This window comes from uncultured Cedecea sp., assembly GCF_947498825.1.
Taxonomy (GTDB): Bacteria; Pseudomonadota; Gammaproteobacteria; order Enterobacterales; family Enterobacteriaceae; genus JGM124.
Genome location: NZ_CANMLV010000023.1, coordinates 1 through 57671 on the forward strand (window position 1 = coordinate 1; position 57671 = coordinate 57671).

Here is a 57671-nt window from a genome sequence, read left to right on the forward strand (position 1 = left end):
AGCGGTAGTTCAGTCGGTTAGAATACCTGCCTGTCACGCAGGGGGTCGCGGGTTCGAGTCCCGTCCGTTCCGCCACCTATTTAAGCCCTGAGTCATAGACTCAGGGCTTTTTTATTTCCTCACTGCAAATCATATTATTGCTTTTAGAGCAAAAGTATCCTGCATTGTTCGATCTTTTTGTATAGAACTCTTTTCGTCATAATCCGCCTCGTACAGAAAACTTTCTTTAATGAGGTAAAAATGACTCTTCCTGTATTCGGCCTTGGTACATTTCGCCTGCAAGATGACGTGGTTATCGCATCAGTAAAAACAGCGCTGGAGCTGGGCTATCGTGCTATTGATACCGCGCAAATTTACGATAATGAAGCCGCTATCGGCCAGGCACTGGCAGAAAGTAATATCAAACGTTCCGAGCTATTTATTACCACCAAAATCTGGACTGAAAATCTCAGTAAAGATAAGTTGCTACCTTCCTTGCAAGCAAGTCTTGAAAAGTTAAAAACAGATTATGTCGATTTAACTTTGATTCACTGGCCATCACCACAGAATACTGTGCCGGTGGCGGAGTTTATGCAGGCTCTTCTGGCAGCAAAAGAAGCAGGCTTAACGCGCCAGATTGGTATTTCTAACTTTACGGTAGCACTGATGCAGCAGGCGATTGATGCAGTAGGAGCTGAAAATATTGCAACCAACCAGATAGAGCTTTCCCCATATCTGCAAAACAGCACTGTAGTTGAGTGGGCCAGACAGCATAATATTCATATCACGTCATATATGACACTGGCTTATGGTAAAGCGTTGGGAGATGAAACTATCAACAATATTGCGAGGAAACATAATGCTACTCCTGCACAGGTGGTTCTTGCCTGGGCAATGGCACTTGGCTATTCCGTGATCCCTTCATCAACTCAACGCGCCAATCTGGAAAGTAACCTGCAAGCGCTGGATCTAAAACTGGATACAGAAGATATGCGGGCAATTGCAGCTCTTGAAAAAAATGATCGTTTAGTTTCTCCAAAAGGTCTGGCTCCCAACTGGGACAATTGATCAACTGAGTAGATGATGTAAAAAAAGGAGCCTGAGTTCCTTTTTTTACTGATTACATACCTGGAGATTGTAGCTGTTCACTGACAAAGTCAACAAACGCTCTGATACGTGTGCTGACCGCACGATCGCTATAATAGACAGCACTTAATGGCATCTCTACCGGCAGGCGTTGTTCGGTAAATAACTCAATGAGTTCTCCGCTCTCAATCTCCTTATCGATCATAAAATCTGATAAACAGGCAATGCCGTTCCCCTGCAGGCAAAGTTGCTTTAACGTTTCCCCGCTGTTGGATGAAATGCCCGGCTTGATCTCAACTAGCTGCCCGTCTGGTAATGCAACAGGCCATTGATTCAGTGAGGATGGCTCGGTAAAGCCAAGGCAGGTATGGTTATCCAGATCTGTAATGGCAGTGGGCGTACCATATTCAGCGAGATAGCCTGGAGTGGCTATCAACTTACGATAACTGATGCGTAGCGGGCGGGCACGTAAACTGGAATCTGTTAAATGGCCAGCCCGGATCGCAACATCGACTTTTCTTTCAATTAAATTGATGAAATTCTCCGATGATACCAAAGACAGAATGATATCGGGATAACGCTCTCTGAAAGGTTTCACCAGAGGCATCAGCAGGTGTAGTAGTACCGGGGTTGCGGCATCAACCCGCAGTAAACCACGGGGGGTTTTTTTACTTTCTGTGAGTTCATTTTCTGCCGCCGCCATTGCCTGCAAAATTTGCTGCACATTGCGAAAATAGCGATTTCCTTCCTCAGTCAGACTTAACTGACGTGTTGTACGGTTTAGCAAGCTAACACCCAATTTCATTTCCAGTCGCTTTACAGCCCGGCTAATCGCTGAATTTGCCTGATTTAACTGTTCGGCTGCCCGACTAAAACTGCCGCTTTCCACTACGGCTACAAAAACAATTAACTCTTCTGTTGTTGCCTTCATTATTGCTCCATAAGCAAAATTCTATTGATATTTTGTCTATTTTTGTTATTTAACCATCAAGCCATACTGCCTGTCATCAAATGACGCTTGTTATGGAGTAATCTATGCCTCTGGCTCTACTGGCACTGACGATCAGTGCATTCGCTATTGGAACCACCGAGTTTGTTTTGGTGGGACTGATACCCACTATTGCTGAGCAGTTATCTATTTCGGTACCTTCTGCCGGATTACTGGTTTCTATCTATGCCCTTGGTGTGGCGATTGGCGCACCGGTACTCACGGCTTTAACGGGAAAACTGGCACGTAAACAATTACTTATTGGTCTGATGGTACTGTTTACTTTCGGCAATTTACTGGCTTGGTTATCTCCAAACTACCAGACATTGATTATTGCTCGTTTACTTACCGGACTGGCGCACGGTGTCTTTTTTTCTATCGGTTCGACGATTGCAGCAAGTCTGGTTTCGAAAGAAAAAGCGGCTTCCGCTATTGCGATTATGTTTGGTGGACTGACGGTTGCACTAGTCACAGGTGTTCCTTTAGGCACCTTTATCGGGCAACAGTTTGGCTGGAGAGAAACCTTCCTGGTAGTTTCTGCTATCAGCGTGATCGCTCTGATAAGCAGTATTATCCTGATCCCTAAAAATATACCAGGCCGTGCTATATCAGGCATCAGAGAGCAATTACAGGTTCTTACTCATCCGCGGTTACTGCTAATTTATCTGATTACAGCTTTAGGTTATGGTGGCGTCTTTACCGCCTTTACTTTCCTTGCTCCGATGATGCAGGACTTAGCGGGTTTCTCTGCTTCATCAGTCAGTTGGATCCTGTTAGGGTATGGTGTTGCGGTGGCTATTGGTAATATTTGGGGGGGAAAACTGGCCGATAAGAAGGGGGCCGTTCCAGCTCTCACATTTATTTTCGCTGCATTAGCTTTGCTGTTATTACTTTTGCAGGTCACCGTTCATTCTTCTGTTCCTGCATTACTTACGGTACTGGTGATGGGAATCTTTGCTTTTGGTAATGTCCCGGGACTGCAGGTTTATGTAATGCAAAAAGCAGAAATCTATACGCCTAATGCAGTGGATGTCGCTTCAGGTCTGAATATTGCTGCATTTAATATTGGTATCGCTGTTGGCTCAGTGATTGGAGGGCAGACGGTACAACATCTTGGTCTGACTCAGACGCCATGGATTGGTGCGATGATTGTTGCTCTTGCCGTTATTCTGATTATCTTGAGTGGCAAACTCGATAAGCGCTCGTGTTAGAGACATGATTTATGCCTTACCGGGCAATGCTGTTATCAGTTCATTGAAAATTTAGGCTAGAATCCCTATAACTAAAACAGTTCTGAATTTTTTGAATATCTTTAGTGAAAGGGGTCATCAGCTAAACGTGCATAAAAAAATGTATTCCATGCGCTACACTGCGGGTCAGCCAGCAAAGCGGATTCTTGCATCAGGTTCATTCTCTGCTCTCAGCAATGCATTGCCTGCCGGCTTGCCTTTGCCGGGAGCCGATAAACTACGCATACTCGTGTGGAATATTTTTAAGCAACAGCGCACAGACTGGTTATCAGTACTCAAAACCTTCAGCAAAGATGCGCAATTGGTCTTATTGCAGGAAGCACAAACTACACCTGAACTGGTAGGATTTGCCACACAAAACTATCTTGGTGCCGATCAAGTTCCCGCATTTGTGTTGCCACAGCATCCCTCCGGTGTAATGACGCTTTCTGCCACACACCCGGTATTCTGTTATCCTCTGCGCGAACGTGAGCCTATTTTGCGTCTTGCGAAGTCAGCGCTGGTCACCGTCTATCCATTATTTGACGGACGGCTGTTAATGGTTATCAACATTCATGCAATTAACTTTAGCCTTGGGGTGGATGTCTATAGTAAACAACTGGCTCCTATTGGTGAGCAAATTGCGCACCATACCGGTCCGGTGATTATGGCGGGAGATTTTAATGCCTGGAGCCGTCAGCGCATGAATGCGCTTTATCGATTTGCCCGTGAAATGACCTTGCGGCAAGTCCGTTTTATTGATGACCATCGTAGCCGTGCTTTTGGTAAACCACTCGATTTCGTGTTCTATCGTGGTCTGAAAGTGGCCGAGGCTTCTGTGTTGATCACTAAGGCATCAGATCATAACCCACTCTTGGTTGAGTTTTACCCTGGCACGCCTGAGTAAACGTCTGCCGCGGTCAGCTTCTCTTTTCTTTATTGCAAGGATATGACTATGGCAATTCAGTCTCATCACGACAAAGTTAACCAACAATTTAGCTCCCAGGCTAACGCTTATCTTAGTAGCTCAGTGCATGCTTCAGGCCGCGATCTGGAACGTCTCAGTGCACGCCTCGGTGATTTTCAGAATGCCGCTGTCCTGGATATGGGATGCGGAGCAGGGCATGCCAGTTTTATTGCTGCGGCAAAAGTCAAAAATGTTGTCGCATACGACTTGTCCAGCCAGATGTTGGCTCTTGTTGCAGAGACTGCACAAACGCGGGGTATTACTAACCTGACGACTTCTCTTGGTTATGCAGAAGCCCTTCCTTTTGATGAAGAAACCTTTGATGTGGTTATCAGTCGCTACTCTGCACATCACTGGCATGATGTGGGTCAGGCGTTGCGTGAAGTTAAACGCGTTCTGAAGCCCGGTGGTACTGTTATTTTTATGGATGTGTTATCTCCGGGATATCCCGTGCTGGATATCTGGTTACAAACCATAGAAGCCCTGCGCGATACCTCACACGTACGTAACTATGCCAGTGGTGAATGGTTGCGACTGTTTAATGACGCGGGGCTGATGATTCGCCATGTTAACTGTGACAAGCTGAATCTTGAATTTACGAGCTGGATAGCCAGAATGCGTACGCCGATTGTGTTGGCGGATGCGATTCGCGCCTATCAGAAAAGTGCGTCAGATGAAGTGAAGCGTTACTACGACTTGCAGCGTGATGGCTCATTTACCAGCGATACTATTATGCTGGAGGCAAGTAAAGTCTGAATAAAAAAGGCACCCTAAAAGGTGCCTTTCTTCTGCTTTAACTGGCAGGTTTTCGATTGCTTTTAACAAACAGCGTTAGCTGATCGCCTGGTTTAATCAGATCTTTACCATTGTTCCAGCGCAGCAAATCTTTGGTGTTCAAACCATGGCGTTTGGCAATACTCGACAATGAATCACCCTTACGCACTTTATAAGTGATGCTATTGTTAGCTGCAAGACGCGTACTGCTGTTTGCCGCCACACGACGATTACCGCTTTCAAGCTTCAGCGTCTGACCCACTTTTAGTCGAGAATTAGGCAGGTTGTTCCATGCTTGCAGCGATTTACTGCTTACACCGTGACGTGAGGCAATCGTTGATAAGGTATCGCCAGAACGAACCTTATACAGCTTACTTGCGGCAGGACTTGCATGGTTGCTGCTCTCAGTCTCTTTGGCTACCTGTGCTATAGGAATATCACCAGCGGCAAGAGAGGTGCGTAACTGCTGTGCATGCCGCTTGGGCACCATAACATATTGCTGATTACTCTGACCTACGGTGGCATTTTTAACCCCCGCATTAAAGGTCTTGAGTTTCTTCAACGACATGCCCGTCACTTCTGCAATCTGTGCAAGCTTAACCGGATCGTTCACTTCAACGCGTGCCAGAGCCCGATTTTCATCTGTCGAAGGTAAACGAATACCATATCGTTTACTGTTCTGGAAAATATCGCTCAGTGCCAGCATTTTAGGGATATAAAGCTTGGTTTCTTGTGGCAAAGAAAGCGACCAGAAATCTGTTGGTTTGCCCTGGGCTTTATTCTTTTTGATTGCATTCATTACGCGACCTTCGCCGCTATTAAATGCCGCAACGGTTAACAGCCAGTCACCATCAAACATCTTGTTCAGGCGTTGCATCATATCCAGCGCAGCAGTCGTTGACGCGACTATATCGCGACGTCCGTCGTAAGCCTGCGTTTGTTTCAGTCCGTAGTTGCGACCCGTGCTTGGAATAAACTGCCAAATACCAGCGGCATTTGCACTAGACGTCGCATGGGGATCAAAAGCGCTCTCCACTATGGGTAATAGTACCAGTTCCATTGGCAAGTTGCGTTGCTTAACTTGTCCAGCAATCCAGTACATGTACGGCTCAGCCCGTAATGATACATCGTGGAGATAGCTCTTGTTACTCAGGTACTTCTGTTTCTGTTCGCGTACCCGGATGTTATCCGGTATTTCCATCTCTAGCTGGTTGCTAATCGAGCTCCACAGGTTGTCATCTTGCGCAAGAAAGCTTCCATCATCTAACCAACGCGAGTAGGTCTCTCGACCCGTAGGTTTACCTGCTTCACTCAGACTTCCAGTAGACAGACTCTGAGCATGCTGAGGAGCGCGGGCATCATTTTTATTAGCGCCCTGGCACCCAACCAGCAAGACAGAGGCGAATAATATCGCTCGTGCCTTCATATATGTGTCTAAGGTTGCTTAAAAGACGAGCGATGATACCGTCGTCTGCTCAGCAACACAACCAAAATATTCAGAAGGCATCTTTTTTCGCCCTTAACCAAGCAAAGATCTTGTTAGGTTGTTGAAACAAGATATCTTTTTTTGCTTTTCTTTGTAAATCAGGATCTTCTGTTCGTAAGAAAACATTCACTTGACGCTCTTTTGCCAATGTTGAGGGCAAAGTAGGCTGCTTTTCCGCACGTAACGCCTTAACTTCTCTATAAAATCTATTTATGTATTCATCCTCTGGTAACAAGCTTAACGCAAAGGCAACATTTGATTCCGTATACTCATGTGCACAGCAGATTAACGTTTCTGAAGGAAGCTGATTAATTCGTTGAAAAGACTGATACATTTGATCGGGGGTACCTTCGAAAAGGCGTCCGCAGCCAGCTGAAAAGAGGGTATCGCCACAGAATAACCAGGGGTAAGAGAAATAGCTTATATGACCCAACGTATGGCCTGGGGTAGCTATTACACTGAAGTCATGATTAAGTAACCGTAGACAATCACCTTCTTGAACGACCTTTGTCAGACCGGGAATGCTAATCTCCGCTGGGCCATAAATCGCAATCTCGGGATAGTTTTCTTTCAGCTGTCGGACACCTCCCACATGGTCTGCATGATGATGGGTAAGCAGTATGGCAACAGGTTGCCATTGATGTTGGGCAATAGCTCTCAGAACGGGAGCCGCTTCACCGGGATCAACAATTACACATTTTCCCTCTGTATCAGAGAGTACCCAGATGTAGTTATCCTGGAAGGCGGAAATACTGGTAAGCTTCATGAATCGTTCTCTCTTTAACCACTAGATAGTAAGGTATGGATGAAACCAGCAAGAATCACAGGCCATCTCACCGCCCCCACTCAGTGGGAAACCCTTCCCTGGGGGCGACAGTCAAAACTGGCGCTGGAACAAGAACTACACCCTTGGCTTGGCAAAATCTTTGGTTTTCATCTGTTGAAAATCGGTAACCTGAGCGCAGAAATCAATACAGAAGACTGCGCTATCTCACATCAGGTTAATATGGCGCAACAGGGCGATAATCTGCAAGTACAAGCCAATCCACTCTATTTGCCGTTTGCTGAAAAATCAGTTGATGCTTGTTTGCTGGCCCATACTTTAAATTGGTGTTCAGACCCTCATCGCTTATTGCGTGAAGCAGATCGCGTCTTGATTGATGATGGCTGGTTGATCATAAGCAGCTATAACCCGATAAGCGTGGTTGGTGTCGGTAAACTGATCCCTGTTTTGCGTAAACGTGCTCCTTTTAATAGCCGTATGTTTACCTCAATGAGGCTGCTTGACTGGTTATCATTGATGAATTTTGAGGTGATGTATCGTCGTGGTTTTCAGGTATTGCCCTGGCATAAACAAGGCGGGAAAATGTTAAGTACCCATTTTCCCGCACTGGGAACAATGCAGGTGATTATTGCCCGCAAACGTACGCTTCCTCTGACACTCAACCCACTTAAAAGTCGCCAAAAAAACAAACAGATCCGCTCTGCTGTTGGGGCGACCAAACAATACAGGGAAAATATCAAGGTGCCGAAACGTCAGGCTGATAACCCACATCCTCACGATCAGGTTTAGAGGCTGCATTACGTGCCAGCTCGTCGCAGCGTTCATTTTCAGGATGCCCGGCATGCCCTTTGACCCAGAGCCACTCAATTTCATGGTGGCTCAGAGCGGCATCAAGTCGTTTCCATAAATCAACGTTCTTGACGGGCTTTTTATCGGCCGTTTTCCAGCCCCGTTTTTTCCAGTTATGGATCCATTGAGTAATACCCTGGCGGACATACTGACTATCGGTACTGAGAACGACAACACAAGGTTCAATCAGACCTTCAAGTGCAGTGATGGCGGCCATCATCTCCATGCGATTATTAGTGGTTAAATAAAAGCCCGCACTGTAGATCTTTTCATGCTGTTTATAGCGTAAGATTGCACCATAACCCCCCGGTCCTGGATTACCAAGACAGGATCCATCGGTGAATATTTCTACCTTCTTTCGCATTTCTGGTAGACTTCCTGTGATTAAAAAAACCAAGTCTGACACAAATGAGCGCCATGAGCACAGCTATTACACGACAGATTGTCCTCGATACCGAAACCACGGGTATGAATCAGATTGGTGCCCACTATGAAGGACATCGCATTATTGAAATCGGTGCCGTTGAAGTCATCAATCGCCGCCTGACAGGGAATAACTTCCATGTTTATCTGAAGCCCGATCGCCTGGTTGACCCGGAAGCCTTTGGTGTTCACGGTATTGCTGATGAGTTTTTGCTGGATAAACCGACCTTTGCCGATATTTCGGATGCCTTCCTTGATTACATTCGTGGTGCAGAACTGGTCATCCATAACGCCTCGTTTGATATCGGCTTTATGGACTATGAATTTAAGATGCTGGGTAGGGGCATAGCGAAAACAGAGACCTTCTGTAAAGTTACCGACAGTTTAAGTTTGGCGCGGAAAATGTTTCCGGGCAAACGTAACAGTCTCGATGCACTTTGCTCCCGCTATGAAATAGATAACAGTAAGCGTACGCTGCATGGCGCATTACTCGATGCCCAGATCCTGTCTGATGTCTATTTGATGATGACGGGGGGACAGACATCACTGACCTTTGCTATGGAAGGAGAAAGTCAGCAGCAAACCGGGAATGACGGTATTCAGCGCATTGTTCGTGGTGCGGGTGGATTACGGGTTATTCAAGCCAGTTCAGAAGAATGTCAGGCCCATGAATCACGCCTTGATTTAGTTCAGAAGAAAGGCGGCAGCTGCCTGTGGCGCAGTTAATTATCTGAAAATGCGTTAAAAAACAGCACTTAGATTGTTTTTAGCGCAAACGCGCTTTTTTAGAAGAAAAATGATTGACGCTTTAAGAGGTACATCGTAATATTCGCCTCGTTCCCGCAAGGGGACAATGCGGAGCGGTAGTTCAGTCGGTTAGAATACCTGCCTGTCACGCAGGGGGTCGCGGGTTCGAGTCCCGTCCGTTCCGCCACATTCGAGACCCACGCTTGAGAAAGCGTGGGTTTTTTGCTTTTTGTCTTCGGTATCATACACACCCAGTCTTCTGATTTTCTCTCCTTACCGCGCGGTTTAATTAGCGACTTAACCGATTAGAAAAAATTATCTTCCCTGTGGCATTCAGATTGACGGCTATTGTATTTAGTCGATTTTTATCATGCGTCCTTTTTTAAATAAATCAAAAAATATGATGATTAATATAACGAAACAGGATTATTTCTAATTTTTATAAAATTCATTTTTTATCATGTTAAATGTTTGTGCAATTAATCACAGTTATACTGCGCTTTTTATTTTATCTTGCTGAGTATTATTGGTTGTGGAGTTGACTTCGTTATGCCTGAAAACATAATTATCAAACATATGCTTTTTGTTTTGCTGTCTTTAGACCGCAAAATGAAAACTATGCTTGATAATTTATGCTGGTTTAATGCGGTTAATAGCCTGGCTGAAAGTGATGCTGTTGAAGCTGAATGTATGGATATACAAATGGCTAAAGAGTGGTCGCAGTTATGGGACTGTGCGGGCCAGACATTATGTGCCAGTATTCAGCAACCTTTTCATCATCAGTCGCACGCCGGTTCACAGGTTCAAGAACCTGGACTTAACAGTCGTAAACGTGAGGAACTGGTATTTAGTTTTCGTAATTCTAACCTGTATCAGCTGTTAGTCTGCCGTCATGCGGGCGGTTCGGACAGTGAAGGATGGGCTAAAAAATTAGTTTTGTCTGCACAAAGCACAATGCGCGTTTTCGCCATTGTGCTTTTTTTTTTAGTGCGCCGAGCATGGCGCGTAGCGCCTTGACGGGCGCTGTCAGTTGACTGTGGTGGTTAACTGATGACTTGGAGGTGAAAGTCCTCTACACACCCGGTAAGGGGAAGTGTTAGCTGAACGGCAAGGGTGTTCATCGTGAGGTGAAATCTGAAGGAAGCTGAAAGCAAAATGCGGGTCTGACGAACAGGAAGCGGTTCAGGCGGCACAGCGGGGTAAGGCGGCTAATATCGTCAACGCCCAATACTTACACGGAACGCTGTGACGTAAAACCGACAGACATATGCAGGAAGGTCACGCGAATTACCTCGGGAGATCTGCCATTCTGCCACTGTGCTACCGATATCGAGAGGTATCGGGATGGAATGTCAGAAGTCAGCCGATGCCGTAGTAGTACCGGCTCACCACCAGTATGAAGGGCTGAACATGTTAACCGTAATTAGGACACGGATACTCGATGTCGATTAATGATGCACAAGGGCAAGTGATTGCCACCGCCAGCCAGGGTAGCGAACAGTATTCGCGAGAGCAGCTTAGTGGTGCTGAAATTGGCACGGTGGTCAGTGGGCGAACGAAAGCGGAAGTGCCGTTGACAATCGAAACGGTGACAGAAAGAGCCAATATGATGCTGGCCTATCAGCGGGTGGTGGAAAACAAAGGTGCCGCAGGGGTGGATAACCTCAGCGTGTCGGCGTTGAAGCCCTGGCTGAAAGAACACTGGGCAAGCATCAAGAGTGCATTGATGTCAGGACATTATCTGCCCCGTGCGATACGCAAAATGGATATCCCAAAGCCAGATGGCGGCGTGAGAACATTGGGTATCCCGACGGTGGCAGACAGACTCATCCAACAAGCGATAGCGCAGAAACTGAGCGCTGTCGTCGACCCGACCTTCTCAAACTCCAGTTATGGCTTCCGTCCGGGGCGCAACGCATGGCAGGCCGTGCGTCAGGCACAGGTCTACATGAACAGCGGTAAACGCTGGGTAGTTGACATGGATCTGGAAAAGTTCTTCGACAGAGTGGATCACGACATATTAATGTCGCGGATAGCCCGGTGCATCAAGGATACACGGCTATTGAAACTAATACGTCGCTACCTTGAGGCCGACAGTGTCGACAGTAATAAAGAGAGAGTCAAACGAGTGAGAGGTATGCCGCAAGGCGGGCCGTTATCGCCGTTGTTGTCGAATATCTTGTTAGATGATCTGGACAAAGAGCTGGAGCGACGTGGACACAGCTTCTGTCGGTATGCAGACGACTGCAATATCTATGTCAGCAGCCGAAAAGCGGGTGAACATCTTCTCAGGGGTATCAGTGAGTATCTGGCGGATACGCTGAAACTGACGATAAACGAAAAGAAGAGTGCGGTGGCAAGGCCATGGGATCGCAAGTTCTTAGGGTACAGCGTCACAAGGCATAAATCTGTTCGCCTGAAAGTGGCAGACACGAGTGTGGCAAGGCTGAAGGATAAACTCCGCAGCCTGACCACAGGGCACAGCTCGGCGTCAGTAAAAGCAGTCATCAATAAACTCAGGCCGGTCCTCAGAGGTTGGGTAAGTTACTTCCGTTACACCGAAGTAAAAGGAGTACTGGAAGAGCTGGATAGCTGGATAAACAGGAAGTTACGCTGCCTTCTCTGGAGGCAATGGAAGCGCACAGGAACGCGAGCAAGAAAGTTAATGCGAGCGGGCTTAACGGAAGAAAGGGCGTGGCGTTCAGCGAGCAACCAAAGAGGAGCCTGGTGGAACTCGGGAGCCCGCCATATGAATCAGGCGATAAAAGTATCGTTATTGAGGAGTGCGGGCTTACTGTCCCTGCTCGAACAGCACCGGCAGTTCCAGCGTTAACATGAACCGCCGTATACGGAACCGTACGTACGGTGGTGTGAGAGGACGGCAGGAGTGATCCTGCCTCCTACTCGATTGGTCTCAATTTAAGAGGATGCATTATGTACATTGTTTGTGTTGCCGCTTGTCCAACTGGCGTTGCTCATACCTATATGGCTGCTGAATCTCTGGAAGTGACAGGAAAACAGCGAGGCCATGAGGTGAAAGTCGAAACCCAGGGCAGTATGGGGGCTGAAAATGAAATTACCGCAGATGACCTGATGCGTGCGGATGCGGTAATTATTGCTGCCGATGTTGCCATTAGCGGTAAAGAACGCTTTGACGGCATGATTAAACTTGAATGCAGCGTCTCGGATCCTATCAAGTTTGGTGATGCCGTATTTGAAGCTGTAGAGAAGGAGATGTCCCATGGCTAAATTTCAGGCGGATAACCAGCAGTCGACAGGCGTTGAGATTAAAAATGCCATTATGACCGGCGTATCCTGGATGCTACCGTTTATTATTGCTGGTGCGGTACTTATGGGGATAGCCCGCATTGGTGCATCCTTCTATGGTATTGATAATATTTGGGATGCCAGCTATGAGCAAGCCGATACAGTTATCCGGCTGCTGCATAAATTTGATGGTTTTGGTGGCCTTGCGTTGTCCCTGATGCTTCCGGTTGTTGCAGGCTATATCAGTTTTGCTCTGGCGAATAAGCCAGGCCTGGCACCAGGCATGATCGGTGGTCTGCTGGCAGGAAACCTCGGAACGGGTTTTCTGGGAGCGCTGGCTGCGGGGTTTGTCGCTGGATATATTGTTCGTGCTCTGAATCGTTATATTAAACTGCCTAAATCACTGGCATCAGCAGGGCCAATTTTTATTCTGCCCGTTGGTGGGACACTGCTGACGTGTGTTGTGATGGCCTTTTTCATCGGCAGTCCTCTGGCTGCACTCAATCACAGTATGGAAAGCTGGTTGATGTCGATGTCTGGCACCAACCGGATTTTACTGGCAGCAGTTATTGGCGGTATGGTGGGCTTTGATCTGGGAGGACCTGTCAATAAAGCGGCTGTGACAACGGCCATGGCGCTACTCGCCTCAGGCATTTTTGATCCCAATACTGCGGCTCAGGTCGCGATTATTATTCCTCCGATTGGTATCGGTGTTGCGACATTGATCTGGTCTTCACGCTTTCCTCTTTCTCTGCGCGAAGCGGGTAAAGCGTCAACGTTGATGGGATTAATCGGGGTTTCAGAAGGGGCGATTCCCTTTGCGTTATCAAATCCAAGGCTGATTATTATTAACGTTATTGGCTCTGCGGTAGGGGCGGCTATGGCGGTAGGGCTGGGGTCGATTAACCATGCACCTATATCCGGATTTTATGGCTGGCTGGCAGTAGAAAAATGGCCTGTTTATGTACTGTCAATTGCCTGTGGTTCTGCCATTATTACTTTTGGATCGTTGCTTATTTTCCGTGGTGAATCAGAAAGTCAGGAACTTAAAAAAGAAGTAAAAACACCTAAGTTTAAAGCCAGTCGTTAAATGTATCATTGATACGTTTTAATTATTTTCCCTGTATTGAGCGCAGATAAATATCTGTGCCGGATACGTACGTATAAAAACAGGAATAAAGAGAATGAAAACGGTTCATTTAATTCAACATACCCACTGGGACAGGGAATGGTATTTCACAGAAAATGACTCACAGGTCTTACTTTATTATTTCATGGCAGATCTACTTAATCGTCTCGAAACGGATGAGTCATTAGGTCCATTTATACTTGATGGTCAGACAGTGGTACTGGAAGATTATTTTCAGTTTGCACCCGAAAACCGGGAACGAATTCAGACATTGGTGGCTAACGGGCGACTGCAAATAGGCCCCTGGTATACGCAGACTGATTTTCTGGTCGTGGGGGCGGAATCGATTACCCGTAATTTATTGCTGGGGCAGGCCGATTGTGATGAGTTTGGAGCCCGTATGGCTGTGGGCTATGTGCCTGACTCATTTGGTCAGAGCGCCCAGCTACCGATGTTCCTCAAGCAGTTTTCGATTGATAATGCTGTTATCTGGCGAGGCTGGAGCGAGTATGACACGCCATATAGCGAATTCCGCTGGCGTAGTCAGGATGGCAGCACAGTCACCACCAGCGTCTTACCTCAAGGATACGGCTTTGCTAAATGGCTACCCACTGATGCAGATCGGGCCTGGCCAAAGCTGACCAGGTTACTGAAAAAGCAGGCTGCCTTTAGCCGTAGTTCACAACTGCTACTCCCGAATGGTAATGACCAGTCACCTTTTGAATATGGTGTACCAGACATGCTGGATGCGCTGAATATCCGACAAACGGAGTATCGCTTTGAACGTAGCGATTTCCTGTGTTATTTCGCCTCGTTGGCTGATACGCCGCTGGAAACGTTTGAAGGTGAATTATTAAGCCCGAAATATATGCGTGTGCATCGCGGAATTTTCTCCACGCGTATGGATATCAAACAGGCGAATGCCAGGCTGGAAAACTTTGTCAGCCGTCAGCTGGAACCCTTACTGAGTGTGAACTGGATGCTGGGCTTACCTTATCCTCAGTCTGTGGTCGAGAGCATCTGGCGTGAAGCAATGAAATCACACGCTCACGACAGTATTGGCGGCTGTAATTCTGACCGCGTCAACGGGATCGTTAAGGCGCGTCTGCTGGCAGGACAAGAAAAAGCAGATCAACTGTATGAGCTGAATATGCAGATGTTGGCGAGTGGTATTCATGCCCGGCAGGATGGCAAAAAAATCATTATTTTTAATGCACTTCCTGCAACACGTGACGGACTGGTTGCGATCACACTTTACCTGCCTGGTGAAACATTCCGTATCGTTGATGAGCAGGGGCTGCCGTGCCGCTGGCAAATTCTACAGGAAACGACCCAGGATATGTCCGTGATAGTACAGGAGCTTTCTAATAGCAGCGAACCGGTTTTCTATCGTAAATGTGACATTCTGCTGGAAGTCTCGGCCCTGCCTGCGAGCGGCTATACCACGTTATATTTACAAGAAAATAGAACGCCAGGTTTTACTGTAACCGCTGAGGAGCATCCGGTACTGGAAAATCAGTGGTTAAGACTGAGCCTGGAAGCAGGGCAGATAGTGCTGCTCGATAAACGTAGCGGCAAGCTCTGGAATAATTTAATTCAGCTGGTGGATGGCGGTGATGCGGGTGATACCTACAACTACTCTCCTCCGGAAGATGACTGGCGGGTGAGTGGTATATTACGCTGCGCTGACTGGCAGCAGGGGGAGCTGGCCGGGACCTTAACACTGGACTGGTCAATTCCCGCACCGCGCACTATGGCGGATAGAAATCATCGTCACTGTAACGCCGAGCTTGATGTTTGCATGGTCATTACAATGACACACCAGAGCCCACTGTTGGATATAAGGATTACGGTTAATAACACCTTGGAAGATCACCGACTACAGCTTGAGATCCCCACAGAAGTACTGAGTGATATTCACTTCGCTGACCAGCCGTTTGGACTGATCCAGCGCGATAATCGTCCTGCGACTCTGGATATCTGGCAGCAGGAACAGTGGAATGAATCCCCAGCCTCGCTCTGGCCGATGCAAAACCTGGTGATGATGCATGATGGAAAGCAGGGGATGGGGGTGATTACCGACGGACTACGGGAATATGAAATTCCGGCAGAACGTCCGTCAATAATCGCGATTACGCTATTACGTAGTGTCGGCTGGCTGGGGCGTGCCGGAATGCCATGGCGACCAGGACGGGCATCAGGCATGGCGTTGCCTTCTCCCGAATCACAAATTCCTGGTATATTTCAGGCTCATCTGGCACTGATTCCGTTACATGCTGGTGAAAACACAGAGTTCTGGCACTGGGTTGAGCAATGGCGTAACCCTGTCTCTGGCTGGCTGGAGTCTGGCTGGGCACGTTTTAAAACCAACCCCCATCAACGCCAGTTTCCCTCGAACTATAGCCTGTTACGCTGGGATACGCCGCTACACTTTAGCACGCTAAAGAAAGCGCAGAGGGAGGATGCCCTTATCTTACGTGGCTGGAATCCCGGTTCACAAACACAACGCCGTAGCGTCCCGGAAACCGATGCTACCATCTGTGAAGTGACCCTGGCAGAAAGTCCGGTGGCTGAATCTCAACCTGGCGTTGCGGCTTGTACGCCCGTTTCGTGGCTCGTAGCCCCGCCAGTCAGAGGATAATATCATGTTGAAAATTTCTTTTACCTGCCCCCTGGAGAATGGTTTACATGCCAGACCTGCCAGTGCACTGGAACAGCGTATCAACGACTTTTCTTCATCAGTACAGATTGTCAACCTGCGGAATAATCGTAAGGCTGATGCCCGTAGTGTACTGGCGATGATTGGCACCGATATCTTGTATCAGGATGCCTGCGAATTATGGCTTGAAGGGGAAGATGAAGCGATCGCGCATCAGGCATTATCCCAGTTTATTCATGAAGAGTTTGCCAGATGTGATGAACCTGCAGCCAGCATCACTCCTCAAGTATCCAGCCCGCTACCCGTCTACCTGGCACAGACGACAGCACAGATCCTACGCGGCAATGGCGTCAGTCTGGGGATGGCACAAGGTATTGCCGTGCATATGGGAACGCTGGATCTGTTACATCTTGCTCAGCAGGAAGAGGTCACAGTTTCTGCTGTTCGCTATCAACAAATGCAAGCGGCTTTGCAGAAGGTGCGTCACCAACTGAATGAAGAGTGTCGGCTGGCAAAAGGTGACGCTGCTTTAGTGCTACAGGCCCATAGCAAACTGTTGGCCGACCGTTTAATGGAGGAGACATTACTGACCGATCGCCCGGCGCGCAATACCCTGGAATCTCTGGCACTGGCACTGGATGAGTTGAGCCAGCCCCTGAGGGAGAGCCGCAACGCTTACTTGCAGCAACGCGTACTGGATTTACAAGACCTGGGTTTACGTCTTGCCGCTCATCTCACAACGCAACCTCTGCTGCCACAAACGCAGTTACGGCATGACAGTGTGGTGGTAAGTGCGGTACCTCTTACCCCTGGCCAGTTTCTGGCACTGCGTGGTTCCTGCCTCAAAGGTGTCATTATGGGGGCCGGCGGAGAGACTTCACATACGGTTATTTTAGCGCGTTCATTTGGTATTCCCCTGTTAAGCGTAGAGAGTACCGATATCGGACGCATTCGGAGTGGCGAGGCGCTCCTGCTGGACACGCGCTATGGCGTGGCTGTGTTATCTCCCGACGCTCAGGCAGAAAGCTGGTATCAGCTGGAAGAAGCTAAGTCCCGGCGTCTTGATGCACGTTCACAACCATTAACACAACAGCCTGGGCGCACTCAGGATAACCAGCCGATTACGGTGCTCGCCAATATTGCCCTTGCCGCCGAAGCGGAAACGGTATTTGCAGCTGGTGCGGAAGGGATCGGACTGTTTCGTACTGAACTACTATTTTGTGAGCGAACTTCACCACCAGATGAAGAAGAGCAGTATCAGGCTTATCAGCAAGTACTGGCGCAGGCAAAAGGGCGTAAAGTCGTGATCCGTACTCTGGATATTGGGGGAGATAAACCTTGCGACTATCTTGTCGTACCGCAGGAGGACAATCCTTTCCTTGGCTGGCGAGGTATCCGTTTGTATCCGGCATTTATGACGATTTTTCGTTCCCAGATACGCGCGTTATTACGCGCCAGTGCGACAGGCCCGTTGCATATAATGGCGCCGATGGTAACCACGCTTGAGGAGGTGAAATGGTTGCGGACGCAATTGAATATCACCCAGCAGCAGCTCAACAATGAAGGTATTGCTACCGGAACCTGGTCACTCGGTATCATGGCTGAGGTGCCATCAGTGCTGTATTTTTTAAGCAAGGCCAAGCCATATATTGATTTTATTTCTATCGGTAGTAATGACCTTGCGCAATATTTTCTTGCCTGCGATCGGGGAAATGTCCAGGTACGCCATCTTTATAACTACTTCGATCCTTCATTTTTGCATCTGCTACAAAATATGACGATACAGGCACAGCAAGCCGGAATTGATATCAGTCTGTGCGGCGAGATGGGCGGCGATCCGGCTGCATTAGCACTGCTGCTGGGGGCTGGACTGCGGCAAATTAGCCTGTCTGCCAGCCGGATAGCGTCGGTAAAAATGCGTTTGAGCCAGTTAACTATTGAAGAAAGTGAGCAGAGGCTTGAGCAGGCACTGCTGTGTGATAGTGCGGATGGTGTGGTACTGGAGCAGTTGCAGCATTTGTCGTCTGGTATCACAAAACCTGTTTTTGATCCGGCACTGATTCTGTTGGATAGTCCGATAAACAGTAAGGCTGAGGTAATTAAAGTACTGACTGATAATCTGGAAGTCGAACAGCGAACCTTTTCCGGCCCGGAAGCCGAAAAGGCTATCTGGCAGCGTGAAGAGTTTTTTTCTACGGCTTTGGGATTTGCCGTTGCACTCCCGCATTGTAAATCAGCCGCCGTCTCCAGTAGCTCAGTTTCAGTGATGCGTCTGGCAGAGCCTCTGGCTTGGAATGATGAAGTCACCGTCTCGCTGGTTATCATGCTAACTGTAAGCGAGAGAGAAAAAGGTGAACATATGAAAATTTTCTCCAGACTGGCTCGCAAGCTGATGCATGCCGATTTCCGTCAGCAGCTGATGAAGAGTGAAGATCCTCAACAACTTGCTGAATTTCTTGAACTGGAAATGGCGGGGTAGCGTCCTGTTCTGTGTGGCTCTTGTTACAGGTAAAGACAGATGGGTTTTTAACGTAAATTAATTCCCTGAATCCTGCCAGTTAAACGCTGCCGCCATAAGGGCAATGTGATAACACTGAAATCGTATATACCCGTCATACATCAAGTTGCTTGAGTGTTGCCTGCGTCCAGCCCGCCGAATCACAGAGTTTATCTGTGCTCATCGACGGGCTGAACTGGGCGCCTATAAGCAACACAAGGTATTGTAGTAATGGGTAGGATATGAGGGAAACCTTCCCTCACATGCTCTTCTTTTTAAAAAGGTGATATGCCGCGGAACTGGTGATAATGGTAATGATCACCAATGGCCATAAGCTCTGAAATACAACAGCAAAACCAGCATCCTTAAGATAGATTTCCTTTGTAATCTCAGTGAAGTGGAGAATTGGGTTAATCCAGGTGATGTTTTGTAGCCAAACAGGCATATTTTCCACGGGGGATATATAGCCTGACAGCAGCACAGCGGGCATCAAAAACACAAATACCCCAATGAAGGCTTGTTGCTGCGTCGCGCAAAATGCGGAAATTAACAGACCAAATCCGACCAGTGACAGGCCATAAAACAGCATGGTGGCATAGAAGAGTAGTAAGGAGCCCGCAAAGGGAATCTGATAACAAAAGATCCCGATAGCTAATACCAGGCTCGCTTGGGCTGTTGCTATAATTAACGCAGGTACAGCTTTACCGATAAAAATCTGCCATGTTGTTAACGGTGAAACAAGCAGTTGATCAAGTGTTCCTTGTTCCCGTTCTCGGGCAATGGAAAGTGAAGTCACAATCAATACGCCAATAGTCGTAATGAGTGCCACTAAAGAAGGTACAATAAACCACTTATACTCTAAATTCGGGTTGTACCAGTGACGGACAATCAATTCACTGTTATTGGGTTTGATTTGGTGTTGCGTTAATTCCTGTTGGTACTGCAGTACAATTAGCTCAACATAATTAGCTGCAATTTGGGCGCTATTTGAGTTACGTCCATCAAGTAGTAGTAGCATATCTGCAGAAGAGAGTGAGTCGATATCAGCACTAAACTTTTGACCAAAACGCACGGCTAATAATGCATTACGGTTATCGAGTATTTCGCGGACTTCTTGATCACTTTTAACAAGTAACACATGCGAAAATGCACTGGCTTTGGCTAGCCGTTGAGTGAGTTCAACAGAGTGCTTACCGCCATCTTGGTCGAAAATAGCGATGGTAGTATTTGTCACTTCCAATGTAGCGGCAAGTGGGAATAAAATCATTTGGAAAATCACAGGCAAAATCATAATTATACGAGTTTGCGGATCCTGTAATAATGATTGTAGCTCTTTAACAATCAAGGTGTATAAACGATAAAACATAGTGCACCTCAATCAAGGTGGCGGCGGGTTTTCAGCGCCGTCAGCCCAATAAATAAGATTGCAGAGGCAATCAATAATAAGATATCCGTTAGCAGTACCCAAAAAATATCACCAGCAAGAAACAGCGATTGCAAACTACTGACAAAATAACGAGCAGGGATAAAATACGTTACCCACTGAATAACGGCAGGCATGCTGGCAATTTCAAAAATAAATCCGGATAACATAATCGCAGGTAAGAAAGCTGCATTGAGTGCTATCATCGCTGCATTAAACTGGTTGCGAGTGATGGTCGAAATTAATAATCCCATTCCAAGCACTGTTGTGAGATAAAGGCTTGTGATGACAAATAATATTAACAACGATCCTCTGTAGGGTATATTGAACACAACGGTCGTTACCACCATGCATAATACCATCACAAAAGAACCGAGGATCTGGTAAGGCAATAATTTAGAAAGTAATAACTCAGTTCGAGTGATTTGGGTTGCAAGCAGGGCTTCCATTGTGCCGCGTTCCCATTCTCGAGCAACAACTAATGACGTTAAAATTGCACCGACAACCGTAATAATAATGCTAATGGCTCCTGGAATAATAAAGTTCTGGCTAATAGCCGCTTCATTAAACCAGTAACGTATATTCAATTCTATCAATGGTGATACCGCATTGGCGAGGTTCTCACCTTGCTGTTGTTGCCATATCTTCCAAACACCGCTGGCATAGGCCTGGACAAAGTTTGCGGTATTAGGCTCACTACCATCAGTAATAATCTGTATGGCAGCATGTCCTTCTGCCTGTAGAATTTCAGTGGCAAAATTTACAGGGATCACAATAATTCCCCGAATGTCGCCGGACTGCATTCTATCAATTAACGCTTTTCGATTGTCGCTAATAACGGTATCGATAAACGGGGAGCCTGCAAAGATATTTACCAGTTCGCGTGCCGGCTGACTCTGTTCTTCTATTAAAATGCCAAGGCGTAATTCGTGAGCATCCAGATTAATGCCGTAACCAAAAATAAAGAGCAACATCAATGGAATCAGCACCGCAATTAGCGCGCAACTCGGGTCCCGAATAATTTGTTTACTTTCTTTACAACACAAGGCTTTTAGCCGACGCCATGAAAAATGAGAGACAGAAGGGGTCATTGTGCCTCCTGTTGTCTGTCGTAATTCATAATGAGTTCGATAAAGACATCTTCCATTGATGGCGATGGATGCTCGCAAGTAGCAACTTGTTCCTTTAACTCGTCAGGTGTACCGGCGGCAATAATTTTACCGTGGTAAACAAGTCCGATACGGTCGCAATATTCTGCCTCTTCCATAAAATGGGTGGTGACCATAACTGTCACGCCTTTATCCACCATACCATTAATATGCAACCAAAATTCACGGCGAGTTAAGGGATCTACGCCAGATGTTGGCTCATCCAAAAATAAAATATCGGGTTCATGCATCAGGGCACAGGCAAGGGCGAGGCGTTGTTTATAACCTAAAGGAAGAGAGTCTGTGATTTGATTCATGATGGGTTTAAAACTGAAAGTATCAATCATTTCCTGAATTTTACTGAACTGCCGCTTACGGGGCACTCCATAAACGCCAGAGAAAAACTTCAGGTTTTGTCCAACTTTTAAGTTTCCATAAAGGGAAAATTTTTGCGCCATATAACCAAGGTGTTGTCTCACCTTATTTGAGCTGCTATTTAAATCCATACCAAGGACCAAAGCTTGCCCTTCGGTGGGTTTGATCAGGGCGCACATCATTTTAAATGTTGTTGATTTTCCTGCACCATTGGGACCCAGCAGCCCAAAAATCTCTCCGCGTTTTACCTGAAAGTTGACGTTGTCTGTGGCTGCGAAATCACCAAATCTTTTAGTAAGATGACGTGCTTCAATGACGGTTTCCTGAGGGTTTGCAGGTATGTTTGGCACAATAGCCGCCAATTCTGAACGATGAGCAGGCCCGCCGCCTAACAGATCAATAAATGCATCTTCAAACCGGGGCTGTGCGGCAATCAGTGTGTTTCCTTGCATATTAAGTGCATTTAACAGCTTCTCGTGAGAAGCGTCGGGCTTTAAAATTAGTCGAATATAGCGACCTTGAATAACGCCATCTGTTGTTTCTGGAAGCATTAAAGCATTTTGTAACACCGTGCGTTTTTGTGTTGCCGGAACGTCAATCAGATACGAACGACCAACCATTTTTTGGGTTAATGTTTCGGGCTTTCCTGAATAGAGCAGCTTACCTTTATTCAAAAGCAGCACGTTTTTACATTGTTGAGCTTCGTCAAGATATGAAGTGCTCCACAGGATTAACATCCCCTCATCTGCAAGGGTATGAACCATCTGCCAGAGCTCTTTTCTGGCGATAGGATCGACCCCAACTCCAGGTTCATCCAGTAATAAAACTTTGGGTTTACCCAGTAACGTACAAGCTAAACCGAGCTTTTGTTTCATTCCACCGGAAAGCTTGCCTGCAAGACGTTGCGTGAAAGGGGCAAGATGGGTGAAAGCGAGCAGCTGCTGATAGATTTTTTCACGTTCTTCCCCCACAACACTGCGTAAGTCAGCGTATAAGTCCAAATTCTCTTGAACAGTCAAATCTTCATACAAACCAAATTTTTGTGGCATATAACCAAGATTGGCTCGTACTGCAATACTCGCTTTAATGGGGTCTAAACCCATTATACTGATATACCCGGTATCAGGTTTAAGTAGGCCAGCGAGCATGCGCATTAATGTCGTTTTTCCCGCACCATCAGGGCCGACTAATCCGGTTACAGCCCCACCATGAAGGTCTATAGTGAGGCTTTCAACCGCAGGGTAGTCTAAATCGTTGAAACTTTTTTCGACACCTACAAGCCGAATGCGATTATCATCATCCATAACAATTTCTCACTACTGTTTATCAGTAAAATAAATGGTAACGGGCATTCCTTGGCGCAATGCATCATCTGCGTCATCAACAATAATACGTAGTCGATAAACTAAATCAGTCCTTAAATCAGGTGTTTGTACGTTTTTAGGCGTGAATTCGGCCGTTGGGGAAACAAAGCCAATAGTGCCATGGTAGGGGGAATTGGGGCGGCTATCGGTATAGATAGCCACTTTCGTACCGGGGATCGCATTACCGAGATAAGATTCACTTACATAAGCACGTACCCAAACCGGATCGGTGAGGGTAACGCTAAAGACGTTACTACCTGCATTGATGTTGGTCCCCGGCTCGATAGTGCGCGTCAAAACGGTACCATCAGAAGGTGCTATCAGAATAGTATCTTTCAAATCTAACTCGGCCTGAGCAACTGCTGCTTCTGCTTGCAACCATTCCCCTTTTGCAGCAGTTATCTCTTCCTGTCGAAAGCCATTTGTATATTGCTTAAGTTTATTTTTAGCCGCATTCAGTGCAGAAAGAGCCTGGTTTCGATTGCTTTTTGCACTATCGAGATCGTTTGCAGAGATCACGTGAAGAGACGCTAATCTTTGTTGGCGTTTGTAAAACGTATCTGCATATTGCAAAGCGGATTGTTTTTGATCAACTTCAGCATTGATCTGCGCTATTTCCTGGGGCAGGTAGCCACTCTCTTTAAGCATTAATTGGGCCAGGACGCTATCTCGTATACCTTTCGCCTGATTTAATGCATTAATATAGGGCTCGTCATCTAATTGGCCGAGTTTATCACCTGCAACAATACGTGCGCCTTCATCAACTTCTAAGGACTTGAGTTGGCCGGAAACGCGAAAACTCAAATTAACCGTTCGGACATCAACGTTACCATACAATGTCAGCGTTACATCCTTTTTAGATTGATAGTAATAGTAACCACCAACAATAGAACTGATTAATGCGACAATAATAAAAATAAAAATAGAGCGACTTTTATTGCCCATTGCTATCCCCAGTTAATTTCCAAAAAAACATTTCACTTTCCGGTCGATTTGCGACAGACTACATCACCTAAAATAAGGCAACGCGTATTAAACTTTTTGTTTTGTGATTAAGGTTGTTACATATAAAGAACAAAGTTGAAACTGGCACTCATAAAGAGGCTCCAATAAGTATCTTCGGTGAAAGTAATCTTTAACTTCGAAGAATAATTTACTCTCAGACATATTTACGGCAATGAGAGATATGCATTCAAAGCCAAAGTATTCGCCAACCTGAGGGAAAATTGCTTTAAAAAAACTTTCCTTTGCTGAATACAATAATGTGGTTGACTGGCTGCAGGATAAACCCACTTTTCTTAGCAAAGATTGTTCATGTTCTGTGTGGATCTGATGCGCAATTTTTACAGCAAGCTGTTCTGGAATATAGTGCTCTATATCTATACCCAAATAGTGAATTTCATTTCTCAAAGCAACAGTGCATAAAGCGATTCCTGAACAATGAGAAATAGAACCGATGTAACCAGCAGGCCAAATGGGTTCACGGTGTTTGCCTGTAGGTATAGATAATGGTGTATTTAATGCATATTGATGATTTTCGAGCGCCAGCTTGGCTGCGTATCGACCAGCAAAAAATTCCGCCTGACGCTTGATTGTTGATTTCTCTATCGTCACAGGGCGAACAATATTGAAATCTTTAAAAAGATCAGGGTAATAATGTTCTTTAGAAAAGGCACATTGAGCCCAGTGAAGTTTTCCATCATAGCGGCTCCAGGTCTTTTTTGATGTAAAAAAAGAATTTCTACTCTGTGAATTTTTTGTCATGGTCATTTAAATTAAAAAATAGCTATTTTAGATTTTCTCTGCGATATCATCATAACGATTGATATTCGGTGCATCGTTTTTAAAACAATAGTCGTGAAATTAAGAACCTATCAGATTATATCGATGATGCCAGCTTCGTTCCCTGTTCTATGGCTTTACGAATATCGAGCTTGTTAGCATCATGGGCTCCTCCAATAAGATGAACAATTTTCCCCAACTGTTGCAGTGGTTCAAGTAAGTCCTTATTAGGTTCCTGACCTGAACAAATAATGACATTATCGACCGGAAGACATGTGATTTGATCTGCGTGAGTGATATGCAGTCCGTCATTGTTAATAGCCTGATAACTGACACCATTTAACATGATTACACCGCGTCGTTCTAAACTTAAACAGTGTATCCAGCCGGTTGTTCTTCCCAGTTTTTTTCCAATGCGCGAGCGCTTGCGCTGTAGTAAATAAATCTGGCGAGGCGAGTCGGGAGTAAGAGGACCTTCAAGCGCTAACCCTCCACGTTGTTGCAGGGTACTATCGATGCCCCATTCACGATTGAATTCCTCAGGAGTCGGCCCAGCAGATCCTGTGCCGTGGCTAAGGTACATAGCAACATCGATACCGATCCCACCCGCTCCAATAATTGCTACTTTGTTTCCTACAGGCTTGTTATCTCGTAGTACATCCAGATACGTGAGTACCTTGGAATGATCAATCCCGGGAATATCGGGAGTTCGGGGAGTGATCCCGCTGGCCAGAATGACTTCATCGTATTCTAACAAGTCCGTATGACACACTTTTTTCCCCAGTTTGATTTTGACTTCCTGCAAAATTAACTGCCGATGAAAGTATTTCAGCATATGGCGAAACTCGATTTTCCCTGGAATGCGTTGTGCGATATTGAGTTGTCCGCCGATTTCATCATCGCTGTCAAATATGGTCACTTGGTGACCCAGGCGAGCAGCATTAATAGCAAATGCTAAGCCTGCTGGTCCTGCACCGACGACTGCCAGATTTTTTTTCTGTGTTGCAGGGGTCTGTAAGGGCTCTGTTTCTTTGCATGTTCGGGGGGCGAGTACACAAGAAGCAATATTACCGACGAAAATCATATCAAGGCAGGCTTGGTTGCAATTGATACAGATATTAATTTCATCTGCTCTTCCTTCTTCGACTTTTTTTACGAATTCAGCATCAGCCAAAAACGGGCGTGCCATTGAAACCATATCTGCACAACGAGATGCAAGGACTTGCTCCGCGACGTCAGGATTGTTAATTCGGTTAGATGCTATGACCGGAATGTTGACCTTTCCCATCAGTCGGGCGGTTATCCAACTAAATGCTGCCGGGGGCACGCACCCAACGACAGTAGGGTACTGGGCTTCGTGCCAGCCAACGCCTGTATTAATTATATTGGCACCTGCTTTTTCGACCGCCTGGGCCAATTGTTCAATTTCACTCCAATTTGACCCGTCTTTAACTAAATCCAGAATTGAAAGTCGGTAAATGACAATGAATTCATCACCAACCGCTTTACGGATTGCTTTTATAATCTCTACCGCAAACCGCATGCGATTAGCATATGTGCCACCCCATAGATCGGTGCGTTGATTCGCCTGCGTCACTAAAAATTGATTAATTAAGTATCCAGCCGACCCCATAATTTCAACGCCATCATATCCCGCAGCTTTAGCCAGATGAGCACAGCGAGCAAAGTCTTCAATTGTTTCCTCAATTTCATCAGAGGTTAATTCTACAGAAGTAAAGGGGTTTGATGTATGTAATGCAGAAGGCGCGACAGGTTCTGACTGATAGCTATCGCGGCCGGCATGCAAAATTTGCAACGCAATTTTCCCACCTGCCCGGTGAACAGCATCTGTCACAATACGGTGATCTTTTACTTGGCTCTCTTTGTTAAATATAGAACCACCAGAGTAAAATACGCCTTTGGTGTTTGGTGATACGCCGCCAGTCACTATCAGGGCAACGCCAGCGGCTGCTCGCTCAGAATAAAATGCCGACAGGCACCGAGGTGCATCAGCTAAATCTTCTAAGCCAGTATGCATTGCCCCCATAAGCACTCGATTTTTCAATGTAGTAAAGCCGAGATCGAGTGGTTCCAACAAGTGAGGATAATCGTCCATGAAATATATTCCTTAAGAGAGGCTTTATTTTTTACCTGTTATTGATTATTGATTATTGATTATTGGTTATTGGATGTTGTAAGCCGCGAGGAAGCTATGCGACTTTTTTTGCCAGCACCACACTAAACATCCCCCAGGGATCTATTTTTTGTTCGATTTTTTCAAAACCCGCTATAGCGACCATTTGGTCAATCTCTCTTTGACTCCTGCGGCGCAAATGCCAATATTCTCCCTTTTTATGGCTAACAAGAACGCGTGCCATATAAGCAAATTTGGGGTTCCATAATTTTGTTGTGTATATAATATAACCCCCAGCTTCTGTTGCATTGGCTATGCCATTAAGTGAAGTTTGCACCATATTATTATCGCTAAATAATTCATATAAACCAGATACGATGCTCAGCGTTCTATCCTTTGGTAAGGTGGCAAGATCGATAGATGAAAAGGCATCTCCTTGCTCGAACAATGCAACACTGGCGAATTTTTTTTGGGATAATAACTGATTCCCTTTTTCTACATTAGAAGGATCAAAATCACGCATCAGAAGATGTTCTATAGGTTGATGCGTTTTTTCTAAAGCATTAATGATATATCTACCATGACCGGCAGCGATATCCAGTAGTTTAATCTCTTTTTTCTCTTCAAGTAATCTGGATATAGCCAAAGAGATAAGCTCTTCAACATGCTTTCCTCTCATCCTGGTGCAGTTCCATCCAACGTTCTTTAAATAATACCGGTCGATGAATTTCCCTAAAATGTTACTGCCTTCTGCCTGATTTCTATAAATGTAATCTAAAGAAGCACCAGAATCGAAGCCCGTATTCAAACCTAATTGAATCCCTGCTGAGAATTTCCCTATATGTTTTAGTGCCATTTTTTGAAAAGCCCAGTATATTCTCCTTAACTGATTTGTTTCAGGGTTTCGTAATTTTTCATATTCATTCCAAGTCACACCTTGACGGTATGAATCAAATAACGAAGGGGTTTCTTCTTCAAGCGAAAATGTTGTCATTAAGAATTTTTTCACCTGAGTGATGATTGCATCTTTTGGGTTTTCCATATCATGGCTACAACAAATATCAGGTGCCATAAATAGCGATTTCATACTACTGCCAATACTGGTATAAAATGTTAGCAGTCCGTTCATTCCTCTCGTTCTATCGGCTTGGGTTAAAATAAATAGAGTTGGTGTAAAATAAGCGAATGAATTCCGGATAACACGCTGACCACTATAAAGGTAATCTTTAAGCTTACGCCATGAAATGTGAGATATATTACTTGAATGATAATCACCGGTGTAATCTGTGACATTGCTGTGAGAAGCTGTTTTCTTATGAAGCAGGTTTTTTATCTTAAACAGAGCAATATCCCATTTTTTGAAAAAAAAGTGAGGGGAATAAAAAACAACTGAACGAATATCAGGCGCATGATCAGTTATCCACGACGAAACAACTATCACGTTCTCGCTGTGAGATATGATAGCGATATCTTTCTGGTTGATATTGTATTCAGTACTAAGATGAGTAATAAATTGTTGTAAACAATAAACCTGATATGAAACTATAGATGTTCCATCATTAGGTTTGACGCTTCTTTTCCCACTCTCCAAATCTAACGAAAAGTAAGTGTATTCAGGTAAGTTTAGTTCTGTAATCAGTTCATCGATATGATTGGTGAAGTATTTTTCGCAGTTAAAAAAAATAACAACAGGTGAATCTGAAGGCAAGATTGATGAATAGGGTGGTAAACAATGATAATCCACTGAATTATTATCAGAAAGGCAGAATGTTTTTTGTTTATTTATTTGATGCATTATCATCTTTCCATTATTATCGCACTGGCGTTTTTCATTCAGAAATGTGTTTATACCCAAAATAATTCGAGTTGCTTGTAGGCACCCAGTTCAGCCCGTCGATGAGCATAGATAAACTATGTGATTCGGCGGGTTGGACGCAGGTAACACCCAAGCAACTTGAAGTATGACGGGTATATTAGCATGGTTCAGTATCGCCTTTGAATAAAAGCGACACTGTTAAATAAATTAATGACTGCCAGCATTAATTTTTGACTTTATTTTTTCCAAGAGTTTAGGTTCCCACTCGTTGTCCCAGCGATTAACCAGATATTCTCGGCGTGCCAGAATTTCTGGCTCTCGAGCATTGAATCCTTCGGTGATATATTTTTTACCTGCTTGAATTCGATACTGGAAAGCAAGACTCTCAGTAATTTGCTGAATAGAGATATCTTGACCCAACATACGTGCCACATGTAACGTTGATAAAATAACTTGTTGAGATAACAGATCGCTATTATTAATATGTTTATCAATTAATTTTTTCGTCCAAAGTTGCTCTTCATAGATGGTTTCGAAAGCCTCAATAGAAACACAGCAGTGCTCCATTTCTTCAGCATAGTGATAAGCTAAGAGATAAAGAACACCAAGATTAGAAGACATATTGAGTACAGCCTCAAAGCGACCGTTATCAAATAAATTATCAAAAAAAGCAAAGCCTGTCATACAAACTTCACTTTCGAAAATAGCGACGCTACGCACAGCTTCCTTAAAGTGTTCCCCCTCGTATTTTTTTCCAGCAGCTTTATCTTTTTCGATGCCTGCAATAACAGGTTCAGCGAATTGTTTATAAGCACCGTACATAAAGTCATAAACGCGTGGATGATATTTTTCTCTTGCAGGAGATGCAATGCCCTTGGTAATAAAGTTATTCAGTTTTCTATGGGCCGCTGCATGCCGTTTCTCTTGATCAACGAATACAGGAAAACGCTCATCCTTCAGTACAGGATCCTGGATGAATTCGTCATAATAATCCCCAATTCGCTCTCCATAAAATTCAAAAAACTCAAGTACATAAGAGCTACCAAGGCCAATCAGTGACGATGTGGAGTCTGGATTCCACAAGTAGTTGAATTTTTCGTTCAAATCCATCACATCATAAACTTCTTTTGGTACGCTTCTAAATTGCATTTCCATAAAATTATCCTTAACATTTAGACATTGAAAAACTAGATCGATAATCCACCATCTATAACTAATGTTTGCCCTGTAATATGACGTCCGCCATGACCTAATAAAAATGAAACCATCATTGCAATATCTTCAGGTTCACCCATTTTTTGTAGGGGGGTTAATTTGACTAATTGCGCTAATGTTTTTTTGGGTATGGACGAAATCATATCTGTTGCAATAGGTCCTGGGGCGATGCAGTTAACTCGAATATTAAAGTTACCTACTTCTCTTGCCAGACTTTTAGTAAAACCATATTGCGCTGATTTTGACGCAGAATAATTTGTTTGTCCGACATTGCCTCTCAGACCGGATATTGAATTTATATTAATGATGCAACCATCTTTTTTAAGCAACATAGCGTTTAATAAGTAATGGTTTATATAAAAAAGTGAGTTCAAATTGGTATTGATAACATCTAACCAGGCATCAATGCTCATGCTAAAATTGAAATCATCTCGTGTTATCCCGGCATTATTTATAATGCCGTAAGGAACACCATGTTTTTTCAATAAAAAATCGCTTAGTTCTTTGATATCGTTAATATTACTCACATCACAAGGGTGACAACAGCATACGGTATCATCTTTATTTAAAGAACTAACTAATTCTTCGGCAAGGTCTTTATTGCTTTTATAAGTAAATACAACAAAATAATTTTGCTGGACCAGCTCTTTGACAATAGCTGCCCCTATTCCACGGCTACCAGCGGTAACCAGGACCAATTTTTTATTATTCATTTTACACTCTGAGAGTTAGCTATTTATCGATAATCACTTTCATGCTTTAGTGATACAACCAATTGAAGACTGAAAAATAATTTCATTTTTTTCAATTGCTGATATATTGAATGTACTATATGCAGAATCTTCAAGAACATAGACATCTTTCTCTTCAATAGCATAAGAGATATCACTAAATTCTATATCGTCACTATTCAATAATCGTTCCGATATAAAAAGTTTCTGCGCAGCATGATAAGTTGTAATTTTATTACGATCATTATCCTGCGATATTTTTAATGATTGTCTATAGAAATAATCATCCTTCTGCTGATTGAAACAAATACAAAATAGTAACGTATCCATTATCAACCAGTTAGCTACTATATGTGGATAATAATCTTTTAATAAATCGAGATACGTTTGAATAAATTCAGGTGTCACTCGAATCTGATTAACATCAGCATTCAACTTTGGTGGTTTTTGTTGCAATATTGTAGATGTTACACAAGCATCATCAATATTACTCAATTCAGCTACCGTTAGAATTTTTTTATTAGGAGTCTCTTTAATACTAAAATCAATATCAGTGTTGACGGGAACCGGTTTTTTAATGAAAAAATTTATTTCAGATCCTTCATTAACGAGTGGAACCATCATCATTTTTGCATCAAGTAAAATCAGCATCCCTTGAATAATGACGTCTTTTAACCCATTTTCAATGGCAAATGCTTTGTCAAAATGAATCCGGTTCCTGTCACCAGAATATTTCGCCCATTCTTCAATATCGTGATAAGAATATTGCTTCAGCATCACTCAAATCTCTTGACGACTAAGCAACTATTCGCCCCGCCAAAACCGTAGTTTATATTGATGGCATAGTTAAGCTTCTGTTCAAAAAGATGCTCGTTTGGTACATAGTTAAGATCGCACGTTGGATCTGGCGTGTCATAGTTTATAGTGGCAGGGATCATGTTGTTTTCTATACTTTTTAAACAAAAGATTGTTTCTATCCCCCCGGCTGCTGCAATGAGATGACCGGTATATGACTTGGTGCTTGATACTGGAATATCATAAGCTCGCGCGCCAAATACTTCTTTCAGAACCAACGTTTCATTATAATCATTCATCGGCGTTGATGTGCCATGTGCGTTGATGTAGTCAATATCATCTACACCGACCCCAGCATATTCCATGGCTTTTTGAATTGTTGTTACTCGGCCAACTAAATCTGGAGCTGGTGCCGTAAGGTTAACATACGCATCACTATGGTTTGCATATCCGACAACTTCGCCATAAATTGTTGCATTTCTTGCTAACGCATCTTCTAAATTTTCAAGACATACAACTGCGGCACCTTCGGAAAGAACAAAACCACTTCGGTCTTTACTGAAAGGGCAACAAGCTTTCCGTAGGTTGCTCATCTCCTTGGTTAAGGCTCCCAATACATCTACAGACCAAACGGTGAAGGGTTGCATTAAACTCTCGCCACCCCCGGCAATCATCATTTTTGCTTTTCCGCTCTTTATAACTTCATAGGCGTCGCCAATAGCGATATTACCCGTTGCACAAGCTGCGATAGGCGTATTCTGATAACCTTTCAGTTTCCAGTTTACAGAAATAACCGATGAACAAATACTTGGCATAGATTGGAAGCAACTGTGCGCAGAAGCAGACAATGAATCCGGATCGCTGTAGCGATAATAGTTAACTGTTGAGCAATCAAATCCTGCCCATCCAGTACCAAATATCACACCGCAATCACGCTGGTCATAGTGTGCAGAAAGTTCCTGCTCTTCACCAAATGCCATTGTGATAGCCTCATCTGCAGCAATTAATCCTAATTCAGCAAATCGAGGGACATTTTTCAAAATCTTTTTTGAAAATTTTGAGAGGTTCAGTGGGGCATCAATTTTACCAAATACTCTGGAAGAAATTCCTTTTCCGGGATCATCATAAAAATTATAGCCAATTTTTTTGTCGAGAACGGATTGCCAAATATCGGCACTATTTTCACCTAATGAACTAATTGCGCCATAGCCTGTAATAACAACTCGGCGAGAGTTATGAACCGAAGCAGTCATATTACTTTTCCTTAAGATAGCTTGTTTCTAAATAGTCCATTAGTTGACCAAATGTCTCAACTTCAGCCTGAGCTAAAGCATTTAGATCAATGTCAACGCCTAATTCGTTTTTAACTTCAACCTTTATAGTAACAAAGTCGAGGCTCACCAGATCTAATTCTTCCAGAGGGGTCTGATTGGTCAGAGTATTAACATCAAAATCAGTTAGTCGATTAATTATTGCTTTGATGAAGGTTTCGAGTACTACTTTTTTATCGCTCATAAAAATATCCTTATTTTCTAGATAATGCATCATATAATAATGACCATAATTAAAGTATGGTTTTTTAATGCAAAAGTCAATTTGCTGTTGATCATGATAAATCAACTGCGCATGGTTTATTTTGTGGTAAAAATAACTGGTTTTCATATATATATTAGATTTATGGGTTGCTTTTCTTTTTCCATTCGTTATTTTAATTTTCTGCGGGGTTTTATTTATTTTATTAAACTTTGTGATATCTGTTTTGATTCTTTATTTTTTTGAGTTTTAATATAGATATGTATTTAACTTGTTGAAATGTATGCATTTATCATTATTATTAAATCGTGACTTGTCACGATTAATAAGATTCTTCACGGCTTTTTGGTTCTATTCTTAAATTGTTTTTGTTCTTGATTAATATACGTATTTTTTCTGTTGATATACAAATCGATCCTGAATGAAAATCTGATAAATAACTCTAAATATCTTACGCGATAATATTTTAACTCGCAACTTACCGCGAAAGATCTTTTTTCTGATAAATTCAAGATGCGTTTCATTTTTTAAATCGTCATTTTCTGAAAGGGCGCGGAAAAATAATCCAACATATACGATTCCCCCCAGATGATAAAAATATCAAATGATAGCTGAGAATTATCTTACTTGGGTGTTAAACATTGAGAGAATGCTTAAATTCTTCATTCGGGTATGCCCTTCTTGGTTAAACTCGTTTTTTCTGAACCAGATTTGCACAGGGATGCCAGGAGACCTGATTATGTGGTTTATTCAGGAAGGGATGCCGGAAGTAAGGTGACATGGGCGTTGTTCAGCCAAGTCTGGCAAAGGAAATGGCGGTCAGAAATATTATCATCAATAACTTAAGGCGCGGCATTCCGGGAAAATTTTCAGAAATAAAATCGGGCACCTGGTATTTAACCCCGAAATGTTACAATGTTCCCGTTATTCCCGTCCATATGCATGACCTGGAGCGCTCCAGGGGTAAGAGGCAGAAAATTCTCGTTCTTTTTTATTGATGAACCTCTATGTCGTGAAACGGATAAAGCTACCTTCAAGCTATTGTTACTGAATCGTTTTATTTCACTGCAACAGTAAGCGACAAGGAAAATATCATGAATGAAACAACAGACTTATTCCAGGAATATGTCTTTCGGGCAGCGATGATGGTGCTCTCGCCGGGGATAATCTTTTATCAGGCTTTAACGCGGGTTAATGAGCAGGAAAAACCTGATACATATATTGACTACAGGCTGAACGGATCCGCATCCTGCCAGGCCGGGAAGGCTTCTCTGTACTCCTGAAGGCTATGCAAAGACAGAGCGGCATCCAGGCGCGTGGCCTGATGTGCATCGGCGCTGGCCAGTACAATCCCTTGCGGACTGATGATTTGGCTGTCACCACGATAATGGTGACCATTAGCGTCGGTGCCTACACGGTTACACCCTGCGACATAGGCCTGGTTTTCTATTGCGCGAGCCTGCAGTAAGGTCTGCCAGTGTAATGAGCGTGGAGCCGGCCAGTTCGCGACATATAAAGCAAGATCATAGTCGTTACGATTACGGGACCAGACCGGAAAGCGTAAATCGTAACAAATCAACGGCAAAATACGCCAGCCCCGCCATTCAATTATCACACGCTCTTCACCTGCCTGATAATGATGATGCTCTTGCGCCATACGGAATAAATGGCGTTTATCATAGCGGTGTACTGTGCCGTCGGGCTGAACCAATAAGAAACGATTAACCGGCCCGCGTTCAGTCTGCAACGCCGCACTTCCGGCGACCATCGCCTGAGTTTGCTGCGCTTTTTGATGCATCCAGTCAATCACCTGTTCTTCAGGCAGAGACTGGAGTGCGGCTTCCATTGCGAAACCGGTGGTAAACATTTCCGGCAGGATAATTAAATCTCTGCCCGTAACGCTTTCCAGACAAAGATCAAATTGCCGCAGATTTGCTGTACCGTCCATCCATACTAAGGGTTGTTGCAAAAGGGAAACTTTTAAAGTGGGCACAATTAACGCTCTCATCATTAAAGGTTTTTGAACTGTAACACGATAATGCCGTCTTTTACCGGGAATACAAACAGCATTTTTTACAGACAATTTTGCCTTGTAGCTGTATTTCTGCAGGCAACAAGCCAGGCACTGCCAGCCTACTCAAATTTTTGCCTGAACCTGATTCTCCGACAATAGCCAGTGTCTTATCAGGCTCTACATGAAAATCAATCGCCCGAACCAAAGCCTTCTCTGAATTGAGTGAAATAGTCAAATTACGTACTGTCATTGCGAGCTGAGCTAAACCATCAGTGTGAAAAAAGATCGTTATAAAGCGCGCTGCCTACGGCGAGCTGGTCAAGTTGGGTGCGATTTTTCTTACAGGTCTGACAAAGATACATACTCAAAATAATTCGCGTTGTTTGTGAGCACAACGGTTCGATAGGCGATGAGCACAGATGAAGGATGTGATTCGGTGGGCTGATGCAAGCGACTTGAAGTGTGGCGTGTATAAAGGGGTTTATCAAAGGTAAAAAATATTCTTTCGTCACTGTTGAGGCAACTGACAAGGAGCCTTATATGGCTCCTTGTCAGTACCGGTGAAATACCTTCAGATAAGCCTTCGTTTCACCAAGGCTTGTACTTTATTCAGATAAATATCAAGCCGCAGCGGTGTGTTTCTCCTGTTCAGGCTCGGTAACCGGCTTGGTTGCCAGCGCTTCGGGGTCAAATTCTTCAACGTTAATACTGCGTAAGCGGCTGGTTTCTGCCTGAGTCAGTATATTCGCTTCTTCTGCGGTGATAACGCCAGCCGCGAGTTGTTCTTTGGCCAGAATATCCAGACCAGTAAACGACAGGCTTTGACCCAGCTCCTGACAAATACGGCGATGAATGGGCTCGGCAGCCATAATATCCAGTAGCGCACTTTCCAGTAATCCGGCAGGGTTATTCTCCACCGCTGCCAGATACTGACCGCGACCAATACGTGAACGCGTGGCGGAAGGAGTTTGCATAATTTTTGCCAACTGACTGTCAAGATTATCGGAAGGCGCTTTATAGCGACGGCCCAGCGGGAAAATCATCGCTCGCATTGCGCCAGCGACCCAAGGGTTAGGGAAATTATCCAGTAAGTCATCTATGGCCTGTTCGGCCTGATAGAGGGAGTCCTGCACACCCCAGTGTACCAGTGGTAAGTCAGCCTCGTTACGGCCTTCATCCTGATAGCGTTTTAATACCGCGGAGGCTAAATAGAGCTGGCTCAGAACGTCACCCAGGCGGGCGGAAATCCGCTCGCGACGTTTCAAGCTGCCACCCAGTACCGCCATGGATACATCCGATAACAGTGCCAGGTTAGCACTGAGTCGGTTTAAATGCTGGTAGTAGCGGCGAGTTGCATCCCGGGTTGGACTGTTACTGGTCAGGCCGTTAGTAATACCCAACCACAGGCTGCGCACCAGGTTACTGTTAACATGCCCGATATGTTTAAACAGTAGTTTATCAAAAGCGTCCAGTGAGTTGTTTTGCGCAGCCGCCATCTCTTCCAGAACATAAGGGTGACAGCGTATTGCCCCCTGGCCAAAGATTATCATACTGCGGGTCAGAATATTGGCCCCTTCAACAGTAATCGCGATGGGGGCGCCTTGGTAGGCTCTCGCCACAAAGTTAGACTTACCGAGCATAATGCCTTTACCGCCAACGATATCCATAGCGTCGAGGATGGCACGCTGACCACGATGGGTGCAGTGATATTTCACAATCGCCGAAAGCACGGCGGGTTTTTCACCTGCGACAATACCGTAGGTAATCAATGAGGCTGCGGCATCCATCAGATAGGCATTACCGGCAATACGCGCCAGCGGCTCTTCGATACCCTCCATTTTACCAATCGAGATTTTAAACTGACGACGGATATGGGCATAAGCCCCGGTCGCCATCGCAATACTTTTCAGACTGCCTGTGGAATTGGAGGGGAGTGTGATACCACGACCAACCGACAGGCATTCAACCAGCATACGCCAGCCCTGGCCTGCCATCGCGGGCCCGCCAATAATAAAGTCGATGGGAACGAAAATATCTTTACCGCGTGTAGGGCCGTTCTGGAAAGGAACGTTCAGCGGAAAATGACGCTTGCCAATCTCAACACCTGGCGTTTGAGTTGGGATCAGGGCACAGGTGATACCAAGATCTTCGGTATCACCCAATAATTTATCCGGATCAGAGAGTTTAAATGCCAGCCCTAATACCGTGGCGATGGGAGCGAGGGTGATATAACGTTTGTTCCAGTTAAGGCGCATACCCAGAACCTGCTCTCCTTGCCAGTCACCCATACAGACTACGCCGCTATCCGGTATCGCGCCGGCATCAGAGCCCGCTTCAGGACTGGTCAGGGCAAAGCAAGGGATCTCTTCACCTCGTGCCAGCCGCGGCAGATAATGGTTTTTCTGATCCTCAGTGCCATAATGTTGTAATAGCTCGCCTGGGCCTAATGAGTTAGGCACGCCGACGGTGATAGCGAGTATGCCTGAGACGCCAGAGAGTTTCTGCAGCACTTTAGCCTGAGCGTAGGCAGAAAAATCGAGGCCGCCGTACTCTTTTTTAATGATCATCGCAAAGAAACGGTGTTTTTTCAGGTGCGCCCACAGTTCGGGAGGCAAATCAGCCAGTTCGTGGGTAATTTCAAAATCATTGGCCATACGGCAGGCTTCTTCAACCGGGCCATCGAGAAAGGCTTGTTCTTCGACGGTTAACTGGGGCTGAGGGTAATTGTGCAGCGTTTCCCAGTCTGGTTTTCCGCGAAAAAGATGACCTTCCCACCAGGTGGTTCCGGCATCAATGGCTTCTTTTTCGGTGCGCGACATGGGGGGAAGGGTTTTGCGGAATCCCTGAAATACTTTTTCTGAAATCAGAGATTTACGTAACGGTGTTACCAACGGGAAAAGCATTATCGCTACCGGGAGCAGAGCCCATGTAGACCAGATAGCCAGTCCGGCGAGAGCACCCGTCCAGACAAGTAGCAGCAAGCTACTCAGCACCAAGTTAACTTGGTGATAGAACAGAATAGCCAACAAAACGAGAGTGAGGGCAAGGCTAAGAATCAACATAATGATGCTCCTTACTTGTAGGAGGTCTGACCAGATGGGATATACAGGTTGTAGTGGAAATGGATGCTTTTAGCAATCTGTTTACAAAGTAATTACAACATTGCTCACATTATTGGTGCAGGTATTTTCCTGCGATGGTGGTAACGAGAGGCAGGGTGCTTCTCGCATTCGGCGCGATCCGGTACACTCTTTACGGTAAATTTTAAATAATGCTGAAGGACCTCCCTATGTACCAGGATCTGATTCGTAATGAATTAAATGAAGCTGCAGAGACCCTGTCGAATTTCCTGAAAGATGAAAAAAATCTGCGGGATATTGAACAAGCAGCGGTAATGCTGGCAGAAAGCTTTAAAGCGGGCGGTAAGGTGTTGTCTTGCGGTAACGGGGGGTCGCACTGTGATGCGATGCATTTTGCTGAAGAACTCACTGGACGCTACCGCGAAAACCGTCCAGGTTTTCCGGGTATCGCTATTTCTGATGTCAGCCATATTTCCTGTGTGAGCAATGACTTCGGTTATGATCATATCTTCTCTCGCTATATTGAGGCGGTAGGTCATAAGGGCGATGTTTTATTGGGGATTTCTACCTCAGGAAACTCAGCCAACGTGATTAAAGCTATTACTGCTGCTCGCGAGAAAGGGATGAAAGTTATTACCCTGACCGGCAAAGACGGTGGAAAAATGGCCGGTTCTGCTGATATTGAAATACGTGTGCCACATTTTGGCTATGCGGATCGTATCCAGGAGGTTCATATTAAAGTGATTCATATTCTGATCCTGCTGATTGAGAAAGAGATGGCGAAAGGTTAACCATCTGGCTTGATAACAGGAAACGGGCAGTCAAAGTCACTGCCCGGCATGAAAATTGCGGGATTGTGCTATTTTTGCCCGGTTTGGATTATTGCGATGGGAGATGGACTATGTGCGAATTACTCGGGATGAGTGCTAACGTGCCGACAGATATCTGCTTCAGTTTTACCGGACTGGTACAGCGAGGTGGGGGAACCGGTCCGCATAAAGATGGCTGGGGTATTACTTTCTATGAAGGTAAAGGTTGCCGCACCTTCAAAGATCCCAATCCCAGCATTCATTCTCCTGTTGCGCGTCTGGTTCAGGATTATCCGATTAAGTCCTGCTCCGTAGTGGCACATATCCGTCAGGCAAACCGCGGCAAAGTGGCACTGGAAAATACCCATCCTTTTACCCGTGAACTCTGGGGACGTAACTGGACCTATGCCCATAACGGGCAATTAAAGGGGTATCGTCGCCTGGATACCGGTTTCTTCCGCCCGATAGGGGAAACTGATAGCGAACAGGCGTTTTGCTGGCTATTACACAAACTTACCCAACGCTATCCTCGCACGCCGGGGAATATGGAAGCGGTATTCCGTTATATCGCCGAACTGGCATCAGAGCTGCGGGAGAAGGGGGTGTTTAATATGCTGCTATCCGATGGTCGCTATGTGATGGCGTTTTGCTCCACGAACCTGTTCTGGATAACCCGCCGTTCGCCGTTTGGTATGGCGAAATTAATCGATCGCGATGTGGAAATTAATTTCCAGGAAGAAACCACACCGGATGATGTGGTTACGGTGATAGCCACCCAGCCGCTGACAGCAAATGAAACCTGGCACAGAATTGAGCCAGGTCAGTCAGTACTATTTTGCCTTGGGGAGCGAGTAGTTTGATACCAGCTGTGGCTGAGGAAGAGAAGCGGTTGCTACTGGTGTGACAATATAGCGGCCGCTTTCAATGGTTACTGCGGGCGGCTGATGATGTGCTGAAAAATAGTCGTAGCCCGGTTTTAACTCTTCCCAGAACTTAATGTAATTAGAGTATTTATGGCGAGCCATATTGGAATCGGTCATACGGAAAGGAAAGATACCGATTTGAACCTGTGGCTGACCAAAAACCAATGCGGCAGTGACAAACTGGAAGATCTCATCAATTCCATCGTCCGTCATGGCATAACATCCCATGGACACACAGGCTCCGTGAATCATTAAATATTTCCCTTCATAACCGTGGTATTTATCGTAATCGTTCGGAAAGCCAAGGTTCATTGCTTTATAGTAACGGCTGTCAGGTTTTAACTGGCGACGTTCGACCGTATAAAAACCTTCCGGACTTTTAAAATCGCCCTCACGTCTTTTTGGACCCAGCCCACCGGAAAAATTACAGATATCATAGCTATTTAACAGGGTATATTGCGCACCCATTTTTACCCAGAGCTCCAGGGTTCGTTCTTCTTTAAATATTTGAATATAAACCGGAGAACCCATTAGTTGCTGCCGAATTTCTTTACTTTTAGCGGTCGGTGCAACAGGGGTATTAAGCAGGCTTGCTGATGATAAAAATGGCATCAAAAGCATTGCAGCAATGAGTACTATCTTGCGCATACTACGTGGGTTCCTTGATAAATCTGTTAGGTGGTGCCAGAACGACAAGAAAAAGCCGAGCGAAAAAATTACCCAGGCTGCGCTCACATTAGCATTGCTGTTGATTTTCGCAAGCAAGACTATGAGGTTATCAAAACAGGCTGTATACTTATCCAGTATTATTATGGGTGAGATGAATATGCGTAAAATTATTCATGTCGATATGGACTGCTTTTATGCTGCCGTGGAAATGCGTGATAACCCCCAATTGCGCGATGTTCCCATTGCGATTGGCGGCAGTGCTAAACAACGTGGTGTTATCAGTACCGCGAACTATCCGGCACGTCAATATGGCGTGCGTAGCGCGATGTCCACCGCAATGGCATTTAAACTCTGTCCAGGGTTGATACTTCTGCCAGGACGCTTTGATGCCTATAAAGAAGCGTCACTGCATATCAGAGAAATCTTTGCCCGTTATACCTCGCTTATCGAACCTTTGTCGCTGGATGAGGCCTATCTTGATGTCACCGACAGCTCTCACTGCCAGGGCTCTGCCACCTTAATGGCGCGCGAGATCCGTCAGGCCATCTTTGATGAACTTAATCTCACTGCTTCAGCTGGAGTGGCTCCGGTAAAATTTCTCGCTAAAATCGCCTCGGATCTTAATAAACCCAATGGTCAGTATGTAATTACACCTGAGGACGTTCCGGATTTTCTGACCCGTTTGCCCTTGGGAAAGATACCGGGAGTGGGGCAGGTTACCGTTAAAAAACTGGAAGAATTAGGTTTGCGTACTGGAGCGGATATCCAGCAGGCGGATTTAGCCATGTTATTAAAGCGTTTTGGCAAACTGGGACGCATACTGCGAGAGCGCTGTATGGGTATTGATGAACGCAGCGTCAATACTAATCGCCTGCGTAAGTCGATTGGTGTCGAACGGACGCTGTCTGACGATATCCATCACTGGTCTGAATGCGAAGAGATAATCGAAAAACTCTTTCCAGAGCTGGAGCGCCGACTGGCCAAAGTACGGCCTGATTTACGGATTGCCCGCCAGGGCGTGAAGCTTAAATTCAGTGATTTTCAACTCACGACTCAGGAACATAGCTGGCCGTTACTTGATAAAGCCCAGTTACTCCATCATGCATATCAAGTCTGGCATCAGCGCAGAGGTGAAAGAGGCGTGCGACTGGTTGGTTTACAGGTGACACTACTTGACCCGCAGCTGGAACGGCAGTTAGTGCTTGGATTGTAGAAATACTTCTCACGGAAAACCATGAGAAGTATTTGGATTACAGGCCGTTTATTTAACCGGAATGGCTTTCAGCAGCGCTGTCAGCAGCGTCCAGTAATGGCCAACGCTTTCAATATGTACACGCTCATCAGGGGAGTGTGGACCGGTGATGGTCGGACCGATAGAAACCATATCCATATCAGGATAAGGTTTCTTAAATAAACCACACTCCAGTCCAGCGTGGATCACCATAATATTCGGTGTTTTATTGAATAATTTCTGATAGGTATCACGTACAAGATGCATCACTTGCGAGTCGGCATCTGGCTGCCAGCCAGGATAGCTGTTTTTGGCATCCACATGAGCGCCAGCCAGCTGACCCAGCGATTCAAGCATGGTCACCACATAGTCTTTACCCGAATCAATCAACGAGCGGATCAAGCAGATAATTTCAGCATTATCGTCATGTAAGTTAACGATTCCCAGATTGAGGGAGGTTTCGACAACGCCTTTTACCGCATCAGAATTTCGTATAACTCCATTAGGCGTGGCATTTAACAGACGGATAAACGTATCCCTGCTGCCTGATGTCAGCGCAGATTGCTCATCGCTCGCGGGCTCCAGCAGTATCGTCAGATTCTTTTCAACGGCCGACAGTTCATTTTGCAGTGTCGCTAAATAGTCGCTGACCAGTGCTTTCAGCGTGGCAGCCTGTGCAGCCGGAACGGCCAGGGTAGCAAAAGCTTCACGTGGGATAGCGTTACGCAACGTACCGCCACTCAGAGCGATTAAACGTGCATCCAGCGCCGCTGCATGAGCGAATAAGAAACGTCCCAGCAGTTTGTTGGCATTGCCCAGGCCGACGTGAATATCACAACCTGAGTGCCCGCCTTTGAGGCCTTTAATAGTTAATTTAAAGGTTTCAAAAGCCGCCGGAACCGCTTCACGAGTGACGGGTAGGGTGGTAATAAAATCAATGCCCCCGGCGCAGCCCATATAAATCTCACCTTCTTCTTCTGAGTCGGTGTTGATCATAATGTCGGCTTTTAACCAGTTTGGCTGTAAACCAAAAGCACCGTCCATTCCGGCTTCTTCGGTCATGGTGAGCAGGACTTCCAGCGGGCCGTGTTCCACGCTGTCATCGGCCAGGACCGCCAGCGCGGAGGACATACCAATCCCGTTATCTGCGCCCAGGGTGGTACCGCGCGCTTTGACCCATTCGCCATCAACATACGGCTGGATAGGATCTTTGGTAAAGTCATGCTGAGTATCGTTATTTTTCTGTGGGACCATATCCAGGTGTGCTTGCAGCACCACTGTTTTACGATTCTCCATGCCCGGGGTTGCCGGTTTACGCAGTAAAATATTGCCGACAGTATCCCGGTCAGTATAAAGACCTTTTTCTTTGGCCCAGGACAGAATGTGTTCTGCCAGCTGCTCTTCATGATAAGAAGGATGCGGAATGGAACAAACTTTGGCAAAAATATCCCACAGCGGTTGCGGAGATAATTGAGACAATTCAGACACGTTGGCTCTCCCAGAATTCAATTTTTTAGCAGGCCGGAAACCCTGTTATCCGGCTTATTTTCACTGTAAGCAGCGCTTACGCGATAGGTCGAGAATATCATTTTATTCTGTTCTGTGTGGGTTGAATGCCAGAAAAAACTGTTGCAGATAATCCGTGGCACTGGTTTTTAGGTCGCCAGCTATCTATAATCTCGCGCAATCAAAAATTCTTTACCTATCTTTAAGCCGTGACTGAGCGGCCGGGGCACTACACATGAGCGAAAAATACGTCGTCACTTGGGACATGTTGCAGATTCACGCCCGTAAGCTGGCACTGCGTCTGCTACCTGCTGAACAATGGAAAGGCATTATTGCTGTAAGTCGTGGTGGTTTAGTGCCTGGCGCACTTCTGGCTCGTGAGCTGGGAATTCGTCACGTTGATACTGTGTGTATTTCAAGCTATGACCATAATAACCAACGCGAACTGACAGTTCTGAAACGTGCAGAAGGTGATGGTGAAGGCTTTATCGTGATTGACGATTTGGTTGATACAGGCGGTACCGCCGTCGCGATTCGCGAAATGTATCCTAAAGCTCACTTTGTGACCATTTTTGCCAAACCTGCGGGTAAACCACTGGTTGATGACTATGTAATCGATATTCCACAAAATACCTGGATTGAACAGCCCTGGGATATGGGCGTGGTATTTGTGCCACCATTGGCCGGACGCGATTAATTTTCCGGACAAAAAACTGCACATAATGTGCAGTTCTGAAAAATAACCGATACCCTGTCAGCATTATACTGACAGGGTATTTTATTTTGGGGTTGTCTTGATATTTATTTTGGCAAAAGATTATAGAAAATAATCAATGCCTGTTTCTTGATTTTCGTATATTGAAAAAATAACGCTCTTTATAAAGATAACCCGTTGAATAATTCAGTTGGCTTGACAATGAATTAAGATAATAACGACACATCAATTTATTCAGTATTAGCACCAGGACCATCCCATATAAGTTGAGGTTTTAACTCCTCGGGAACTATAGAGAAAAGCTTTGAAATGTTTTTAATGTTACCATTATAAAGCATGCTGATATCTTGATTGCAATTATGAAAATAATATTTGCAATGGTGGTTCAAAAAATGAATATCACCACTATCAATTTCATCTTTAGCCAGGAGACGGTAAAATGAATCAGTTCCGTCTCATAGTATACAGAGCGCTCTTTGATTCGCCTGAATAAACTATGTGTGGCAATATTACGTAAATAAGGCAAAGATGAACTCAATATATCAAGATAAATTTCATTTTTTGTCATGCCAGGTCTCACTGCCATTGAGCCTGAGATTTAAGATATTAATTGTATACTTCCCTTTTTTATACCACCAGGAACCATTTTTAATAAAGAACCCAGCGGAGAAACCGATGCTTTGCTCTGAGGCGATTTTCTGTTCCGGCAGGAATTAACGTTCCCGTGGGGAGCGACCAGCGTGTGGTTTTTTTGCCCCCCGGCTGGACTTAAATCGCAACGTATTTTTTTACGCCCTCAGGCCATGCCGTGTGAATCTGTTATCAGCCTTTATGTCAAATAGCCTCATAGTTCCTCAGGTATTAAACTGAGTAATATCGTCTCTGGTGCGTTACTGTCAGGAATATTCGGTGACTTTTAGGCTATTTGCTCGTTATCAGAGTACAATAACAGTAATTTCTTTCATTTACCGAGGCAGAACAACAGATGTCGCAAGCCAATCTTAGTGAAACCTTATTCAAACCCCGTTTTAAACATCCGGAAACCTCAACCTTAGTGCGCAGGGCCCACTCGAATATGGCCTCTACTGTTCATTCTGCGCTGGACGGCGATACCGTTCCCCACTGGTATCGCATGATTAATCGCCTGTTATGGATTTGGCGCGGAGTGGATCCTCGAGATATTCTGGATGTTCAGGCGCGTATCGCTTGCACGCAAACGGAACGCACGAATGATGAGTTGCTGGATACAGTCATTGGTTATCGGGGCGGTAACTGGATTTATGAGTGGTCCAAACAAGCGATGCTCTGGCAGCAAAGAGCCAGTAATGAACAAGATGAAGAGAAAACAGGCCAGTATTGGCTGAAGGCGTCAACGCTTTACAGTATTGCCGCTTATCCTCATATAAAAGGTGATGCTCTGGCAGAACAAGCCCAGGTTCTGGCTAATCGTGCTTATGAAGAGGCAGCCCCACGCCTGTCCGGGGGGCTGCGTGAACTGTCATTCCCTGTTGAAGGTGGCGGAACAGTAACTGGATTTCTGCATATACCGCAGGAAGGCAGCGGTCCTTTCCCGACGGTACTGATGTGCGGCGGGCTGGATAATTTACAAAGTGATTACTACAACCTGTTTGCTGAATATCTGGCACCACTTGGTATTGCGATGCTTACGCTCGACATGCCCTCCGTTGGTTTTTCCTCAAAATGGAAACTGACGCAAGATTCCAGTTATTTGCATCAGCAAGTATTGAAAGCTCTGCCTGATATTCCGTGGATAGACCATACCCGGGTTGCTGCATTTGGCTTCCGTTTTGGTGCCAATGTGGCGGTACGTTTAGCTTATCTTGAATCACACCGCCTGAAAGCAGTAGCCTGCCTGGGGCCGATAGTACATACCTTACTGACCGATCCCAAACGTCAGGAGAAAGTCCCGGATATGCTGATTGATGTCTTTGCCAGCCGTTTAGGAATGAATAATATTTCTGATGCTAATCTGAGTATTGAACTCAATCGCTACTCACTTAAAACCCAGGGATTATTAGGACGTCGTTGCCCGACGCCGATGCTTTCAGGTTATTGGGCAAATGATTCCTTTAGTCCGGAAGAGGAATCACGCTTAATAACTTCGTCATCTGTTGACGGTAAGTTATTGTCGATACCTGTCAGTCCAGTGTATAAAAATTTCGACAAAGCGCTATTGGATATTGTTGAATGGATAAAGCATCGATTGAGCTAATTTAAATGAGTATCTCAGGGTAAAATAATATAAGGAGAACTGAATGACATTAGTGAACGGACATCCGCGAGGTCGGTTAATAAAAAAGTTTACCGATCTTGGCCCCTATATTCGTGAGGAGCAGTGCCAGGATTCTCGCTTTTTCTTCGACTGCCTTGCTGTCTGTGTTAATGCCAAACCTGCACCCGAAAAACGTGAATTTTGGGGATGGTGGCTGGAACTGGAATCGCAAAATAATCAGCTGACTTACTGCTATCATTTTGGTTTATTCGATAAAAACGGCCACTGGACGGCGACGCCATCAGGTAGTCAGGAGATTGATAAGCAAGTAGAAAATACCTTACAGGTTTTCTTCAAACGCCTGAAAGAGCTGCTGGTGGCCTTAGATATTGAACTGGTTCCTTCAGAAGACCTGTCAGAAGAGACTAAGGCCCTGGTAGTTTAATTCTGAGAGTGAGATATAAATAAATAAGGGGCTCAAATATTGAGCCCCTTTCTGTTATTTATCGACAAGCATCAATTAGAACTGGTAGACCAAACCTAAAGCAACGGTATCATCGCTGTTCAGACCCAGCTTATTATCGCTCTTCAGCTGGTTGATTTTATAATCAACATAGGTCGACATGTTTTTGTTGAAATAATAGGTTGCACCAACATCGATATATTTAACCAGGTCAGCATCACCAATGCCATTCAGCTCTTTCGCTTTTGACTGAACATAGGAAATGGATGGACGCAGGCCAAAGTCAAACTGGTACTGAGCAACGGCTTCAAAAACTTGGTTCTTGTTAGCAGCACCGCTGACGCTTCTGGAAACGTTATTGATAACCGCAGTACCTGATACCGGTGTCATATAGCGTGCTTCAGCATACATGGCAGCCAGGTAGATATCATTCTGGTTATATTTAAGTGAAGTACCCCAGGCTTGTGCTTTTTTATCACCGTTCCCCAGGAACTGAGATTTCTGAGTTGAGGTACGGCTGGAGGTCGTATAAGCAACACCCAGGCTCACACCGCTATCGCCGATATCGTAGCTCAGAGAAGTACCAAAGCCGTCACCATTTTGTTTACTGGCGGAACGGCTACCTTCATTTTTGCCCTGGTATTGTAGACCGAATTTCAGGCCATCAACCAGACCAAAGAAATTGTTGTTACGGTAAGTGGCAACACCGGTAGTACGACCTGTCATAAAGTTGTCGGTTTTAACCAGTCCATCGCCACCGAACTCAGGTAATACGTCAGTACCTGCTGCGATATCGTACAGAATACCGTAGTTACGACCGTAATCGAATGAACCGTAATCACCGTATTTTAAACCGGCAAAGGCAAAACGTGTTTTACCGGCTTCTGAATCACTTTCTGCTTTGTTGCCTGATAACTGGTATTCCCAGCGACCAAAACCTGTCAGCTGGTCATTAATCTGAGTTTCACCCTTAAAACCAATACGGGCATAGGTTTTATCACCACGATCGGATTTATTATCGGTGAAATAATGCAACGCTTTAACGCGTCCAGTCAGATCAAGTTTGTTGCCATTTTTATTATATATTTCAGCAGCCTGAGAGGCCTGCGAAGCAACTAAACCCAGTACCAGTATTGCCAGTGTGCTTTTTTTCATTTTTCATCCCAAGATGGTTAAAGCCTACAATTTGGTTCAAATCGTGGCGTTCCAGTAAAATTCATGGGAGTTTTTAGCCTGTAGAGATTAAAGATTTATGACAGAGTGCAAAAAAGTTCCGATCTATAAAAAAAATTTTATTAATCATCAAAATGTCATAAAAAAAGCGCAGCGTAGAAGATCTTGTCCTTTTTCTTTCTGTTTTGTCTCCCGCCTGTTGGCAAGTTCTGTCAGTCCTGTTAAAACGTCAGATAGATTTTTTAAATTTTCCCATTTTGTTGAGACGGCAAAAAATGAGTGATAGCCAGACGCTAGTGGTAAAACTGGGCACTAGCGTATTAACCGGTGGCTCGCGTCGCCTGAATCGAGCCCATATTGTCGAGTTAGTTCGTCAGTGTGCACAGTTGCATGCTGATGGCCATCGTATTGTTATTGTGACCTCGGGAGCGATTGCTGCCGGACGTGAACATCTGAATTACCCGGAACTGCCAGCAACTATTGCTTCCAAGCAATTGCTGGCTGCGGTCGGGCAAAGCCGCCTGATTCAGCTCTGGGAACAGCTGTTTTCGATTTATGGTATCCATGTCGGACAGATGCTCCTTACGCGTGCCGATATGGAAGATCGTGAACGTTTTCTTAACGCTCAGGATACTTTGCGGGCGCTGCTGAATAACAATATTGTCCCGGTCATTAATGAAAATGATGCGGTTGCTACGGCGGAAATTAAAGTCGGCGATAATGATAATCTTTCGGCTCTGGTCGCGATCCTCGCTGATGCAGACAAACTCCTGTTACTGACCGATCAGCAGGGACTGTATACCGCCGATCCGCGTAATAATCCCCTGGCTGAGCTGATAACGGATGTACATGTGATTGACGATGCGCTGCGCGCTATAGCGGGTGACAGCGTATCGGGGCTGGGGACAGGCGGAATGGGGACCAAGCTCCAGGCTGCTGATGTTGCCTGTCGTGCAGGTATTGATGTCATTATTGCCGCGGGCTCCAAGTCTGGTGTTATCAGTGATGTGGCTAAAGGCTATGCGGTAGGAACACGCTTCCACGCTGAAACATCGCCGCTGGAAACACGTAAACGCTGGATCTTTGGCGCGCCTCCAGCGGGTGAAATCACCATCGATGATGGTGCTCTCACTGCACTGCTGGAACGCGGTAGCTCATTGTTGCCTAAAGGTATTAAAACAGTCGAAGGCAATTTCTCCAGGGGGGAAGTGATTCGAATTCGTAGCCTGAATGGACGAGATATTGCCCATGGCGTAAGCCGTTATAACAGTGATGCACTGCGACGTATCGCCGGACACCATTCTCAGCGAATTGGTGCCATTCTTGGCTATGAATACGGTCCGGTTGCTGTTCATCGCGATGACATGATTGTTAAATAAGGAGCAGAATATGCTGGATGAAATGGGCAAAGCGGCCAAAGAGGCCTCCTACCAGTTAGCTTTACTCTCTGCGCGTGAAAAAAACCGCGTACTGGAAAAAATTGCCGAAGCGCTGGAAACTCAGGCGCACGAGATCCTGACGGTGAACCAGTTGGATGTCGACGAAGCCCGTAAAAATGGTTTAAGTGAAGCATTACTGGATCGTCTGCAGCTTACCCCCGCACGGTTAAAAAATATTGCTGATGACGTGCGCCAGGTCTGTAATCTTGCCGATCCAGTGGGGCAGGTGATTGACGGCGGATTACTGGATAGCGGTTTGCGTATTGAACGCCGCCGCGTACCGTTAGGTGTGATTGGCGTTATTTATGAAGCGCGGCCTAACGTCACGGTTGATGTTGCCGCTTTATGCCTGAAAACCGGTAACGCAGCGATTCTGCGCGGTGGCAAAGAGACCTGGCGTACCAATAATGCCACGGTAAAAGTAATTCAACAGGCTCTGGAAGCCTGTGGTTTGCCGAAAGCGGCTGTTCAGGCGATTGAGAATCCTGACCGCCAGCTGGTAGCGGAAATGCTGCGCCTGGATCGCTATATTGACATGCTGATCCCTCGCGGTGGCGCCGGGTTACATAAACTGTGTCGTGAACAATCGACTATTCCGGTTATCACTGGGGGAATTGGTGTGTGCCATATTCTGGTCGATGACTCTGCGGAATTCGAACCGGCGCTGGATATCATTGTTAATGCGAAAACTCAGCGTCCAAGTACCTGTAATACGGTAGAAACGTTGCTGATACATGAAGCGATCGCAGAAAGTTTCCTGCCAGTACTGAGCCAGCGTATGGCGAACAGCGGTGTAACTCTGCATGCGGATGAAAAGTCACTGCCAGCGTTGCGCAATGGCCCGGCAGCGGTTGAAGCTGTGAAAGATGCTGACTATCGCGACGAGTGGCTATCTCTGCATCTGAATGTGAAGATTGTCGCCAATCTGGATGAGGCTATCGGCCATATTCGGGAATACGGCACCCAGCATTCTGACGCGATTCTGACTCGCACATTACGTAACGCGAACCGCTTTATTAACGAAGTTGACTCCTCAGCGGTCTATGTGAATGCCTCCACTCGCTTTACTGATGGCGCACAGTTTGGCCTCGGGGCAGAAGTGGCGGTCAGTACTCAGAAACTGCATGCCCGTGGTCCTATGGGCCTGGAAGCACTGACCACCTACAAGTGGATTGGCTTCGGGGATGACACTATCCGCGAGTAATCTTTATCTTGTGGTTATTTTAACGATTAACGGCGTCTATTTGGACGCCGTTAATCGTTTTAAGTGAGATAATTAAAATAATCCCAATCCGTAACCGATACCGAGAGTAATAAAGCTAAACAGCCAAATCCAGAGAAAGGAGTAGCGGATATGGCGTCCCATATCGACACCGGCAAGACCTACGGCGAGCCAGACTGCAGGAGAAAACGGGCTCACAAAGGTTCCCGCATTATTACCAATCGCCATCGCGTAAACCACATCTTGAGCGGATACGCCCACGCTTGCGGCAATATTCTGCACAATAGGTAACAGAGCAAAATAATAAGCATCAGTGCTGGTGAAAATATCAAGCGGCACCCCTAAAATACCGATTGCGATATGGAAATAATGCACCATGCTGGAAGGAATAAGCACCAATAAATCACGGGCAATTGACTCCAGCATGCCGCCTTTCCCCAGCACGCCGAGAAAGACACCTGCGGAAAGAATGATCGCAGCCATGGTTAATGCCTGCGGGGCATGATGACTGATCGTACTGACCTGATCTTTTACTTTCGGGAAATTAATGATCAGCGCTGCGGATAGTGCCAGCATAAAAATATAGGGGGCAGAAAGCAGTCCAAGGGCCAGACTGATTACCACAGCTAAGACCAGAGAAATATTAATCAGGAATTTTTTCGGTTTCTCTGAGCCAGTATCGTCATCGATTTCGTCAAATTGTCTGAGCAGAGAATCCTGCTCATAGGGTGTTGTTCCTTGTAATTCCGCCCGGACAATACGTTTCTTTTCACGCAAGCCAAACAGACCTGCTACCAGCATTGAGGCCATAACACCCGTAATTTGTACCGGGATCAGTGGCTGCCATAATGCCGCAGCAGGAATGCCAGTAACGGCAGAGGCCCGTCCAAGAGGCCCTCCCCACGGCACCATATTCATTACCCCCATACTGGTGCACATAATCAGTAGCATCAAATAGGGGCTCATTCCTAGTCTGCGATAAAGCGGCAAAAAGGCTGGAATGATAATTAAAAAAGTCGCTGCACCTGAACCATCAAGATGTACGGCGGCTGAGACCAGTGCGGTAACCATGGCGACAATAATCACATTTCCACGTGTGATGCTAATCATCAGGCGAATAAAAGGATTGAAGATATGAAGATCTTTCATCAGGCTAAAGAATAAAATGCCAAACATAAACATAGCAGCAACGTTCCCCACCTTCTGAAATCCATAGTCAACAAAACCAGAAATATCAGAAATTGAGTAACCTGCTAATAATGCACCAAAAAGTGGTGTTACGGACATGGCAATTATGGGACTGGTTTTCCCCATCATCAGTAGCATTACGATAGTAATAATAATTAACATTCCAATAATTGTCAGCATTAAATACTCCTTTATTTTAAATTACTAGAGTAATCGCTCGTAAAATGTATATTAATTATTTCCAAATGAAGAGAGATAAAACGTGGAATGTGATGAGCGTGATTAAAAAAACTGAAATTTGTGATCATCATTCAAAAGTGGCTGAAACTGACAGTCAAAAATTGCTTTTTACCAGGCAATACAACCATTTTACGCGGAAGTTATTAAGATTGCAGAGTGATGCAAGAACCTCTTTCATAATTAGATTAACTGTGTTTTTGTCTCTGCCACTATATATGGATTGATTTTTTTCGGTATTTTTGTTTTGTAGATTATGCCTGTGATCGTTGCTGCGTTTGTTATCTCTACAGTTCTTCGTGTTGCACAGGGATCTGAAACGGTAGTACTGACTACTACCGTGGCACTGGTTGCTCTGATGGTTGAGGGGGCGACTGGGCTTAGTCAGTTATATTTGTGCTTTATTGTTGTATCTATTGCTGGTGGTGCTGCTGTCTTATCCCACGTCAATGACTCTGGTTTCTGGCTGGAGGATCGTTTCCTGGAAATGGATGAGAAAACTACCTTCAAAACCTGGACCGTAATGGAAACGTTGCTAGGAACGATAGCCTTCCTGCTGGCATTTATTGGTAGCATGATTTTCTAATCGATTGGTGTTCTGGCGTAGTAGATATGAAAGCGCTGCTACGCTGCGAATGACTCTATGGTGTCAGTATCTGGCAGCCCGATTGCTGGTAGCGGAACTTCAGGGTATCCGGTAAGTCGCTGTCGCTGATGATGGTTTTAATACAAGAAAGCGTCGCTACGGCGTGGGATTCCACGGTATTAAATTTTGAATGATCTGCCATTAAGATAATTTCTCGGGAACGCTGAATGATGCGTTTTTTTACTCCTACTTCAAACATCGTTGCATTTGTGATCCCTGTTTCCAGCGATAGGGCGTCGCAGGAAATAAATGCTCGATCCACAGAAAATAAATTGAGCATCTCAAGGGCTATGCTTTCTCCTACGGTAAAATAGCCAGGACGGATCAGGCCGCCGATGATATAACTCTCAACATGGGAAAAACAGCCTAATTGATTGGCTATTTTGATATCGTTGCAAATCACTTTGACTCTGGCATCGACGAGACATTTTGCTAATTCCAGACAGGTTGACCCGGAGTCAAGAAAGAAGCAGTCGCCGTCTTTTATCAGAGTGCGCGCCTGGGCGGCAATTTCACGCTTGGCATTGCTCTGCAGGGTCTGTTTTACATCAAATAAGTACTCTTTATCGTCGGTTCTGTCGTCAAAATTGAGTCTGCCATGGCTGCGGCTCATACCTGGATAGTTATTGGCTATATACTGAAAATCCCGACGAACCGTAGCCTCCGCAAAGCCGAAAAGTTCAATGGCTTGCTGAGTAGTGAGGTTACGATGCTGCCAAAGATAATGCAGCATCTGTTTGATTCGATTGGGACGATCTTTATTCATTGGGATCAAACTCCGTTGAAATAGCAGTAAATTGAGATAGCGTGGAGTGGTAATCTGTAGATGTAAATAACGCTCTGCCAATGACCAAATGTTGTGCGCCTGCCTGCGCTAACGATGTTGATACCGTTAGTGTAATGCCTCCATCAACCCAGCATTCTGTATCCGGAAAATATTGTCGAACTTGGATAATTTTCTCGCACATTTGTGGAATAAATTGTTGCTGATGACCATCAGGCTCACTAGTCATTATCATCAGTGCTTCGAGGTGTGCTGCCAGATAGCGATAACTCATGACATCGGTAGACGGATTAAATGCCAGCCCCGCCTTTGCACCAATTAAACGGATAGCTGCCAATACTTCTGACGGATTTTCCAGTGCTTCAGCATGGACAAAAATCCACGCGGGTTTCACTTCTTCGAGCCATGGCAACCAAATGAGAGGCTGGGAAACCATCAAATGAAAAGAGAGGGGTTGTGCCGTTTGCCTGGCAATAGCTCGCACGGTCTTCATTCCAAAAGTAATATTACTGATGAAACTGGTATCTTCGATATCCAGATGAATGGAACCGATGGTTTCTTTTTCTAATGCAGCCAGTTCTCTCCCGTAATACAACGGATTCGCTGATGCCAGAGAAGGGTGAAGGAGCATTGTTGCCTCCGTTAATTAGCCGTTAATGAATTAGCTATTAATGAATACAGATCTTCGTCAGTTTGCGCTTCACGCAATGTGATGAGAATTTCTGGTGAGTCAATAAGCTGACTTATTTTCTGGATAATTTTGATATGCTCATTGGCATCGATCGCGCTAACACAAAGTAATAACCAGACGGGATCGCAATCCTCATGGCCGAATTCGACTGGAGTTGATAATGTTGTCACAGTAATTTGGTTATGGTTTGCTCCTTGTTCCGGGCGCGCGTGAGGCAGGGCAACGCCTGGGGCGATTAAATAATAGGGTCCCCAGCTCAAGGTATTTTCAATAATGCCATCCAGATACTGAGGTTGTGCAGCACCAAATAAGATAAGAGGGTGAGCTGCAATATCAATAGCCTGCTGCCAGTTCTTTGCATGACGTCGGGCTTGTATCCACTTAACATCATTGATCATTGATTATTGACTCCTTCTTGGTTCCAGTTACTCTGGTACGGATCCGCGTCGATACTTTTGGCGAAGACAACGAGGATCCGTAGTAAAAGTATGACTTTCTTCAGAGGATAAGCGTTTTGCTTATCCTCTTTTTATTGGCGAACATGCCGAACTTTATCCATAAATTGCGCGACTCGCGATTCGTCAACAAAGTTGGCAAAGACACCGTCTTTCTTAAAGGTGGTTGCCGTGACACAGCCATCAGCAATTTTCAGTTGCTCTTCCACATTTTCCAGACAGACACCGGTATTAGCGAGCACCACAGTATGTGGAACAGTCTCTTTCACTTTTTTAAGAAGAGCCGTATCAGTGCGTACACCCGCAGTCAGGCCAGACACGCATAGTGCATCTGGGTTATTGTTAAAGACTGTAGATTTTGCAATCGAGCAGATATCCCGGTTGCCCAGATAAACAGCCGCTTCAGGTACAATATTGAATAACGTTTTTACATGACCAGCTCCGATACGATGCTGATGGCGAATAGTTTCACCGACATTAGTATTCCAGACGCCAAAATCGCTGGCATAGGCTCCAGTAAAAATCTCACGGATAAATTTACCACCGGTAGCCATTGCAAGATCAAGAGACGCGATGGGATCCCACAACACATTGACGCCAAAAGGAAGACGAATTTCGGTCATTAACTGACCGATAATACGAGCCATTGCTGCTGTGGTTTCTTGTCTGACTTTCGTTAAGTAAGGAAGACTAAACTCGTTGGAAAACATGACTGCATCCACACCGCCGTTTTGTAATGCCGTCAAGTCATCGTATGCACGGTCAATAACCCAGTTCATTCCCTTCTGTACATCGAAACCCGGATCGCCAGGTAATGCACGTAAATGACACATAGCAATAACGGCTTTCTCAGTTCCGATAACCTCTTTTAACCAACTCATTCAGATGAACTCCTTATTCTGACAATTCACGTTTACGTAAGAGAAGAACGACGGTTGCAACAATACCGACTGCTGCAACGACTCCAATAATGCCCAGTGACATAATTTCGGAGATAGACCAACCAAACATATTACCCACTGATAACGCCGTTATTTGTGCATTATCACCGGCAAAGTTAAAGCCGCCTTTCTGGGCCATTTCGGTAAAATACGGAGCAAAATGTGTGGCAATCAGCAGAACAGTTATCATGACAATAATTCCGCTGAGCAAGGTACGAATCAGGTCACCACGGTGAATAACGGTGGCCATGCAGATAAAAAAGGGTGCTACGGGTAAGTCAGCCAAGGGGAGGACTTTATTGCCTGGTAAAATACTGGCCAGAATAAGCATGATCGGGATAAGCAACAGGCCAACAGCGATGGTGGTTGGGTGTCCCAACGTTACTGCAGTATCCAGACCGATATAAACTTCACGTCCTTTAAAGTATTTCTGGAAAAACTTGCGTGCCCCATCGGAGATGGGCATCAATCCTTCAACTATCAGGCGGATCATTCGTGGGAATAACACCATAATTGCGGCTACGGTGATCATCAGACTGGCACAACCTTTAAAATCCTCTCCGGCAGCAAGACCAAACATGAGGCCTAACACCACGCCGATAATTACCGGGTCGCCCACCATCCCATAACGCTTCTGAATATCCTGAGCGTCAATGTTGCGTCCTTTCAGGAATGGGATTTTTTCGTAAATGTTATCGAGCAGTACAAATAAAGGTACTGAACTTGAGCCATAACCTTGTGGGATAGAAATTCCTTCTAGCCCAACAATCGCTTGGACTCTTTTTGCCGTCCAGTCCGCCATTTTTAATGACAGTGCTGCATGACAGATAGCACCGAGCATCCCATAAATCAGACTGCCGGTAATCAACTGAACAACCGTACCAGTAATGGCATAGTGCCAGTAGTTGTAAATGTCGACATTCATAGTTTTGGTTAAGCGAGTAACCAGCATGCCAATATTGAGTAGAAAAATAATGGGAATGATCATTGCGCCGATAGCAGTCGCATAGCCAATACCAGAAGCTGGCCCTGCACCTACATCAAAGACATGTAGAGTCAAACCAAAGCGTTCAATCATGACTTTAATCGGTGGGCTTAGACTATCTATCGCCATAACGATAACCAGCCCCATACCGACAAAACCAATACCCACCGTGACCCCAGCCTTTATTGCTTGTAACCAGGGAATGCGGAAAATCAGGCCAATAATTATCATAATGATCGGTACGAAAACGGTACCGCCAAGAGACAGGATGTAATCAAACATAGTGCCTCCTGGTTATTGAGTTAATAGAGCCTTAATTTCTTGTTTCAAAGCATCATCGTTAACGCCAGTTAGTAATGCAGCACCATTAAGTACAGGAACACCGTAGTCATTACTGATACGCATAGACGTGACGATAAGATCCATACCGCTACAGTTCAGAGGGATCTCGCTCAAACAGCATTGTGATGTATTGGCAGCAATACCCTCTTCTGACAGAAAATTTTGCAGTTTGTGAGCAATCATTGTGGACGTTGACATGCCAGTTCCGCATGCAACCAGGATCTTTTTCATAATTAAGGTGCCTCTTGTATGGTGCCTGACTCAGGCTCAATGGGAAAATACTCTGCTGGCATACCAGCTAAAGAGCTCAGTAAACGAATACAGTCCGTCAAATCTCGCAAACTGGCGACTTCGGCGGGAGAGTGGGTATAGCGACAAGGAATAGACAGGCTGGCGCAAGGAATACCGTCTTGTTCAACCTGGATATAACCTGTTTCAGTGATGACCCCAGGAGCGACTTCGCGTTGCACTGGAATATTATTCTCGCGAGCGGTTTGTTCTAACATGCGAATTAAACGTGGTGGCGTGACCAGACCCGCCAGGGTACCGCGTCCGTGGTAATTGAGGCAGGTTATTCCGACACCATGATTGACTCTGACTTCTGAATAGTCTTGTAAGTCTGGGGTATCACAGGATGGTGTAATATCAATGCCTATTGCCAGATCGGGTCTGACACGCCGTAATACAGGGACAATTCCTCTAATATTGAATTCTTCCTGAACTGATGCGACAAGAAAAACATTAA

At 45.3% G+C, this 57671-nt stretch carries 50 protein-coding genes, 1 tRNA gene and 2 pseudogenes (1 of these 53 running past the window's edge); 23 read left to right on the plus strand and 30 right to left on the minus strand.

Annotation, left to right across the window (positions count from 1 at the left end; all coding sequences use genetic code 11):
• The first annotated feature begins 240 nt into the window (after positions 1-240).
• Positions 241-1047, plus strand: a complete 807-nt coding sequence (gene dkgB / locus Q1A40_RS18835; RefSeq protein WP_300003726.1) for a 2,5-didehydrogluconate reductase DkgB — start codon at positions 241-243, stop codon at positions 1045-1047.
• A 52-nt stretch (positions 1048-1099) separates the two neighbouring features.
• Here dkgB and yafC read toward each other — a convergent pair whose 3' ends face one another.
• Entirely contained in the window at positions 1100-1996 is an 897-nt protein-coding gene (gene yafC / locus Q1A40_RS18840) for a DNA-binding transcriptional regulator YafC (protein WP_300003729.1), read from the minus strand.
• A 104-nt stretch (positions 1997-2100) separates the two neighbouring features.
• Here yafC and Q1A40_RS18845 point away from each other — a divergent pair, with 104 nt between their 5' ends.
• From Q1A40_RS18845 to Q1A40_RS18855, 3 genes are all read left to right on the plus strand, one after another.
• Positions 2101-3264: an MFS transporter gene (locus tag Q1A40_RS18845; protein ID WP_300003732.1), complete on the plus strand. Its 1164-nt coding sequence runs from the start codon at positions 2101-2103 to the stop codon at positions 3262-3264.
• Positions 3265-3391: 127 nt separating this feature from the next.
• Entirely contained in the window at positions 3392-4189 is a 798-nt protein-coding gene (locus Q1A40_RS18850) for an endonuclease/exonuclease/phosphatase family protein (protein ID WP_300003735.1), read from the plus strand.
• A gap of 48 nt (positions 4190-4237) precedes the next feature.
• Positions 4238-5005: a class I SAM-dependent methyltransferase gene (locus tag Q1A40_RS18855; protein WP_300003738.1), complete on the plus strand. Its 768-nt coding sequence runs from the start codon at positions 4238-4240 to the stop codon at positions 5003-5005.
• 37 nt (positions 5006-5042) lie between these two features.
• On the opposite strand, the gene mltD is transcribed toward Q1A40_RS18855, so the two are convergent.
• Both mltD and gloB read right to left on the minus strand, forming a co-directional pair.
• Positions 5043-6449, minus strand: a complete 1407-nt coding sequence (gene mltD, locus Q1A40_RS18860) for a murein transglycosylase D (RefSeq protein ID WP_300003741.1) — start codon at positions 6447-6449, stop codon at positions 5043-5045.
• 70 nt (positions 6450-6519) lie between these two features.
• The gene (gene gloB / locus Q1A40_RS18865) at positions 6520-7275 is read right to left on the minus strand and encodes a hydroxyacylglutathione hydrolase (protein ID WP_300003743.1); all 756 of its coding nucleotides are present in this window, start codon (positions 7273-7275) and stop codon (positions 6520-6522) included.
• 39 nt (positions 7276-7314) lie between these two features.
• On the opposite strand from gloB, the gene Q1A40_RS18870 reads away from it, so the two are divergent.
• Entirely contained in the window at positions 7315-8082 is a 768-nt protein-coding gene (locus Q1A40_RS18870) for a class I SAM-dependent methyltransferase (RefSeq protein ID WP_300003745.1), read from the plus strand.
• On the opposite strand, the gene rnhA is transcribed toward Q1A40_RS18870, so the two are convergent.
• Entirely contained in the window at positions 8030-8506 is a 477-nt protein-coding gene (gene rnhA / locus Q1A40_RS18875) for a ribonuclease HI (protein ID WP_300003748.1), read from the minus strand. The two genes, Q1A40_RS18870 and rnhA, sit on opposite strands and share 53 nt — an antisense overlap.
• Positions 8507-8559: 53 nt before the next feature.
• Here rnhA and dnaQ point away from each other — a divergent pair, with 53 nt between their 5' ends.
• The 8 genes from dnaQ (at position 8560) to ptsP (ending at position 18846) form a co-directional block, all read left to right on the plus strand.
• Positions 8560-9291 (plus strand): DNA polymerase III subunit epsilon, encoded by a 732-nt coding sequence (gene dnaQ / locus Q1A40_RS18880; protein WP_300003751.1) that lies wholly within the window; start codon positions 8560-8562, stop codon positions 9289-9291.
• Positions 9292-9422: 131 nt separating this feature from the next.
• Positions 9423-9499, plus strand: a tRNA-Asp gene (locus Q1A40_RS18885).
• 431 nt (positions 9500-9930) lie between these two features.
• Positions 9931-10329, plus strand: a complete 399-nt coding sequence (locus tag Q1A40_RS18890) for a hypothetical protein (RefSeq protein ID WP_300003754.1) — start codon at positions 9931-9933, stop codon at positions 10327-10329.
• 424 nt (positions 10330-10753) lie between these two features.
• Entirely contained in the window at positions 10754-12145 is a 1392-nt protein-coding gene (ltrA, locus tag Q1A40_RS18895) for a group II intron reverse transcriptase/maturase (protein ID WP_300003757.1), read from the plus strand.
• A 101-nt stretch (positions 12146-12246) separates the two neighbouring features.
• Entirely contained in the window at positions 12247-12561 is a 315-nt protein-coding gene (locus tag Q1A40_RS18900; RefSeq protein WP_300003760.1) for a PTS fructose transporter subunit IIB, read from the plus strand.
• Positions 12554-13669, plus strand: a complete 1116-nt coding sequence (locus Q1A40_RS18905) for a PTS fructose transporter subunit IIC (protein ID WP_300003763.1) — start codon at positions 12554-12556, stop codon at positions 13667-13669. The genes Q1A40_RS18900 and Q1A40_RS18905 overlap by 8 nt, the downstream gene beginning before the upstream one ends.
• Before the next feature lie 94 nt (positions 13670-13763).
• Entirely contained in the window at positions 13764-16349 is a 2586-nt protein-coding gene (locus Q1A40_RS18910) for a glycoside hydrolase family 38 C-terminal domain-containing protein (RefSeq protein ID WP_300003766.1), read from the plus strand.
• A gap of 4 nt (positions 16350-16353) precedes the next feature.
• Positions 16354-18846 (plus strand): phosphoenolpyruvate--protein phosphotransferase, encoded by a 2493-nt coding sequence (gene ptsP / locus Q1A40_RS18915; protein WP_300003769.1) that lies wholly within the window; start codon positions 16354-16356, stop codon positions 18844-18846.
• A 277-nt stretch (positions 18847-19123) separates the two neighbouring features.
• On the opposite strand, the gene Q1A40_RS18920 is transcribed toward ptsP, so the two are convergent.
• From Q1A40_RS18920 to Q1A40_RS18975, 12 genes are all read right to left on the minus strand, one after another.
• Entirely contained in the window at positions 19124-20230 is a 1107-nt protein-coding gene (locus Q1A40_RS18920; protein ID WP_300003772.1) for an ABC transporter permease, read from the minus strand.
• 8 nt (positions 20231-20238) lie between these two features.
• Entirely contained in the window at positions 20239-21378 is a 1140-nt protein-coding gene (locus tag Q1A40_RS18925; RefSeq protein ID WP_300003774.1) for an ABC transporter permease, read from the minus strand.
• Positions 21375-23114 (minus strand): ATP-binding cassette domain-containing protein, encoded by a 1740-nt coding sequence (locus tag Q1A40_RS18930; RefSeq protein WP_300003777.1) that lies wholly within the window; start codon positions 23112-23114, stop codon positions 21375-21377. Before Q1A40_RS18930 ends, Q1A40_RS18925 begins: the two co-directional genes overlap by 4 nt.
• Positions 23115-23126: 12 nt before the next feature.
• Entirely contained in the window at positions 23127-24119 is a 993-nt protein-coding gene (gene hlyD / locus Q1A40_RS18935) for a secretion protein HlyD (protein ID WP_300003780.1), read from the minus strand.
• 87 nt (positions 24120-24206) lie between these two features.
• The gene (locus tag Q1A40_RS18940) at positions 24207-24938 is read right to left on the minus strand and encodes a 4'-phosphopantetheinyl transferase (RefSeq protein ID WP_300003782.1); all 732 of its coding nucleotides are present in this window, start codon (positions 24936-24938) and stop codon (positions 24207-24209) included.
• A 115-nt stretch (positions 24939-25053) separates the two neighbouring features.
• Positions 25054-27072, minus strand: coding sequence for an NADPH-dependent 2,4-dienoyl-CoA reductase (locus tag Q1A40_RS18945; RefSeq protein ID WP_300003784.1), 2019 nt, complete (start codon positions 27070-27072; stop codon positions 25054-25056).
• A gap of 94 nt (positions 27073-27166) precedes the next feature.
• Positions 27167-28885 (minus strand): class I SAM-dependent methyltransferase family protein, encoded by a 1719-nt coding sequence (locus Q1A40_RS18950; RefSeq protein ID WP_300003787.1) that lies wholly within the window; start codon positions 28883-28885, stop codon positions 27167-27169.
• A 228-nt stretch (positions 28886-29113) separates the two neighbouring features.
• Complete coding sequence (locus Q1A40_RS18955) at positions 29114-30061, minus strand: hypothetical protein (protein ID WP_300003790.1); 948 nt, start codon at positions 30059-30061, stop codon at positions 29114-29116.
• A gap of 32 nt (positions 30062-30093) precedes the next feature.
• Positions 30094-30834: a 3-oxoacyl-ACP reductase FabG gene (fabG, locus tag Q1A40_RS18960; protein WP_300003793.1), complete on the minus strand. Its 741-nt coding sequence runs from the start codon at positions 30832-30834 to the stop codon at positions 30094-30096.
• Positions 30835-30873: 39 nt separating this feature from the next.
• On the minus strand, positions 30874-31629 hold the full coding sequence (locus Q1A40_RS18965; protein WP_300003912.1) for a MaoC/PaaZ C-terminal domain-containing protein: 756 nt from the start codon (positions 31627-31629) through the stop codon (positions 30874-30876).
• The gene (locus tag Q1A40_RS18970) at positions 31629-32900 is read right to left on the minus strand and encodes a beta-ketoacyl synthase (RefSeq protein ID WP_300003796.1); all 1272 of its coding nucleotides are present in this window, start codon (positions 32898-32900) and stop codon (positions 31629-31631) included. The genes Q1A40_RS18965 and Q1A40_RS18970 overlap by 1 nt, the downstream gene beginning before the upstream one ends.
• A gap of 1 nt (position 32901) precedes the next feature.
• The gene (locus Q1A40_RS18975; RefSeq protein WP_300003799.1) at positions 32902-33162 is read right to left on the minus strand and encodes an acyl carrier protein; all 261 of its coding nucleotides are present in this window, start codon (positions 33160-33162) and stop codon (positions 32902-32904) included.
• An 866-nt stretch (positions 33163-34028) separates the two neighbouring features.
• On the opposite strand from Q1A40_RS18975, the pseudogene Q1A40_RS23220 reads away from it, so the two are divergent.
• Positions 34029-34257 (plus strand): annotated as a pseudogene (locus tag Q1A40_RS23220) (1-acyl-sn-glycerol-3-phosphate acyltransferase); the annotation flags it as partial.
• A 148-nt stretch (positions 34258-34405) separates the two neighbouring features.
• On the opposite strand, the gene Q1A40_RS18980 reads toward Q1A40_RS23220, so the two are convergent.
• The 3 genes from Q1A40_RS18980 to fadE form a co-directional block, all read right to left on the minus strand.
• Positions 34406-35173: an amidohydrolase gene (locus tag Q1A40_RS18980; protein ID WP_300003801.1), complete on the minus strand. Its 768-nt coding sequence runs from the start codon at positions 35171-35173 to the stop codon at positions 34406-34408.
• Positions 35174-35228: 55 nt separating this feature from the next.
• Positions 35229-35444, minus strand: a complete 216-nt coding sequence (locus Q1A40_RS18985; protein WP_300003803.1) for a hypothetical protein — start codon at positions 35442-35444, stop codon at positions 35229-35231.
• Positions 35445-35814: 370 nt separating this feature from the next.
• Complete coding sequence (fadE, locus tag Q1A40_RS18990; RefSeq protein ID WP_300003806.1) at positions 35815-38256, minus strand: acyl-CoA dehydrogenase FadE; 2442 nt, start codon at positions 38254-38256, stop codon at positions 35815-35817.
• 227 nt (positions 38257-38483) lie between these two features.
• On the opposite strand from fadE, the gene lpcA reads away from it, so the two are divergent.
• Complete coding sequence (gene lpcA / locus Q1A40_RS18995) at positions 38484-39065, plus strand: D-sedoheptulose 7-phosphate isomerase (RefSeq protein ID WP_300003808.1); 582 nt, start codon at positions 38484-38486, stop codon at positions 39063-39065.
• Positions 39066-39175: 110 nt separating this feature from the next.
• On the plus strand, positions 39176-39943 hold the full coding sequence (locus Q1A40_RS19000; RefSeq protein WP_300003810.1) for a class II glutamine amidotransferase: 768 nt from the start codon (positions 39176-39178) through the stop codon (positions 39941-39943).
• Here the strand turns inward: Q1A40_RS19000 and dpaA are convergent.
• Positions 39914-40654: a peptidoglycan meso-diaminopimelic acid protein amidase gene (gene dpaA, locus Q1A40_RS19005; RefSeq protein ID WP_300003812.1), complete on the minus strand. Its 741-nt coding sequence runs from the start codon at positions 40652-40654 to the stop codon at positions 39914-39916. The genes Q1A40_RS19000 and dpaA overlap by 30 nt on opposite strands.
• 178 nt (positions 40655-40832) lie before the next feature.
• On the opposite strand from dpaA, the gene dinB reads away from it, so the two are divergent.
• Positions 40833-41888, plus strand: a complete 1056-nt coding sequence (gene dinB / locus Q1A40_RS19010) for a DNA polymerase IV (protein WP_300003814.1) — start codon at positions 40833-40835, stop codon at positions 41886-41888.
• 48 nt (positions 41889-41936) lie between these two features.
• Here the strand turns inward: dinB and pepD are convergent, their stop codons facing one another.
• The gene (gene pepD / locus Q1A40_RS19015; protein WP_300003817.1) at positions 41937-43394 is read right to left on the minus strand and encodes a beta-Ala-His dipeptidase; all 1458 of its coding nucleotides are present in this window, start codon (positions 43392-43394) and stop codon (positions 41937-41939) included.
• Between the two features lie 253 nt (positions 43395-43647).
• Between pepD and gpt the strand changes: the two genes are divergently transcribed.
• From gpt to crl, 3 genes are all read left to right on the plus strand, one after another.
• The gene (gene gpt, locus Q1A40_RS19020) at positions 43648-44109 is read left to right on the plus strand and encodes a xanthine phosphoribosyltransferase (RefSeq protein ID WP_300003820.1); all 462 of its coding nucleotides are present in this window, start codon (positions 43648-43650) and stop codon (positions 44107-44109) included.
• A gap of 1003 nt (positions 44110-45112) precedes the next feature.
• The gene (gene frsA / locus Q1A40_RS19025) at positions 45113-46360 is read left to right on the plus strand and encodes an esterase FrsA (RefSeq protein ID WP_300003822.1); all 1248 of its coding nucleotides are present in this window, start codon (positions 45113-45115) and stop codon (positions 46358-46360) included.
• 43 nt (positions 46361-46403) lie between these two features.
• Positions 46404-46805, plus strand: a complete 402-nt coding sequence (crl, locus tag Q1A40_RS19030) for a sigma factor-binding protein Crl (protein WP_300003825.1) — start codon at positions 46404-46406, stop codon at positions 46803-46805.
• 75 nt (positions 46806-46880) lie between these two features.
• Here crl and Q1A40_RS19035 read toward each other — a convergent pair whose 3' ends face one another.
• Positions 46881-47978: a porin gene (locus tag Q1A40_RS19035; RefSeq protein ID WP_300003828.1), complete on the minus strand. Its 1098-nt coding sequence runs from the start codon at positions 47976-47978 to the stop codon at positions 46881-46883.
• Positions 47979-48271: 293 nt separating this feature from the next.
• Between Q1A40_RS19035 and proB the strand changes: the two genes are divergently transcribed.
• Positions 48272-49375: a glutamate 5-kinase gene (gene proB, locus Q1A40_RS19040; protein ID WP_300003830.1), complete on the plus strand. Its 1104-nt coding sequence runs from the start codon at positions 48272-48274 to the stop codon at positions 49373-49375.
• A gap of 10 nt (positions 49376-49385) precedes the next feature.
• Positions 49386-50639: a glutamate-5-semialdehyde dehydrogenase gene (gene proA / locus Q1A40_RS19045; RefSeq protein ID WP_300003832.1), complete on the plus strand. Its 1254-nt coding sequence runs from the start codon at positions 49386-49388 to the stop codon at positions 50637-50639.
• A 72-nt stretch (positions 50640-50711) separates the two neighbouring features.
• Here the strand turns inward: proA and Q1A40_RS19050 are convergent, their stop codons facing one another.
• Positions 50712-52025 (minus strand): CitMHS family transporter, encoded by a 1314-nt coding sequence (locus tag Q1A40_RS19050; RefSeq protein ID WP_300003835.1) that lies wholly within the window; start codon positions 52023-52025, stop codon positions 50712-50714.
• Between the two features lie 313 nt (positions 52026-52338).
• On the opposite strand from Q1A40_RS19050, the pseudogene Q1A40_RS19055 reads away from it, so the two are divergent.
• A pseudogene (locus Q1A40_RS19055) lies at positions 52339-52668 on the plus strand (GntP family permease); the annotation flags it as partial.
• 55 nt (positions 52669-52723) lie between these two features.
• Here Q1A40_RS19055 and Q1A40_RS19060 read toward each other — a convergent pair.
• The 7 genes from Q1A40_RS19060 to Q1A40_RS19090 form a co-directional block, all read right to left on the minus strand.
• Positions 52724-53494, minus strand: coding sequence for a DeoR/GlpR family DNA-binding transcription regulator (locus tag Q1A40_RS19060; RefSeq protein WP_300003838.1), 771 nt, complete (start codon positions 53492-53494; stop codon positions 52724-52726).
• Positions 53487-54143 carry an epimerase gene (locus tag Q1A40_RS19065; RefSeq protein WP_300003841.1) on the minus strand — a complete coding sequence of 219 codons (657 nt, stop codon included), beginning with the start codon at positions 54141-54143 and terminating at the stop codon, positions 53487-53489. Before Q1A40_RS19065 ends, Q1A40_RS19060 begins: the two co-directional genes overlap by 8 nt.
• 11 nt (positions 54144-54154) lie before the next feature.
• Complete coding sequence (locus tag Q1A40_RS19070) at positions 54155-54601, minus strand: PTS sugar transporter subunit IIA (protein ID WP_300003843.1); 447 nt, start codon at positions 54599-54601, stop codon at positions 54155-54157.
• 131 nt (positions 54602-54732) lie between these two features.
• Positions 54733-55539 (minus strand): BtpA/SgcQ family protein, encoded by an 807-nt coding sequence (locus Q1A40_RS19075; protein WP_300003846.1) that lies wholly within the window; start codon positions 55537-55539, stop codon positions 54733-54735.
• A 13-nt stretch (positions 55540-55552) separates the two neighbouring features.
• Positions 55553-56866, minus strand: coding sequence for a PTS sugar transporter subunit IIC SgcC (gene sgcC, locus Q1A40_RS19080; protein WP_300003849.1), 1314 nt, complete (start codon positions 56864-56866; stop codon positions 55553-55555).
• Positions 56867-56878: 12 nt separating this feature from the next.
• Entirely contained in the window at positions 56879-57157 is a 279-nt protein-coding gene (gene sgcB / locus Q1A40_RS19085; protein ID WP_300003851.1) for a PTS sugar transporter subunit IIB SgcB, read from the minus strand.
• Between the two features lie 2 nt (positions 57158-57159).
• Positions 57160-57671 carry the end of a M42 family metallopeptidase gene (locus Q1A40_RS19090; protein WP_300003853.1) on the minus strand. 604 nt of this gene lie beyond the right edge of the window, so only the last 512 of its 1116 coding nucleotides appear in the window; the start codon falls outside the window, past its right edge; it ends in the stop codon at positions 57160-57162.

What these genes read in the sequence shown, in the direction of transcription:
- ptsP (WP_300003769.1), top strand. Translation starts at nt 16,354, where the DNA reads ATGTTGAAAATTTCTTTTACCTGCCCCCTGGAGAATGGTTTACATGCC.
- Q1A40_RS18870 (WP_300003745.1), top strand. Translation starts at nt 7,315, where the DNA reads ATGAAACCAGCAAGAATCACAGGCCATCTCACCGCCCCCACTCAGTGG.
- rnhA (WP_300003748.1), bottom strand. Translation starts at nt 8,506, where the DNA reads ATGCGAAAGAAGGTAGAAATATTCACCGATGGATCCTGTCTTGGTAAT.
- Q1A40_RS19060 (WP_300003838.1), bottom strand. Translation starts at nt 53,494, where the DNA reads ATGAATAAAGATCGTCCCAATCGAATCAAACAGATGCTGCATTATCTT.
- yafC (WP_300003729.1), bottom strand. Translation starts at nt 1,996, where the DNA reads ATGAAGGCAACAACAGAAGAGTTAATTGTTTTTGTAGCCGTAGTGGAA.
- gpt (WP_300003820.1), top strand. Translation starts at nt 43,648, where the DNA reads ATGAGCGAAAAATACGTCGTCACTTGGGACATGTTGCAGATTCACGCC.
- Q1A40_RS18945 (WP_300003784.1), bottom strand. Translation starts at nt 27,072, where the DNA reads ATGGACGATTATCCTCACTTGTTGGAACCACTCGATCTCGGCTTTACT.
- Q1A40_RS19070 (WP_300003843.1), bottom strand. Translation starts at nt 54,601, where the DNA reads ATGATCAATGATGTTAAGTGGATACAAGCCCGACGTCATGCAAAGAAC.
- sgcC (WP_300003849.1), bottom strand. Translation starts at nt 56,866, where the DNA reads ATGTTTGATTACATCCTGTCTCTTGGCGGTACCGTTTTCGTACCGATC.
- Q1A40_RS18970 (WP_300003796.1), bottom strand. Translation starts at nt 32,900, where the DNA reads ATGACTGCTTCGGTTCATAACTCTCGCCGAGTTGTTATTACAGGCTAT.
- Q1A40_RS18930 (WP_300003777.1), bottom strand. Translation starts at nt 23,114, where the DNA reads ATGGATGATGATAATCGCATTCGGCTTGTAGGTGTCGAAAAAAGTTTC.
- crl (WP_300003825.1), top strand. Translation starts at nt 46,404, where the DNA reads ATGACATTAGTGAACGGACATCCGCGAGGTCGGTTAATAAAAAAGTTT.
- Q1A40_RS19035 (WP_300003828.1), bottom strand. Translation starts at nt 47,978, where the DNA reads ATGAAAAAAAGCACACTGGCAATACTGGTACTGGGTTTAGTTGCTTCG.
- Q1A40_RS19050 (WP_300003835.1), bottom strand. Translation starts at nt 52,025, where the DNA reads ATGCTGACAATTATTGGAATGTTAATTATTATTACTATCGTAATGCTA.
- proB (WP_300003830.1), top strand. Translation starts at nt 48,272, where the DNA reads ATGAGTGATAGCCAGACGCTAGTGGTAAAACTGGGCACTAGCGTATTA.
- sgcB (WP_300003851.1), bottom strand. Translation starts at nt 57,157, where the DNA reads ATGAAAAAGATCCTGGTTGCATGCGGAACTGGCATGTCAACGTCCACA.
- dinB (WP_300003814.1), top strand. Translation starts at nt 40,833, where the DNA reads ATGCGTAAAATTATTCATGTCGATATGGACTGCTTTTATGCTGCCGTG.
- Q1A40_RS18975 (WP_300003799.1), bottom strand. Translation starts at nt 33,162, where the DNA reads ATGAGCGATAAAAAAGTAGTACTCGAAACCTTCATCAAAGCAATAATT.
- Q1A40_RS18985 (WP_300003803.1), bottom strand. Translation starts at nt 35,444, where the DNA reads ATGACAGTACGTAATTTGACTATTTCACTCAATTCAGAGAAGGCTTTG.
- dkgB (WP_300003726.1), top strand. Translation starts at nt 241, where the DNA reads ATGACTCTTCCTGTATTCGGCCTTGGTACATTTCGCCTGCAAGATGAC.
- Q1A40_RS18950 (WP_300003787.1), bottom strand. Translation starts at nt 28,885, where the DNA reads ATGCATCAAATAAATAAACAAAAAACATTCTGCCTTTCTGATAATAAT.
- gloB (WP_300003743.1), bottom strand. Translation starts at nt 7,275, where the DNA reads ATGAAGCTTACCAGTATTTCCGCCTTCCAGGATAACTACATCTGGGTA.
- Q1A40_RS18855 (WP_300003738.1), top strand. Translation starts at nt 4,238, where the DNA reads ATGGCAATTCAGTCTCATCACGACAAAGTTAACCAACAATTTAGCTCC.
- Q1A40_RS18955 (WP_300003790.1), bottom strand. Translation starts at nt 30,061, where the DNA reads ATGGAAATGCAATTTAGAAGCGTACCAAAAGAAGTTTATGATGTGATG.
- Q1A40_RS18900 (WP_300003760.1), top strand. Translation starts at nt 12,247, where the DNA reads ATGTACATTGTTTGTGTTGCCGCTTGTCCAACTGGCGTTGCTCATACC.
- hlyD (WP_300003780.1), bottom strand. Translation starts at nt 24,119, where the DNA reads ATGGGCAATAAAAGTCGCTCTATTTTTATTTTTATTATTGTCGCATTA.
- frsA (WP_300003822.1), top strand. Translation starts at nt 45,113, where the DNA reads ATGTCGCAAGCCAATCTTAGTGAAACCTTATTCAAACCCCGTTTTAAA.
- Q1A40_RS18965 (WP_300003912.1), bottom strand. Translation starts at nt 31,629, where the DNA reads ATGCTGAAGCAATATTCTTATCACGATATTGAAGAATGGGCGAAATAT.
- Q1A40_RS18890 (WP_300003754.1), top strand. Translation starts at nt 9,931, where the DNA reads ATGCTTGATAATTTATGCTGGTTTAATGCGGTTAATAGCCTGGCTGAA.
- Q1A40_RS19075 (WP_300003846.1), bottom strand. Translation starts at nt 55,539, where the DNA reads ATGAGTTGGTTAAAAGAGGTTATCGGAACTGAGAAAGCCGTTATTGCT.
- Q1A40_RS18910 (WP_300003766.1), top strand. Translation starts at nt 13,764, where the DNA reads ATGAAAACGGTTCATTTAATTCAACATACCCACTGGGACAGGGAATGG.
- Q1A40_RS18905 (WP_300003763.1), top strand. Translation starts at nt 12,554, where the DNA reads ATGGCTAAATTTCAGGCGGATAACCAGCAGTCGACAGGCGTTGAGATT.
- lpcA (WP_300003808.1), top strand. Translation starts at nt 38,484, where the DNA reads ATGTACCAGGATCTGATTCGTAATGAATTAAATGAAGCTGCAGAGACC.
- dnaQ (WP_300003751.1), top strand. Translation starts at nt 8,560, where the DNA reads ATGAGCACAGCTATTACACGACAGATTGTCCTCGATACCGAAACCACG.
- mltD (WP_300003741.1), bottom strand. Translation starts at nt 6,449, where the DNA reads ATGAAGGCACGAGCGATATTATTCGCCTCTGTCTTGCTGGTTGGGTGC.
- Q1A40_RS18845 (WP_300003732.1), top strand. Translation starts at nt 2,101, where the DNA reads ATGCCTCTGGCTCTACTGGCACTGACGATCAGTGCATTCGCTATTGGA.
- proA (WP_300003832.1), top strand. Translation starts at nt 49,386, where the DNA reads ATGCTGGATGAAATGGGCAAAGCGGCCAAAGAGGCCTCCTACCAGTTA.
- Q1A40_RS19065 (WP_300003841.1), bottom strand. Translation starts at nt 54,143, where the DNA reads ATGCTCCTTCACCCTTCTCTGGCATCAGCGAATCCGTTGTATTACGGG.
- dpaA (WP_300003812.1), bottom strand. Translation starts at nt 40,654, where the DNA reads ATGCGCAAGATAGTACTCATTGCTGCAATGCTTTTGATGCCATTTTTA.
- Q1A40_RS18920 (WP_300003772.1), bottom strand. Translation starts at nt 20,230, where the DNA reads ATGTTTTATCGTTTATACACCTTGATTGTTAAAGAGCTACAATCATTA.
- Q1A40_RS18925 (WP_300003774.1), bottom strand. Translation starts at nt 21,378, where the DNA reads ATGACCCCTTCTGTCTCTCATTTTTCATGGCGTCGGCTAAAAGCCTTG.
- fadE (WP_300003806.1), bottom strand. Translation starts at nt 38,256, where the DNA reads ATGTTGATTCTTAGCCTTGCCCTCACTCTCGTTTTGTTGGCTATTCTG.
- ltrA (WP_300003757.1), top strand. Translation starts at nt 10,754, where the DNA reads ATGTCGATTAATGATGCACAAGGGCAAGTGATTGCCACCGCCAGCCAG.
- Q1A40_RS18940 (WP_300003782.1), bottom strand. Translation starts at nt 24,938, where the DNA reads ATGACAAAAAATTCACAGAGTAGAAATTCTTTTTTTACATCAAAAAAG.
- Q1A40_RS19000 (WP_300003810.1), top strand. Translation starts at nt 39,176, where the DNA reads ATGTGCGAATTACTCGGGATGAGTGCTAACGTGCCGACAGATATCTGC.
- fabG (WP_300003793.1), bottom strand. Translation starts at nt 30,834, where the DNA reads ATGAATAATAAAAAATTGGTCCTGGTTACCGCTGGTAGCCGTGGAATA.